Below are 49,670 nucleotides of genomic sequence, written 5' to 3'. Positions count from 1 at the left end.
AGCTTAAAGATCAGGAAATGGAAATTAAACTGTTAAAAAAACTCAGGGAGCTGAGAGGGGGCGGTCACTGAACGGAGTACGAAACGTGGACAAGTATATTGCAATCAAATACATGAATGAAGCAGAGCATTATCCGATTCAGAAGCTCTGCGCTGCTGTACACGTTGCACGCTCGGCTTACTACAAGTGGCTGCATCGGACACCGAGCCATAGCCAGCAGATCAATGAGCAGCTTGTAGAATGGATCAAACAGCACTATGAGGAGCGCAACGGCATCTTAGGTTATCGTCAGATGACGGTCGTGATCAACCGTGAGCATGATGTACATTTCAACAAGAAGCGCATCTACAGACTGATGCAGATTCTTCATCTGAAATCTGTTACCCGTGTCAAGAAGAATACATATATTCCATCAACGCCGCAAATCACAGCGGAGAATATTCTGAACAGAGATTTCCACGCAGATAAGCCGAACGAAAAATGGCTTACAGATGTAACTGAATTTAAATATTACGTAGGAACAGAGATCAGAAAACTGTATCTCAGCGCAATTCTTGATTTGTATGACAGACGAATTGTAACATACAAAATTATGGAAAGCAATAACAACGAACTTGTGTTTTCTACATTTGACGAAGCTGTTCGATTGAATCCTGATGCTCACCCAATCTTCCACAGTGACCGTGGCTTTCAGTATACCAACAAATTATTTCATCAAAAACTGACTGATGCAGGAATGATACAAAGTATGTCCCGTGTTGGGAGATGCATCGACAACGGACCAATGGAGGGTTGGTGGGGAATCTTAAAATCGGAGATGTATTATCTTCGCAAGTTTACGGATAAGACCAAACTGATTTCAGCGATAGAGGAATACATAACCTATTACAACACAAGGCGTTACCAGATCAAACTGAGCAGCATGACACCTATGGAATACCATGAAGCGTATGCTGCTTAGCTGGTCGGTGCTTGCCATTTGCTAACAACAAAGCAGCCTGCACAAATTGCACAGACTGCTTTTAGTCACAACATAGAATATTTTTGTTTTTTGCGCTGTCTACTTGACAGGGGGCGGGTCAGAAAAAGCTCCGCCTTTTTTTTCTGTCATTGACAATAAGCCTGATATGTACTATAATATTGGTATTGTAAAAATGAACGGAGGTGCAGTCAGGTGGCTAATAAAGACAGACAACAAAACTACACAAACGATAATAAGCCTCAGGACTACTATGAACAGGAATATCAGCGACAGCTTGACGAGTTCAACCGCATAAGCGGTGCTGGCGGACAGCGTGTTCAGCAAATAGACGAGGGCGTGAACGACTTTGACGATTACTATGACGCTGGCTACCCTGATGATAATACACAGGGTACAGCTCAGCCATACGGGCAGGGAAGCCGTTCATCATCAGACTATGCAGGCTCATACAGAGAAAGCACTCCAAGACGGCAGACACAGAGCAGACAAACGTCACGTCCACAGAACAGACAGAGCAAGCAGAGAGGTTCAGGCAAGTCAGCAAAAAGCAACAAGACCTCAGCCCAAAGACGAAATAATGACCTGCAATTTGGCAAAAACAATAAAAGCCGTAACGGTCAGACGAACAAAAAAGGTAAAAACAAAGTGGAAAATAAAAAAAGACACCCTATAAAAACATTTTTCAAGGTGCTTATCATCATACTTTTGGTGGTTTTCATATTGGCGAACGTGCTTATATGGCGATACATAGGCATGGTGAACAAGGTGCAAAGAGGTCAGCGAACGAACACAGACGCTTCTATGAACAGCTCTGATGTACGAAATATCCTGCTTATAGGCTCTGATACAAGAAACGCTGACGAGCGTGGCAGAACAGACTCTATGATACTTCTCTCCATTAACAGCACCACAAAAGAGATAACAATGACCTCTTTCATGCGTGATATGTATGTGAATATCAAGGGCATTGACGCTGACGGAAATGATATAGACACATGGTCAAAGCTCAATGCAGCGTATGTTTACGGCGGTGCAGAGCTTCTTATGGATACCATAGAGTATAATTTTGATATTGCCGTTGACGATTATGTTTATATCGACTTTCTGTCATTCGTTGATATCGTTGACGCAGTTGGCGGTATCGAGCTTGACATTTCCGACGAAGAGGCCGAGGGCATGAAGCCTCCAATGGCAGAGCAAAACAAGCTTCTTGGAAATAAAAAGGGTACAGACTATCTTGATAAGGGCGGAAAGAAGCTCCATGTAAACGGCAATCAGGCACTCGCCTATGCAAGACTTAGATATGTTGGCAACGCAGATTTCCAGCGAACAGAACGCCAGAGAACAGTTATCACAAAGATAATCGAAAAGGCGAAAAGCTCAGATCCGCTGACTATAGACAAGTTCGCAAAAGCATCAATGTCACATCTTACAACCAATATGTCCCAGACACAGCTTTTTGCTCTTACCTATAAGGCGATATTCTCCATGAATTACGAGATAAAGTCCATGAGAATACCTGATGATGATTCCTATTCATATGGCACATCATCTGACGGTCAATCAATTCTCGAAGTGGATTTTGAAGCCTGCAAAGCACTTCTCAGGAAAGAGATATATAACCAGTAAAAAGAAAAGCTCTGCTTCGGTAGGGCTTTTTATGTGCAAAAATATAGGGGCGCCGTCCCCTGCATGGTTTGTGCGTTTTTAATATTATTTTTTTGTTATACAAAAAAACCCTGCTAATGCAGGGCTTTCTATATTTGTATTATTGTTCAGGTGTCGGTTCAGGCTCAGGCTCAGGAGCAGGCGGATCAGTTTCCGTAACAGGCTCCGTTACTGTTTCTGTAACAGTTTCCGTGTTCGTTGACACCTCAGTGGTTTCACTTGGCTGTGTCAAAGATGGAGTAGTTTCAGTTGCTTTTTTCGTTTCTGTTGAAACCGAAGTTGTTTTGGTGGTCGTTGAAGTTGTGGTCGTGGTGATGTAGCTTGTGGTGGTCGTAGTTGTGGTGGTCTCTTCCTCTGATGAGTCCTCCTCCACAGGTGCGTCACCGAATGCTATAACGCCCCATTTTCCAGACTTCATTACCCATGCCTTGCCGTTGTGAGCAGGTCTTGCCTGATCGAACTCGCCTGGCTTTACGATACAGTTGCCGTCTATGTCATAATAACCATATGATGAATCTATGGATACCGGCAGATAATCGTCAGTGAAAAGATAAGGATGAACTGCCATCTCGTCATCTATCACCTTTCCGCAATAGGCACTCATGTCACCGTCGCACTTGAAGTCGATTATAGTCTTGCCGTCAGAACCAACATATCCCCACTTGCCTTCATCGTTCTCAAAGGCGATGCAGGTAAGTCCTGCGCCTTTGTATGCAGGGGCATAGAAATCAGTGTACTGCATATCAAGTATAAGCTTGTCCTTTTTAGCAAGCCCGTAAAGCGGTTCGCTCACAGGAGAAATGTCATAAAAACCATTGTCAGACTTTTTCACGTCAGCTTCACATACCACAACAGCCTTTTTGCCAGTGTATTCTTCGCCCTGTTCTTCGTCAGCGTCCTTTACATAGATCTTTTCCTCATTGCTGTTCCAGTAATATTTCGGTGAGCTGTCATGATGTTCCGCCGCATAGTATACTACCTGATTCGAGCTGTCGATACTGCAATACTCATATTCATCATTCTTTTCATTTATAATATTGAAAAGCGTGACCTCTCCGCACCAGCAGGTGTAGTAATCGTCATATTCCGCAGGCACTACCATGTTTCCGCTGTAGTCTATAATGCCATATTTGCCATTCTGTCTGATAACAGAATAGTTGGCATAAGCTGTGTTCTTTTCGTTGTTAGGGTCGACCTGACTTCCGTCAAAAGAAATGATATTATCGGCGTTTATAGTCGGCTCTATGAGCCAGCGATAAGCTTGTTTCTGTTCTGAATTTGAGTCAGCCGTATAGGAATAACCACCAGGGGCAACGTCGTCATCAGCACCCTTTTCCCAAGGCATGGCACAGCCTGTAAGCATAGCACCTGCAACAACGGCTGTCAGAGCAGAACAAAAAATCTTGTTCATAAGTTTCCTCCTATCATTTTCTGCTTCTTCCTTATCGCCCATTATCTGTATTTTTTATCTTTTCAGGGCAATATCTACACATACGATTATTATATACTATAACCCCTTTTATGTCAATAGCACAACTTACAAACAGCACCGCAAAGCTGCAAGGATTTTCAGCGATTTTAACACGAAAATCCCCGAAAAATCGTCGTTTAAAGCTTAAAAAGGACTGCCGCCCTGCAAGCGTCAGTCCCCCATATCTGCATGATTATTTTATGAGCTTCTCCGTCCATTTATGCGCACCATTTTCCAATGTTTTGAAATCAAAACAACGCTTTGATATTACGTGTTCAGGCTTGTCATATTTGAGAGCATACAATGAGCGTGCATTGTTTTCAAGAGGAAGTTCTTTGATATATTTCATTTCTCTTTTCAGAAGGTCAATGTATTTGCTTTTGGCAGTATCATTTTTGAAATCAACATACTCCTCGATTTTTCCGTATTCAAGGTCTGTCATTTCAGACACAGGCACAGGGAACATATAATTAAGATTTACAACAGCTATAAGCACGTCATTATGTATTATTTTCTGAAAATCTATATTTGCCTTTATTTTATTGTGTCTTGGCTTTGCAGAAGATACCTGCGTCACATATGCAAGGTCACCCACACGCATAAGCTCTCCAAAGAACGGCTTCAGCTTATCATTTCCGTAGTCTGTCCTTGGTATCCTCGACTCATAATTTTCTCTCAGATAGTCAAGGTAATCCTTGTTTATTATTTTCCACTTCTGCACGTTCATACATCTCCATACAAAAAATAAAGGGTCAAAACAAATTGACCCTTTAAATACCTATTAAAGCGATTTTAGACGGATTCGCAACCCCTATTAAAACAGTATTTTTAAAGGCTCTGTGACCTCTATTAAAGCGATTTTAGACGGATTCGCAACCCCTATTAAAAGAATAAATCTTTCTAATTCTATTATACCACATTATATGTAAATGTCAATAGTAAAGTGTCAGAAATCTTCCTGATTATTCTTCCTCTTCAACCGGCATATTCTCCCAGTTGTGGTAAACGTTCTGAACGTCGTCATCGTCCTCAAGATGCTCAAGAAGCAGACCCATCTTCTTGATAGCGTCCTCGTCTTCGATAGTTGTGTAGTTTGAAGGAACTTTCTCAGCCTCAGCAGAAAGTACCTTGTAACCCATTCCCTCAAGAGTTTCTCTTACAGAAGAAACCTGATTAGGGTCGCATGATATCTCGATAACATCGTCATCAACGTTGAAATCGTCAGCGCCTGCCTCAAAGCAGTCCTCCATTATCTTGTCCTCGTCAGCACCATTGTTCTCCATAACAACAGTACCAACATCAGAGAACATGAAAGATACACAGCCTGATGTACCCATGTTTCCACCGAACTTGTCGAAGAAGTGACGGATATCGCCTGCTGTTCTGTTCTTGTTGTCTGTAAGGCACTCAACGATAACAGCAACACCGCTTGGACCGTAGCCCTCGTATACCATTGACTCATAGCTGTTCTTGTCGCCGTCGCCTGCTGCCTTTTTGATAATTCTATCGATATTATCGTTAGGCACGTTGTTTGACTTAGCCTTTGCGATAAGATCTCTCAGCTTTGCGTTACCTGCAGGATCAGCACCGCCCTGCTTAACTACAACAGCGATCTCTCTGCCTATCTTTGTAAATATCTTAGCTCTTGCAGCGTCTGTTGCACCCTTTTTTCTTTTAATGTTTTCCCATTTTGAATGACCTGACATTTGATTCACTCCTTGATGTAATATTATTCATTGATGCTGCCCACAGACCATGCTGCCTCGAACAGTTCACCTATACGTTCCTCACGCCCCGTGAGATATAAAAAACCGAAAAGACATTCCAAACCTGTTGCCATGCGGTATTCCCCCACAGTGGAATGTTTCGGAGCATTTATGCCCTTTGCATTTCTGCCCCTTTTGAAAATATCCATTTCCTGTTCGTTAAGCAGCCCATCGTCAAGCCACTTGTGAACAGCCTTTGCCTGATATTCCGCACACACCCTCTCAACAGTGAGCTTGTGCAGCTTGTCCGCAGGCATATTAGCTTCAAGGATAAGCTTTTCTCTTACCCTTATCTCGTAAACGCCGTCCCCGATAAAAGCCAGTGCCAGAGGGGAGTATTGCATAGCGTCCATATCAGAAAGCTTTCCCGTGACGCTCCCTCCTATCTGAGATATTCAAACTCAAAGTCGAATATAGAAACAGTGTCGCCCTCTTCGATACCCATTTCTTCCAGCTTGTCGATTATGCCGCTGGTCCTGAGTACGTTCTGGAAATACTGCAGTGAGGAGTAGTCGTCCATATTAGCCGTCCTGAGTATGTCAAGAAGCCAATCTGCTTCCACGAAATAAACGCCGTCCTCCACAGTAACACGGAAGTCTTTCTTTGAGATGAGCTTATCGTCAAGCTCCTCCTGCGTGAGCGGCTGAGCTTCAAACTGCTTAACAGGCGGAAGAACAGAAAGTCGCTCCCATACGCCATACATAAGCTCTTTTGTACCCTTTGTGGTAGCGGCAGAGATCTCATAGAAGAGAAGTCCCTGATCCTCAACATAGTTTCTCAGTCTTTCTACCTGCTCAGGGGTAGCCATATCGCTCTTGTTTGCGGCAACTATCTGCGGAGCTTCCGCAAGCTCCATTGAGAAGTTTTCAAGCTCGTGATTTATCGCCTTGAAATCCTCGATAGGATCTCTGCCCTCGCTGCCTGAAACGTCGATAACGTGAACGATAAGTCTGCACCTTTCAACGTGTCTGAGAAATTCGTGACCAAGACCGACGCCCTCGCTCGCACCCTCGATAAGACCTGGGATATCCGCCATAACAAAAGATTTTCCCTCTTCTATCTTAACAACGCCAAGCACAGGCGTCAGGGTAGTGAAGTGGTAGTTGGCTATCTTTGGCTTTGCCGCTGAAACAACAGAAATGAGCGTGGATTTTCCCACGTTCGGGAAGCCCACAAGTCCTACGTCTGCAATAAGCTTGAGTTCAAGCATGACCTCATATTCGTCACCACGGAAACCCGGCTTTGCAAACTTCGGTATCTGCCTTGTGGAAGTGGCAAAATGAGCGTTTCCACGCCCACCCTTGCCTCCGTGAGCGATAACAGCAGGCTCATCGGTAGAAAGGTCGGCAAGTATCCTGCCGCTCTTTATTTCTTTAACAACAGTGCCTCTAGGAACTTTCACCACAAGGTCGGGAGCATTTCTGCCTGAGCAGTTTTTGCCGCCGCCGTTCTGTCCCTTTTCGGCAACATATTTTCTCTTATATCTGAAATCTATAAGGTTTGAGATATTGTCGTCAACAACGAAAACAATATCTCCGCCCTTACCGCCGTCACCGCCGTCCGGACCGCCTGCCGCAACGTATTTCTCACGGTGGAATGAAACTGCACCGTCGCCGCCGTCACCGGCTTTTATATAGATCTTCGCCTGATCGACAAACATGATCAAACCTCCTTATAAATGATATTATGCGTAAATTTAGTTGTCATTAATCAACAAAAGACCCCAAGCCTAAGGCTCAGGGTCATATGTTACAAAATTAAGCCTTGGGATAAACCGAAACCTTCTTGCGGTCTCTACCGAGTCTTTCAAATCTTACAACACCATCGCTTGTTGCGAACAGAGTATCGTCAGAACCCTTCTTAACGTTCTCGCCTGGGTGAATGTGAGTACCTCTCTGACGAACGAGGATGTTACCAGCCAGTACGAACTGACCGTCAGCTCTCTTTACGCCAAGTCTCTTTGACTCAGAATCACGTCCGTTCTTTGTAGAACCCATTCCCTTTTTATGAGCGAAAAACTGCATTGAAATCTTAATCATCTAAATTACACCTCCATAAAATGTAATCCGTCCGATCAGTTATCTCTGACCGTGACTTTGATCCTGCCTGAAAATTCCTCAGCTAGAAAATATAAATGAGTGAGAAGCCCTAAAAGTAGCTTGTCCCCCTCCTCTGAGCTGTCATTTTCAAGCCTTAATATTATTTCGTTTTCTTCCACTGCGACATCAGCCTTTATCTTAAAAGCCTCAGTGACAGTGTTAGCCGTCAACATTACAGCAGACGATACGCTTGCACAGCATACGTCCTCGCCATAATCTGCATAACCTGCGTGACCCGTTATACGAAATCCCACAAGTCTGTCATGCTCATTTCTGAAAAAATCAGCACAGATCATTATGCGTTGATAGCTTCGATCATAACCTTAGTGTAAGGCTGTCTGTGACCGATCTTGGTCTTTTCGCCCTTCTTTGGCTTGTAAGTGAATACAGTCACCTTCTTGGACTTGCCGTTCTTGATGACCTTAGCTGTTACGGAAGCGCCGTCAACATATGGAGCGCCAACCTTGATACCGTCGTCAGCGCCAACTACCATTACCTTATCGAAAGTAACAGCGTCCTCAGCGTTTACGTCCAGCTTTTCTACGAAAACCTCATCACCAGGCTTAACCTGATACTGCTTTCCGCCTGTTTCAATTACTGCGTACATTACGAATGCACCTACCTTTAAATAAACTCGCTACGCACGGTGGTCTGCAAATACAAACACTTATGACCGTGAATATGCGGCTTTAATATCATAACATATCCGCCCCAAAAAGTCAAGCACAGCTCTGTTTCTGCTTAAAAATTTACAGAAATTTAACTTTTAAAAGCTCCTTTTCTATCCAATGCCGTCCCGCTGTAAACATTTCTCCTTAAACCTATTGTAAACCCGCAAAAAATATGCTATAATAAGTGTGTATACATTATATAATATTACGAAAGAGGTCGAAGAACAATGACAAATTCTTATGAAAGCCCGTTTTGTACCAGATATGCAAGCAAGGAAATGCAGTATATTTTCTCTGCTGACAAGAAGTTTACTACTTGGAGAAAGCTGTGGGTAGCCCTTGCCCGTGCTGAAATGAAGCTCGGTCTTAATGTTACTCAGGAGCAGGTAGACGAGCTTGAAGCTAACATTGATAATATAGATTATGCCGCTGCCGCTGAGCGTGAAAAGCTTGTTCGTCATGACGTTATGTCACACGTTTATGCTTATGGCCTTGTTTGTCCAAAGGCAGCAGGTATCATTCACCTTGGCGCAACTTCATGCTATGTAGGCGATAACACAGACGTTATCATCATGAGAGATGCACTTAAGGTCGTAAAGAGAAAGCTTGTCAAGGTTATCGACCAGCTTGCAAAGTTTGCCGATAAGTATAAGGCTATGCCTTGCCTTGCTTATACTCACCTCCAGCCTGCACAGCTCACAACAGTGGGCAAAAGAGCTACTCTTTGGTGCAACGAGCTTCTTATGGATCTTGAAGATCTGGATTTCAGACTTGCTAACCTCAAGCTCCTCGGCTCAAAGGGAACTACAGGCACTCAGGCTTCATTTATGGAGCTTTTCCACGGTGATACTGATAAGGTAAAAGAGCTTGAAAAAATGATAGCCGAGGAAATGGGCTTTGACGCTGTCGTTCCAGTTTCAGGTCAGACCTATTCAAGAAAAATGGACTATCAGGTATGCTCAGTTCTCGCCGGTATCGCTCAGTCTGCTATGAAGTTCTCAAACGATATAAGAATTTTGCAGTCATTCAAGGAGATCGAAGAGCCGTTCGAGAAAAATCAGATAGGCTCTTCCGCTATGGCATATAAGAGAAATCCAATGAGAGATGAGAGAATAACATCACTTGCCAGATACGTTATCTGCGACGTTCTCAACCCTGCATTCACAGCAGGTACACAGTGGTTTGAGAGAACTCTCGACGACTCTGCAAACAAGAGAATTTCCGTTGCCGAAGCTTTCCTGGGTGTTGACGCTATACTCAATATCATGCTCAATGTTACAGATCCTGACAACGGCTTGGTAGTATATGACAAGATCATCAGAAGAAGAGTTATGGCAGAGCTTCCTTTCATGGCTACCGAGAACATTATGATGGACGCTGTAGAAAAGGGCGGAAACAGACAGGAACTTCACGAAAGAATAAGAGAGTATTCAATGGTAGCAGGTGCAAGAGTTAAGAAAGAGGGACTTGACAATAACCTCTGCGAGCTTATCCTTAACGACCCTATGTTCATGATAACAAAGGAAGAAATGGATAAGATAATGAAGCCTGAAAACTTTATCGGCAGATGCCCACAGCAGGTGGACGAATTTATCGAAAATTGCGTAAAGCCTGTTGTTGAAGCAAACGGCGTGTCTGACGATGTTGCAGAAATAAACGTATAATATCAAAAGATAAAAATATTTCAGCGGGCTGATAGGTCTTTTCAGATCGTCAAGCCCCTGAATTTTATCTGATAAACACCACACAAAAGAAAGGCGGAAAACACCATGGCAGATTTTTGTACAGGCAAACGCTGTCCAAAATGTGGCGGCAGGAACTGTCAGCTTATAAGCGAAACAGACTACAGAAGCGGCAAATACGGCTTTGGAAAAGGCTGCTGCGGCTATATACTGTTCGGACTGCCAGGGCTTATCTGCGGACTTTGCGGCATGGAAAGCAAGTCAAAAACACGTTCCTATTGGGTATGCCCCGATTGCGACTATAAGTTCAGGGCATGAGAACGAGAAAAGACCCATATGCGCTGTGGCTTTATCTTATGAAGCTTGGTGCGGCGGCAGGCTGTCATCAGCGCCCCGACAGAAGCTTCTTTTTCCACGGCTGGCAGTTTCCTGTGTGCGCAAGATGTACGGGCGTGCTTGCAGGACAGCTTATAGGCTTTCCGCTAGCCGTAAAGAAAAATATATCCGCCCTGACAGCGGTTTTGTGCTGTGAAACTACAATGCTTGATTGGCTCTTGCAGTATACAGGGGTGAAAAAGTCCACTAATAAACGTCGGCTCATAACAGGTCTGCTTGGAGGATTTGGGCTTGCGGTTGCATATGTTGGTATCATCAGATTTGTGATAAAAAAGATAAAAAGGGGAGCGAAAACATGATAATCGAAACAGATAGACTTTATATGCGCAGGCTCACCGAGGGCGACTTTGACGCTCTTTGCAAAATTTTGCAGGACGAGAAGTGTATGTACGCCTACGAACACGCTTTTTCTGATGAAGAAGTGAGAGAGTGGCTTTGCAAACAGCTTGTGAGATACCGCATTTACGGTTTCGGGCTTTGGGCTGTGATACTCAAAGAAAGCGGCGAGCTTATCGGACAGTGCGGTATCACAATTCAGCATACCGACAGAGAAAGCGTTATGGAAGTGGGCTATCTTTTCAGACGTGACTGCTGGAACAAAGGCTATTGTACCGAAGCGGCTAAAGTCTGCAAAGACTTTGCCTTTGATAAACTTGGCGCAGACGAGGTGTATTCCATTATTCGTGACAGCAATACAGCTTCAAGGCGTGTTGCCGAGAAAAACGGCATGACAGTGAAATATACCTTTACAAAGCATTATTACGGCGTTGATAGCCGCATTTGGCATATTCGATAAAACGTGAGAAACGGTGATAAAAATGGAACTTGAACAATATAAAAGCAGTGCCTTTGAAATATTCGACAGACTTCTCAGAGCCATGAGAAGCCCCGAGGGCTATGTCCACCCGCAATCCCTTTTGTGCTGTATAGGTTCTCTTGCAGGCTATTCCTGTCAGCAGGACGTGAGAAAGCTTTTCATGACAGAGGGAGTTCAAGAGGAGGACGTTTTCACAGTGTTCACTGATAAGTCGGGCAGAAAGTATTTCTACGGCGATATCATTGACGAAAAGCTTGTGGGCAATAACTACTCAGTGTGGTCTTTTACCGCAGGAGTGCTTAAAAAATATAACGAGCCTTTTACGGACGTTGGGGAAATGCTCCGCTACACTGCGGCAAATGCAGGGGGCGCAAGCTTTGGCAAAATAAGAAACTGCACCACAGGTGAAACTGTCCAAAGCTATATAAAGCTTCTTTGGCAACCGCTTCTGCCTATAGCGCAGAAGTCAGCAGGCAGGGGAGAGCTTCACATAGTTTTCGGACTTTGCATACAAAAAGCCATGATGACCTGCAAAAGCGCAGTGTCACTTTCAGAGTGCGCAAGAATAATAATGGAAAGCGCTCTTACGGGGGCAAGGGTGGACTTCAAGGACTTGTAAGGTAAACAAAATAAAAAAATAGGGAGAAACTTAATATGAAAAATAGCAGAAAAACAGCCGTATTGCTGGCGGCATTGCTGTCAGTGTCACTTTGCGCCTGCGGACCTGTTGAGGAAGCCGCAGACAGCGTTTCAGAAACGAAAGATACTACTACTGCGGAAGCGGTGTCAGATATGCCCGACAGTGTGGAGGAAAGTTCGCAGACGGATGACAGTTCGCAGGTGGAAATAATTCGTGACCCTGAGCTTGTTTGTGACCTTAGCGAAATACCATATACAGCCAAATGCACCGTGGAGGGCAATTTTGGTGCAGAGGCAATGCTTTCTGATTATTATGGTATAAACGCAATGATAAATTCTGACGAGCCGCTCCTTAGTATACCTGTCAAGTATACTGACGCTGATTTCGGGGGTGGGGTCATTCGTTTTGAGTTTAGCGACAAAATAAGCGACGAGCAGAAAGCTAGTGCAGTTATAATGCAGTTTGACGAGGATAGCACGTTCACGAAACTTGAAAGTTTCGTTGACGAAAATGGCATTTCTGCGAATATCACCACGGGTGGCGTTTACATGGTCATAGACAGCTATGTTTATGATATGTTTAACGGAGAGTCGGTGGATATAGACCGTTATGATATTGAAAACGGTTTGACCATAGAACTTTCGGATTTTTCTGCCGCTTTAGAGTTGCCTGAGATAGGTGGATTTTCTGCCGCAAAGTTGGAAAAGCATGAGATAACTACAGATGATTTTGACGGCACGAGAGATGTGAAGATTGTCTATGCAAATCTTATTGACGGCAAAGTGGACGAAAAATATGACGGGTTAAATCTGTCATTGTCTTATTATCAGCGGCTTGACAAGACCACGGTCGATGATATGCTAGATATGTATGCAAAGTCGGCTGATATCAGCTCTGATGATAATGTTTGGCTTGATTATCGGGGACTTGACCTTGGCAATGGCAAGCGTGGCTGTGTTATTGCGGCTCTGGGTGAGGATCAAAGTGTGAACGTTCAGGGCATATACGAGTTTTCTGACAGCGAATATATACAATATAATGTGGTGATACCACTAAAGTATGTTTCAATGGGAGAAGATATTTTCGATTCAGCTATGAGTTTTCGCTATGCAGAATAAACGCATTTATAATGTTTGGGCGGTCTGAGGGGACTGCTGTTTTAAACGCTTTTTGAAAAGCTTTTTATATTGGTAAAAATTTTGCGGTCGTTACCGCATTGAAAGGATTTGATTTGATTGAAGATCGAAACACAATGTTTACACGAGGGTTATACGCCTAAAAACGGAGAGCCGAGAGTAGTGCCTATCGTACAAAGTACAACCTATGTCTATGACTCCTCAAGAGAGATAGCCGAGGTCTTTGACGACCCTACCAAGAGCCTTATCTACTCACGCTTTGAAAACCCTACCACAGACGCAGTTGAAAAGAAAATTGCCGCTCTCGAGGGCGGTGCAGCCGCAATGTGTACATCAAGCGGACAGGCTGCCACACTTTGCTCTATCCTGAACATCTGTCAGGCAGGAGACAGCTTTATAGCTTCCACTTCTATCTATGGTGGCACCATAAACCTTTTCAGCATAACAATGAAAAGACTTGGCATAGAGTGTATCTTTGTTGACCCAGACGCTACAGATGATGAGATACAGGCGGCATTCAAGGATAATACAAAGCTTGTTTTCGGTGAAACTATCGCAAACCCAGCGCTGACAGTTTTCGATATCGAGCGTTTTGCAAATATCGCCCATAAGAATGGTGTTCCTCTTATCGTTGATAATACTTTCGCTACTCCATACCTTTGCAGACCTATCGAGTGGGGCGCAGATATCGTTATCCATTCCACATCAAAGTATATGGACGGCCACGCAGTTCAGGTTGGCGGCGTTATCGTTGACAGCGGCAAGTTCGATTGGACGGGCGGAAAGTTCCCTTGCATGACCGAGCCTGACGAAAGCTATCACGGCACTATCTACACTGAGAAATATTCTTTTGCACCTTACATAGTAAAGGCAAGAATGCAGCTTATGAGAGATTTCGGCTGCTATCCTGCTGCAAATTCCTCGTTCCTGCTCAATCTGGGACTTGAAACTCTCCCTGTAAGAATGAAGCAGTATTGTGAGAATGCGCTCACAGTGGCAAAATTTCTCGAAAGCAATGACAAGGTAGAGTCCGTTGCATATCCTGGACTTGAAAGCGATAAGTACCATAAGCTTGCTGAAAAGTATCTCCCTCTTGGCACAGCAGGTGTTATCTCGTTCGTTATCAAGGGCGGAAGAGATACAGCGGCAAAGTTCATGGACAGCCTTAAGCTTGCTTCCAACGAAGTTCACGTTGCCGATATCCGTACTTGTATCCTCCACCCAGCCTCCGCAACACACAGACAGCTTTCAGACGAACAGCTCGTTGCCGCAGGCATAAACGGCGGAATGATAAGACTTTCCGTAGGTCTTGAAAATGTCGAGGATATCATAGACGATCTTAAGCAGGGCTTTGCGGCTATCTAAAATCCACCGAAAGGAGAACAGCTTATGGCTTTGGAAAACAAACTTGGTATAACCGACTCTGCGACCCTTGCCAGAACAGAAGAAAAGCTAAGCAAGGAAAAGGCTGTTAAGCTGGTTGAACATGGCATTTTGGATAAGCAGAAAGCAGGCAGTTTTCAAGCTCTTGCAGAGATACACAAATATCTTTTTGAGGATATCTATGATTTCGCAGGGAAAATAAGAACTGTGAATATTGCTAAAGGTGGGTTTCGATTTGCCCCTGTTATGTATCTTGAAAGCTCCCTTGAAAATATCGAAAAAATGCCACAAAGCGACTTTGACAGCATAGTTGAAAAGTATGTTGAAATGAATATCGCCCACCCATTCAGAGAGGGCAATGGCAGATCAATGCGCATATGGCTGGATATGATGTTCAGAAAAGAGCTTTCTGTGGCGGTAGATTGGAGCAGGATAGACAAGGAGGATTATCTCCTTGCCATGGAGCGAAGCCCCATTCGTGATATCGAAATAAAGCACCTGCTTAAAAATGCCCTCACAGCGGATACAAATGACCGAGAGCTGTTTATGAAGGGCATAGACCAAAGCTATTATTACGAGGGCTATAACAGCTACAGCATTGATGACCTGAGATAAAAAAATCAAGGACGGATATTTCCTGCGAAATACCCGTCCTTTTTATGTGCCTATCCATTCTCAGGGAGCGTAACAATAAAATTTGTACCCTTTCCGTATTGTGATTCTACACGGATATTGCCGTTGCACAGCTCCACGATACGCTTAACAAGGGGCAAACCAAGTCCGTTTCCCTCTGAAGCGTGCGCCCTGTCCCCTTGATAAAAACGCTCAAAAATGTGTGATATGGTTTGCTGATCCATTCCGATGCCACGGTCAGTTATCTCAGCCGTTATCACATCACCCTCTTTGAAAAGCTTTACTCTGATAGAGCTTCCCTCCGGGGAGAATTTTATGGCGTTGCCTATTATGTTCACCCACACCTGCGAAAGCATTTCCGCATTGGTGGTGTATTGTATCTCCTGCATATCAATGTCAAAGCTTATGTCCTTAGCCGTCCATTGCTTTTCCAGAAGAAGTATGCAGTTTCTTATCTGCTCGTCAAGGGAAAAGCTTGTCTTGTCAGTGATGATCTGCTGATTTTCAAGCTTTGAAAGCATAAGAATGTTCGATGAAAGATTGGTCAAACGCCTTGATTCGCTGATGATAATGTCAATGTATTCCTGCTTTTTCTCTTCTGACAGATTTTCTTTTTTTAGCTGTTTCGCAAAGCCCTGGATAGAAACGATAGGCGTTTTGAACTCGTGAGAGAAGCTGTTGATAAAATTCTCCCTGAACATCTCGATGCCCCCAAGCTCCTGCGCCATTTTGTTGTAGCTTTCTATAAGCTCGTCTATCTCGCCGTTAAAGCCTGTTACCTCTAACCTTTGAGAGAAATCTCCCTTTTCTACCCTGTGCATTGCCTTTTTTACCTCACGCACAGGTCTTACTATCTTGCTTGCTACAGCGGCAGAAATGCAAGTGCCGATTATTACAGATACCACAAGTCCCACAATAAGGAAAACAAAAGGCATTTGCAAAGGGGATAGAAAATGCAGGCATCTTTTTATGCCTATCATTATAAATCCCGTAAGAAGCCCTGCCCATATCATTATCATAAATACCGCCGAAACTATGCTGGCGTTCATGGTGTAATTTCGCCTGCGCTCTGAGCGAAGAGCAGAGATAAGATGTTTTTTCATGAGCCTATCCTTTCAGCTTGACCGCCTTGTAGCCAAGCCCTCTCACTGTCATTATCTCAAAATCGTGGTTATTCTTCAAATGCTCTCTTATGCGGTTTATGTGTACGTCCACAGTGCGCTCGTCAGTGTCTGAGGTCATATCCCAAAGCTCGTCCATAAGCTGACGGCGGGTGAATATCTTGTCGGGATAGGAAAGAAGCTTGTAAAGAAGCATGAACTCTTTCGGTGGAAGCTCCCTTATGCCCTCAGGGGTCTTGATAGTCAGTGCGTCATAGTCGAGAGTGGTGTCGCCCACAGTTATCTTGTGGTCGCTCACTATCTGCGAACGTCGCAAAAGTGCCTGAATACGCAGAAGCATTTCCTCCTCGTCCACAGGCTTAACCATGTAATCGTCCGTACCTTTTATAAAGCCCTGCTTTTTGTCAAAAGCCGTTTCCTTAGCCGTCACCATTAATATAGGCGTCTGAAACCCAGCCCTGCGGATAGTTTCGCAAAGCTCCAAACCGTCCATACGAGGCATCATAACGTCCATTATAATAAGGTCAACGTGTTTTTCGTCCATTATTTCGAGAGCCTCTATACCGTCACGAGCCTCGATAGGTGTGTAGCCGTTGTCGCTAAGCACATCACAGGTCAGTTTGCGAGTGTTAGTATCGTCCTCCACCACAAGTATGTGAAACATTTTTACCCCTCCGTTCACTTTGCATTTTTTTATTATATCACCGTTTTATTAACGTGATATTAACGATGTCAAGACACATTTAGTTCAAAATTTCATGTTGATCCTGCACAATTTCAGGGGTATTGCCTTGTGCAAACAAATGATTTATATTTTAATTTGGCAACATTTCTGCAATTGTTGCATTTTTTATGCAACAAAAGGGGTGCTTTTCGGGGATAAGTATAGGGGTATTATCCCAAATTGAATATCCTGCAAGGTAGCAGTGTATGAGGAAACATTTTGTCAACGTGAGTTAGGTGAACACGATGAGAGGTTCTGATCGCACAGAAAAGCACTTCCTGCACCTTGTTTGAAGCTTGAAAACTGAATAAAAATCGTACAAAGCCACAAAATTACGGCAACAAATCTGTAGGGGCGAACAGCGTTCGCCCGTCGAAGAAACAAGTCCACGATTACAACCATTGTAGGACAGAACAAAAAACTATCCTATCACGCTTGTAGGGGCTGGCGCCCCCGACGTCCCGCCCCTCCGACATTTCGTCTGCAATCTCATTTGTGTTATCCACATAATGTTTTCTACATGAGCTCTTGATAATTCAAACCTCACTCCTTCGAGCGGGCTGTCGAGGGCGCCAGCCCCTACAATTCTGAAATTATAACAAATTCTGAACACGGGCGAACGCTGTTCGCCCCTACAGATATTCGGGATAGTTTATTCCTCCGCAAAATCGCTCCGCTCTTTGCGGACTTTACGTTGTGCAGGAGGATAGTAAAGCGGTGCAGATTTAATTCTCCGATATCACTTTCATCTAAAATCTGACTTCTTTATGCTATTTTTCATTAAATCTGCACCTAGTCGGCTGTCGCCGATTGAGGCTCTGCCTCATACTCCGCTAGGGGCTTTGCCCCTAGACCCCACAAGCCCTCTAGCGCCGGGCTTGAGCGTGCGCTTTATCTCTCGCTTCGCTCGGTGCTTTATTTTTACTTTATGCTTGTAATTTACTTTGGTCTGCTTTGCCCATTCCTCATTCCTCATTTCTCATTTCTCATTCCTCACTCCTCACTTAAATCTCCCCTCCGACAATTTTTTTACCCAAAACTGTGTTATGTTTAAACTGAGTTTATAAAACCCTATTATAATATCTTTACAATAACAAAAATAGGAGAATATATATGCTTAGTTTAAAGGACATAAAAAAAGATTATGTCGTTGGTGATTCCACCGTTTCTGCCCTTAAAGGCGTTAGCATTGATTTTCGTGAGAATGAGTTCGTTTCTATCCTTGGCCCGTCAGGCTGCGGTAAAACCACTCTTTTGAACATTATAGGCGGCCTTGATAGATATACCAGCGGTGACCTTAACATTAACGGCAAATCTACCAAGGATTTCAAGGATTGCGACTGGGATTCCTACAGAAACCATTCCATAGGCTTCGTGTTCCAGAGCTATAACCTTATACCGCACCAGACAGTGCTTTCAAACGTTGAGCTTGCTTTGACCCTCTCAGGTGTTTCAAAGTCAGAAAGACGTGAAAGAGCCGTCAAGGCTCTCGAGCAGGTGGGTCTTGGCGACCAGCTCCACAAAAAGCCTAATCAGATGTCAGGCGGTCAGATGCAGAGAGTTGCCATTGCAAGAGCGCTTGTGAATGAGCCTGACATTCTGCTTGCAGACGAGCCTACAGGTGCGCTTGATACTGAAACAAGTGTTCAGATAATGGAGCTTTTGAAGAGCATTTCAAAGGACAAGCTTATTATAATGGTAACGCACAATCCTGAGCTTGCAATGAAATATTCTTCAAGAATAATCAAACTTCTTGACGGAAAGGTCATAGATGATTCCGACCCTCTTGACAAGAATGTTGTTGAGCCTATCAAAAAGCCTGAAAAAGAGCCTACAAAGGCTGACAAAAAGGCGGCGAAGAAAGAGCGCAAAAAGCTTAAAACTTCCATGAACTTCCTTACTGCGCTGTCTTTGAGCCGAAACAATCTTATGACAAAAAAGGCAAGAACGCTTCTTACCTCTTTTGCAGGCTCTATTGGTATAATCGGTATCGCACTTATTCTTTCTATCTCAAACGGTGTTCAGCTTTATATAGATCAGGTGCAGTCTGATACCCTTTCAAGCTATCCGCTTCAGATAACAAAGACCACCGCAAGTATAGGTGAGATAATGAACACCATGGCGAAAAACCATGAGGATTCAGCAAACCACGATAAAGACAAGGTCTATTCTCAGAATGCCATGGGCGAGATGATAAACACTCTCATGGAAGAAACGAAGGTCAACAATCTGGAGAAGTTCAAGAAATATCTTGACGATAACAGCGACCTGAAAGACCTTACAAGCGACGTTCAGTACACATACGCCACTACACTTAATGTTTTCACGGAGAGCGACAGCGGTGTAATGCAGGTCAATCCGTCAACGCTTCTTGAAGATATGGGATATATGTCCTCAACTCAGATGGAAGCAATGTCCATGAGTGGCTCAATGGGTGGCATGATGGGCATGGGTACTGACGTATGGAGCGAAATGATAGATAATGAGGAGCTTATCGACAAGCAGTATGACGTTATCGCAGGACGTTTGCCTGAAAAATATAACGAAGTTGTGCTTGTAGTTGATAAGAACAACGAGATAAACGACTATGTGCTTTATTCTCTCGGACTTCTCGACCCAAGCTCACTTAACGGCATAGTAAGACGTGCCATGGCAGGAGAGGATATATCCGTTGACAGCGAACAGCACGTTTACACCTATGATGAGCTTCTTGACCTGAAATTCAAGGTCGTTCCTACACCTGATTTCTATAAGAAAAAAGACGGTGTGTGGGAAGATATGACAGGCGATGAGAGCTACATGAAAAAGGCTGTTGCAAATGGCACAGAAATAAGTGTAGTCGGTATCCTGCGACCTGACGAGGACGCTTCTTCTGCTTCCATAAGCGGTGCGATAGGCTATCGTCATGACCTTATGACATATCTTATCGACGAAGTAGATAACAGCGAGATAGTAAAAGAGCAGATAGCAAATCCTGACATAGATGTTTTCACAGGACTTAAGTTCAAAACGGATGAGAATGCGGCAGATACAGACAGCAGTTCAGAAACCGTTTCCGACAGCACAGCCGATACAGAAAGCAAGGCTGACAAAACAGCAGACAACTCCGACACAGATAAGAAGGCTGGTTTGGTGGCAGGCGACAGCTCTATGGAGATACCTGAGGGAATGACTGAGGAGCAGTATAAGGCTCTTATGGAGCAGAGCGGTGCTTCCGATACAGGCGAGCTTGCAGATATGGGCATGAATGCCATGGGTTCAATGGATATGTCAGCAATTCAGGGCGGTGATATGTCATCGCTTACCGAAACTCAGAAGAAGTATATAGCTTCACTTTCTGACGAGCAACTGGAGCTTATGAAGCAAATGCTCAAAGAACAGTCCGACACAAATGCGGATCAGCTTGCAAACAGCGGAAAATATTCCACTTCAAACTATGACAACAACATGAAAACTCTTGGTTATTCAGTTGTTGAAGACCCTGACAGCATAAATATCTATCCTGTGGACTTTGCTTCAAAGGAAAAGATAATAGATATTATCGACGATTACAACGACAGTGTCGGCGAAGAGGACAAGATAGAATACACCGATTATGTTGGTCTTATGATGAGTTCTATCACCTCTATCATAAACGCTATCGGCTACGTTCTTATTGCATTTGTTGCAATTTCACTTGTGGTATCATCTATCATGATAGGCATTATAACCTACATCTCAGTTTTGGAAAGAACAAAGGAGATAGGTATTCTGAGAAGTATAGGTGCTTCAAAGAGGGATATATCAAGAGTGTTCAATGCCGAAACAGTTATCGTGGGATTTGTGGCAGGTGCATTGGGAATAATTATCTCATATCTGCTCACAATACCGATAAACATGATAATCGCACATCTTACGGACGTGCCGATAAGAGCTTCAATACCTGTCAGTGCGGCAGTTGTACTCATTGCAATAAGCGTTTGCCTGACGCTTATCGCAGGTCTGTTCCCGTCAAGAGTGGCGGCAAAGAAAGACCCTGTTATCGCACTGAGAACAGAATAGTTTATTTTAGACCCCAAGGAGGTAATCACTATGAAAAAGCTTACAGCAGAAAAAATAGACAACATCATGGGCGCAATGAGTTGTATCGTAACAGGTTTTTGTCTTATGGCTCTCATTATGATGGGACATTGCTGATTTTCTGACATTCCCATAACAAATTCCTATATAAACTACTGCCCGTCATACCATTTTGGTTGGCGGGCAGTAGTTTTCTTGTGAATTGGTGCGGTATGGCTTAGAATATTCTATAAACCGTCACAAATTTTACACAATAATAGGTTATTATATAAGCAAAGAATATGAATTAAGGTAGCAATACAAAAGGATTGCGTGCAAAGCCAATAGGCGGTCCTTGTGCGGTGCTGCCTGAATAGGAGGGAATAACTATGGCAAAAATACTTGTTGTAGACGATGAGATAAAAATAAGAGAGATAATCAAAGAGTATGCCGAGTTTGAGGGATATGAAGTAGCTCAGGCTGAGGACGGTATGCAGGCTGTGGAAATGGTGAAAAATCAGGATTTCGATATTATCATAATGGACGTTATGATGCCGAAGCTTGACGGCTATTCCGCTTGCAAGGAGATAAGAAAAATAAAGCAGATACCTGTTATAATGCTTTCCGCAAGGGGCGAGGAGTATGACAAGCTTTTCGGCTTTGAGATAGGCGTTGACGATTATGTAGTAAAACCGTTCTCGCCAAAGGAGCTTATGGCAAGGATAAGGGCGGTGCTTAACCGTGCGTCAGCTTCTCAGCGCACTGAGGACGTTATAAGATACGAGGGATTAGAGATAAACTTTACAGCCCGTGAGGTAAAGATAGACGGGGAGAAGGTTTCCATGACTCCGAAAGAGTATGACCTGCTTTTCTATCTGGTGAAGAACATGAACATTGCGCTTTCAAGAGAGAAGCTTCTTGAAGAGGTATGGGGCTTTGATTTTTACGGTGACGACAGAACTGTGGACACTCACATAAAAATGCTGAGAAACAGCCTTGGAAAATACCGCAATCTTATTGTTACTCTGAGAGGAATGGGATATAAGTTTGAAAAGATCCAGTAAGCTTGCAGAAGTCAAGGAAAAAGTCAGCAATAAGACGGCGGAGATAAAGGCGAAAAGAAGTCTGCGGTCATATGTGTGGATGTATTTTATCTTCTTCACGGCTTTTATTCTTATTCTTATTTGGCTTTTTCAGTATTTTTTCTTGGAAAGATATTATCAGTCGGCGAAGATAAGAGATATCACAGACGCTGCAAATCAGATAATCCAAGCATATGGCACTGACCAGCAGGAGGTAACGAACCGCTCGCTGGCTTTTGACAACAGCCTTTGCATTGTTATAACGGACGAAATGGGCAATCCTATTGTGATGGAAAACAACATGGGAGCATATTCGCATCTTAACAAGGTCATAAACAAGGGCTATGGCATCGGACTTTTCAAGATGATATCTCAGCTAAAGCAGTCTGACGATAACTACATCACGAAAATTGCTCAGAATGAGAATTTCAAGAGCAAGGAGATATTTTACTGCACGTCTATCTACACTGATGATTCGGATAAGCAGGCGTATCTTTTTATTGAAAGCTCAATAGAGCCTATAGATTCTACTGTAAGCATTATAAGAGAACAGCTCATTTATATCACTATCATACTTTTTGAGCTTGCTTTTATTGTAACTATGTATATCTCAAAGCGACTTTCAAAGCCTATCGTTGACATTACGAACACGGCGAAGAAATTCGGTGAAGGGGATTATACGGTGGAGTTCAATGGTCATGGCTATTGTGAGATAGAGGAGCTTTCCACGGTGCTTAACAATGCCAAGGACGAGATACAAAAGGTATCGGAGCTTAGGAAAGACCTTATTGCGAACATATCTCACGACCTGAGAACACCGCTCACTATGGTGAAGGCTTATGCGGAAATGATAAGGGACTTGTCGGGGGATAATCCTGTGAAGAGGCAGGAGCATATCCAAGTCATTATCGACGAGGCTGACAGGCTTTCAAGTCTGGTAAATAATCTGCTGGAGCTTTCAAAGCTGGAGTCGGGCAATGCGGAGCTTAAACTCACGGACTTCTCTATTGTTGACAAGCTCAATGACTGCATGACGAGGTATCAGATACTCATAGAGCAAAACGGTTATGATATCAAGTATATCCCTGATGAGGACAGGATAATAACGGCGGATATTGCAAAGCTTGATCAGGTAATTTACAACTTTATAAACAACGCTATAAACTACACGGGTGACAATAAGGTCATTCGTATCAAGCAGATAAACAAGGCTGATGTGGTTCGTATTGAAGTAACAGACAACGGAAAGGGCATTTCCAAGGAACTTCTGCCTAAGATATTTGACAGATACTATCGTGACGCAAAGGTAAAGCGTGACGTGGTAGGCACAGGACTTGGACTTTCCATTTGTCAGGAGATACTCAAAGCCCACGGCTTTGCATACGGCGTTCAATCGGAGGAGGGCAAAGGCTCGACCTTCTGGTTTGAAGCAAAGATCGCAAAGCAGGAGAGCAAGACTGTTCAGAAAATGGAGAGCAGGCTTTCGCTCAGCGGGCTGGAGGAAAAATAGAGTAAAATATAAGAGTGCATTATCTGAGGTGGTAATGCACTCTTTTTTTATTATATCAGCGTCTGCCATGGTGAAATAACAAAGTTGGGTTTATAAATAATGATCCATGAGCGGCAATAAAAAAACCGCCTTACATAAAGTAAAGCGGATCGGGTGCAGGGGCACGCCCCTGAATTTGTAAAAGTGACACACAAATTATCACAGCGGTGACTTTGTGTGTTTACAAAAACACTTGATGGGAAATGCCCGCCACGGCGAAACAATGGTTGGGTTTTAGATAAAATTGATGAGCGGCAATAAAAAATCCGCCTTACATAAAGTAAAGCGGATTGGGTGCAGGGGCACGCCCCTGCTGGTGGAGGTGAGGAGAATCGAACTCCTGTCCGAAAGCCTATCCCCACGAACTTCTACGAGTGTATTCTGTTATTGCGGAAAACTCCCATTCCCTTGCACAAAGGCAAACAGACACGCCTGTGTGTTTGGTAGGCTGTGATACATCACAAGGCTACAGCCGTCGCTTTGTAACGTTCACCACTGATCGACGCCTTTACCAAAGCCGTGGTACTCTAAGGCAAGACGAGCGCTGACTTAAGCAGCAGCTAATTCAAAATTATCGTTGTCGTCTAATTTTAAAACGTACGCCGTTTAAAGAGTGTGCGCTCCTCTACTCGCTTATCGTGCTTCAAAACCCCCGTCGAAACCTTTACACCCCCATGTTAGTTTCGCTCTTTCATGGCACGCTCTATGTCACGCTGTGCGGCTTTCTTTGCCATGTCGTCACGCTTGTCATAAAGCTTTTTACCTTTGCAAAGCCCAAGTGCAAGCTTGACTCTGCTGCCTTTGAAATATAGCGACATCGGGATAAGCGTAAGACCCTCCTGCTGTACCTTTCCGAACAGCCTCAGTATCTCACGTTTGTGGAGCAGCAGCTTTCTCTCCCGGCGTGGATCACGGTTGAAAATATTGCCGTGTTCATAAGGGGATATGTGCATACCCTTGACCCACATCTCTCCGTCCTCGATAGAACACCAACTGTCTTTCAGATTGACGCCGCCATTCCTTATAGACTTGACCTCTGTTCCCACAAGCTCGATACCGCACTCGATCTGCTCAAGCACGAAATAATCGTGACGTGCCTTTCGGTTATCGGCAATCTGCTTTGTGCCTTTTTTGTCTATCGCCATACTGCTCACCTCCCGTGGAATATTATTATAACACCATTTCATGCCTTTGTCAACAGGCAAAGAGTTCAAAAAATTGTACAAATGGTCGTAATGTTTAGATTTTTACACATCTCTGTGTGTGCTTATGTGCAAATTCGGGTATTGAAATAGCTTTGATGGTGTGATATAATATTAGGTATGAGAAATAGTTAGTTGAAAGATGAGAGAAGATCTGGTATGAAAAATAAGAAAATAGATATGTTAAACGGTCCGCTTGTGGGCAAGATCGTTATTTTTGCACTGCCCCTTGCATTGTCAAGTATTTTGCAACAGCTTTTTAACTCTGCTGACCTTGCGGTGGTGGGCAGATTTGACAGCGACAAAGCCATGGCGGCGGTTGGAAGCAATTCTTCATTGGTGAACCTTATTGTAAGCCTTTTTCTGGGGCTTTCTGTCGGTGCAAACGTTGTGGTGGCCAGACTTATAGGTCAGGGGAGAAAAGAGAAGGCAAACGAGGCTGTACATACGGTGGTGCTTTTGGCGGTCATAAGCGGATTTATCATACTGGGTGTAGGCGAGATACTTGCACCGATACTCCTTGGCATGATGAATGTGCCTGACGATGTTTTAAAGCTTGCAACGCTGTATCTCAGGATATTCTTCTTTGCAATGCCTTTTATCGAGATATATGACTTTGGTTCGGCAGTGCTTAGGAGCAAGGGCGATAGCACCAGACCTCTTTACGCTCTTATCACCGCAGGCGTTATAAATGTTATTCTGAACCTTGTGTTCGTGATCGTGTTCAAAATGGGCGTGGCAGGCGTTGCAACGGCAACTGTTATATCAAACTTTTTCAGTGCCTGCATGATACTTTACTTTCTTACCCACGAGGAGGAGATGCTAAGACTTGATTTCAGAAAGCTCAGGATACGCTGGAAATATCTCCTCGGTATCATAAAGATAGGCTTGCCGGCTGGTTTGCAGAGCATGGTTTTCTCACTGTCAAACGTTGTGATACAGGCGGCGATAAACAGCTTTGGTTCAGACGGTATCGCCGGAAGCACAGCCGAACAGAATTTTGAGTTCATGGCATATTTTGTGATAAACGCTTTCGCTCAGACTGCGACCACCTTTACAAGTCAGAATTTTGCGGCTCAGGATAAGGAACGCTGTAAAAAGATATACAGGCTTTGCACCTTTATCGGGCTTGCAAGCTGTCTTGGGCTGAGTATGATATTCCTTATTGGCAGACACCTTTTTATACAGATATTCTCAACGGACGAGAACGTTATACACTACGCAATGATAAGAATGTGGTCAGTTTGCCTGCTGGAGCTTCTTACGGGTGTTTACGAAATATCGGGCGGCTGTCTTAGGGGAATGGGTCACTCTATGACACCTGCGGTCATAACTGTGCTTGGCACCTGCGTGTTCAGGCTTGTGTGGGTGAACACGATTTATGCGGCTCACAGAAGCTATCTTATGCTTATGATAGTTTACCCTGTTTCCTGGGTGATAACAGGCACTGCGGTAACAGTGGCTTACTTTATTACACGGCGCAAAGAGTTTGCACAGATAGGTAAACGCAGGGCGGATATTATTTGATAGACAGGCGACAATTCAGATAGACGTGGGAAGAGGCAAACGCTGTTCGCCTCTACAGAAAAAGATAATTCTGCACTCTGAAAGCTTTAGGATTTTCGGAGTGCAGATTTTTTTTGAAAAAAGTCGTAACTGTCCAAAAAAAGTTACCACAAATGGTTTTTAGTGTGATATAATACATACATCAGGAACGAACAAAGACTTCTGCACACTCCTTCTAAGTTGATTAAATTGTGTTTTATTTGTTATCTTATGTTTACTATTGACTCCTTTGTTTTATTTGTTTTTTTCATAATACCCCCTTTACTGTGTTCCTGAGAGCAGAAGTCATTTTTTTACCGCAGTTCTTTTTGAACTGCGGTATCTTTTTTTATGTGTTACATAATCTTATAAAAATAGGCGTCATGCTTTTGATACAAAGCCTTTTCGCAGAAGGGGGATAAGTATTCCGCCAATGGAGTTTCCAAGGGACATTATAATAAGGTAGCCAAAGGCTTTAATGCTCCATAAGTCTGCCATGGCAAAGAAATACATATTAGCGACGCAGTGTTCAAAGCCGCTGAGGATAAAGACCACAACGGGGAGAAATATTGCAAGTATCTGTCCCACAGGGTTTTGGATAGTTTTATAGCCGTCTGCGGCAACGAACATAAGTATTCCGCAGAAAAATGATAGGATAAAAACGTTTGTGATATTATCCCCAAGCTTTATATTGCAAAGCTCTGTGGCTTTGTCGCTTATGGTGGATATGCGTGTTTGGGTAATAAGCAGGGCGGAGAGGACGGCTCCTGCAAAATTGCCGAGCCATATTATGCCAAGCTCACCGAGATAAGAGGGTTTGTTTTCAACTGCATATCCGACTTTTCCTGTGAAGAGATCAAAGCCAAAGGACAGTATCACGAAAAGTCCAATGCCGAAAAGAAGCGCTCCCAGATATTTGTTAGGGCAGGAAAGATAGACTGTTCCGCCTATGGCTATCGCCACGCCTGTGAGCAAAGAACGCAGAAATATGTCGATAATTTTCTTCATGTAAATTCTCCTATAACTTTTTTGTGACAAAGCACTGTGTTATTATACTATATTATAATGGCTGTTTCAACAAAAAAGTGGCATTGTTTACACTTATTTTGATTTTTGTTTCCAAGTAAGCCATGGGTAACATGAGTTTTGTGACATATTTTTTGTGATATGGGAGATATGCAATGTGAAGAATAGTCAGAACAGGTCAAGCATACTGTCAAGATAAATTTGCTCTCTGACTTTTAGCTGATGTTCGGGTTTTGTCATATAGTAGAGCAGAAATTCAAGTATCAGGGCGCTTCCAAGGCTTCTGCCCTCTATTTTGAAGTTTGAAAATCCCATTGGGAGATAGGTGTTTTGGATATCCTCTATGCAGATAAAGGTGGGGCTTTCCATGGCTTTTGAAAAGCGGTAGCCCTCTGCGGCATTGGGTGCTTTGCAAACATGGTCGGGGCAGTTTTCACCGAGATTTTTGCGGCTGACGTTTTCATAGCAGTTTTTTCGGTCTGCACAGCCTACATAACAGCACTCGTTGCAAAGAAACTCAACCTTGTTTTTCTGCTCAGTGGTGAGATCGGAGAGTTTATCCAGGGCTTTGTTTAGGCGAAAGTCGGGGACTACATAGGAAAAATCGTCATTATCAAGCTCGTTTACAAGCTGAGAAAACTCGGTGAGGACTTTTGTGGTAGAGGACACAAAATAGAGGTGGGGATAATTCTCTTTCAGATATGAAAGAAGCAGGTCGGAGCATATTATCACGCCATTTTGTGGAGGCGGGCTTTGGGAAAACAGTCTGCAAAGCTCGTTGCACTTTTTGTCTGAAAGGTGTTCTTCCCTTAGCAGGGAATTGCTGAAGGTCAGCCGTGAGGAGATGTTATATTCTTTCATAAGGTCGAGGACTTCTCGTGGAGAATGTTCGCCGAAGCCTGCTCGTCCGCCGCCCCATATACAGTCGGCAGGTGCGCCATAGACAGAGCCTATTTCGCACCAGTCATAGAAATAATCTCTATGCTCACGGAATATGGGCAGGAAAGCGGCGTAAAGGTCATAAAACTCGAAAAGCCCCGGCAGGTGGTAGTATGCTTTATTGGTCATGTGGGGTCACCTCTTTTTTTATCATTATAGCATGGCGGGGGTGGGAAGTCAAAGGGGTGCGTTGTTTACAAGCTCATAGGTCAGACTATTACGGCAGTGTGACTATTTTATCATAAAGTATCTCAAACTTCGGGTTTAGTTTGCTCACATAGTCGCAGTGATAATGCCCGCAAAACCAGCGTTCATATTGCATTTTCTCTGCAAGGTCACGAAAAAACTCTGTGAGCCTGTTTTCTGAATAGTAGAAATTATAAGCGGACGTGCATTTTCCATGCTCCACCTCATATTCGATATCTGTAGGTGCGCAGTGAGTTATAACATAGTCGGCTTTGTATCCGCACTTTTCAAGGGTGGAAAGTGCTTGGGCGTATTCTTTGTTATTAGGAAGCTCCTGCTCCCATATGCTTATGCCTATGGTGCGAAACTCTCTGTCATGGCTTTCTGCGCCACCCATGGTGAAAAAGCTTTTGCCCTCGATATCGAAAAGCTGTCCTCGCATAAGGTGGATAATGCTTGGGGCTATTCGGTGTATCTTTCCTCCATGCCAGTTTTCTACGGGATAAGCGTTCAGGAGGTCGAAATTCTCGTGATTGCCGTCAACAAAGAGGGTGGTGAAAGGTCTGTCGTTAAGCCAGCTTCTCCACCACATATCTTCCTTATCATTGTTCCATACAAGTCCGAAATCTCCGCAAATTATAACGTAATCATCCTTTGTCATGCTGTTGAAAATATCCTTGAAGTCGGGGTTGCCTTTGTTGCTGAGCTTATGGATATCGCCTGTTATAAGTATCATTTTGCGCTCCTCCTTATTTCATCAAGTGTTCTGGGGGTGTAGTCCATATAATAGAGCATACAGCCCACATTATAGCTTTCAAATGGTATGGCAAGGTTTTTGCATATTTGTGCATACTGCAAAAACGCCTGATAGTCCTTGGTGTTATGGACATGACCATAGAGGTGAACAGCGCCACGATATTGATTATACCAATGGGCGATAGGATAATGAGAAAGCACCACCTGCGTTTCGTCGTCTTTTATCACTGCATAGTCTTTTACCCACTGAAAGCAGGCTTTCATTTCTTCTGTGGGCTTATCGTGGTTGCCGAGGATAAGATACTTTTTACCATTAAGCTGATAGAGCATTTCAAGCCCCTGAGCGTTTTTCCATGCAAAGTCACCGAGGATATAAACTTCGTCGCTATCGGAAACGGTGCTGTTCCAATTTGCCGTCATGACAGCCTGCATATGGTTGATGTCAGTAAAAGGTCTATTGTCATGGTGCAGGACGTTTTGGTGTCCAATGTGCATATCCGATATATAAAATATTGGCATTTTATCCTCTCCTCTGTTAGATTTATGAAATATTATAGCATTTATCTTAACTAAAATCAATAGTATCTCATTTTCATTTTGGCTCATCTTAAAATTATTTTTCTATCTTGGTTTTGAAAGCTCTATCTCGTTTGCAAAAAGTTCATCTGGACATAAAAAACACCGACACAGCTTATAAAAAACTGTATCGGTGAAAGCTTTTTCAAACTACTTTTCCATTACTACTATCTTGTTTGAGATATTGCTCACAGGCTTTATCTTTTTAAGAAGCTTTGGTTTTTCATTCATATTCATTTTCTTCCTCCGGCGGTGTCATTTGGCTAGTTGTGATTAACTCGTCTTTTTTTATGATAGAACATTGAGGGGGAAATGTCAACAGAGGTGGGGCGGATAGGGGAGTTGGGTCAGAAAAATACCGATACAGGGGAGCTGTATCGGTCAGCCTGTCGCAAAAGCCTACCTTTTAATAAAAAAAGGTAGGCTTTTTTCGTGAAATGTGATATAATATAGTAGGGTGATAAAGGTTTTGTTACATCTTGTCAACATAAAACTCCCTGTCTGTTTCAAAACAGTAGGCGCACAGCCGTCCACCTGAGGCACAGCCACAGTCTATGGCTATGTGTCCGTTGGCTTTGTAGGCTTCGGGACTGCCGTGGTTTGGAATATTGGCGGTATGGGTGTGACCTGTCACAAGGAAAGTATTCGGGTCGCTGAAATAGCGTTTTGAATAGTCGGCACGCTCCCAGATAAGCTCGTGGAGGGTATATTCATCAAGGGGCTTATCCTCGCTAAAGCCCCCAAGACCTGCATGGGTGAGGACAAAACGTTTGCCGTTTATGGTGATATCCTCATACATTGAGAAGCTTTTGAGAAACTCCATAAAATCCATGCGGTCGGCTTTGGAGAGGGAGATAAATTCGCTGAAAGGTAACCGTCAAATCCTCCGCACCCTCCCAAAAATAATCAGACCCTGCAAGAGATCACCATTGGCAAGCAAAACGTCGCTTGAGGGTAATGTTGAGATAACGGTATTGCAAGATGAAGAAAGAGTGCGGAAGGATCCATGCTCTGACACACTTGGGTATCTTAATGGTTTGGACGATCAGCAAAGGTTGGAGCTAGTGAAACATCACAAGGATATGGTAAAACTTACGCCTGAGGGTGAGGAAGAAGAATATAAGAAGCACTGCCAAAGCTACGAGTTTAAAAGAGCAACGGATTCTCTTACTTTTGTATGTATACGCCGAATGGCTGACGGAGAATTTCAGGTATCGCATTTGTATTCCGACAATTATTATTGCAGTGCGGAAGATATGTTTGAAAAAATCGAAAGCAAAATGGGTGATGATTCGGTCATTGAGTGTGTTATACTGACTTATAGGAGAAGCTATTTGCCTGAGCGGATGATATATAATAGGGACGCAAATTTTTATGCGGGCTTTTATTACAAATACGGCGTGCTTACAGAAAAGAGTGAGGAAGACGCTTTTAAGCTTTTTCATTCACTTTACTCAGAAAAGGTCGATCAGGAGTATGAACACAAATATGGTCATTTAGAGAAGTGACGGATAAGATGTAAAGGAGGACAAAATGCCGAAGCATTGGAGCAAACTGCAAAGAGAGATATACAAGCTTATCGACAGCAGGATAGGGATTCAGATACATTGCAGTGTTTACAGAATGGATAGCCGCTGGGGCGGAACTGACCTGCCTAGATATTGGATAACATTAGGCAAGGAGATAATTTTTGATTATCCTAAAGACTTTTTGGATAAGAAGCTGCCTGAGCGAAGGTTGATAATATCATGCTCACATAATGAAACTGTGGGGGAGCTTTATCCTTATGTAACAGAGATAAGCCTTATATCGGATATCATCAGGGAGTATATAGACACGCCGCTAGCGGATCTGCTATCCCATGATTTTGAAGCCGATGACCTTGGGATAACGGATATTTTGAAAGTCTCTGACAGGAGGATAGGAAAGCGCAGGCTGGCGGAGTATTTTAAGGACACTGACAATGAAGCGGTGAAGAAGATTTTAAGAGTCAGGGGAGAGATTTGACTTTGCAGGGTGCGGCGTGATATAATGATAAAAAATATCTATCTAAGGAGTAAAAAATGACCGACTATATAGAAGCTCACAAGTTTTCCAGCAACAACAAGGAAGCACTGCAAAATGACAAAAAGTGCGGCTGTTTCTACTGCCTGAAAATTTTTGACCCAAAGGAGATAAACTTTTGGATAAAAGATAACACAGAAACAGCAGTATGCCCATATTGCTGTATAGACTCTGTTATCGGAGAATCAAGCGGATATCCTATCACAACGGAATTTTTGACGAAAATGCATGAATATTGGTTTTGATAAGCCCCATTAAAACGGAAAGGACAAGAAAATGACACTGCATTATTTTGCTGACAAAAACGCCGACACAGTTCTTATCCAGCTTGTGGGCGACCATGATCTGCCTGAGATAGAAAACGAGGTGGCAGAGATAAAAAAGCTCACGAGTGTGGATTTTCAGCTTATTGCGGTGAAGGTCGATGATTGGAACAGGGAGCTTTCACCATGGGAAGCCCCTGCGGTATTTGGCAATGAGGACTTCGGCAATGGAGCGGAAGACACTCTGGCGGAGATATTAACGCTTTGCTCGGACAAGAGCAAGAATTATTACATTGGCGGATATTCTCTGGCAGGGCTTTTTGCCTTGTGGGCGGCGTTTCAAACGGAGAAATTTTCAGGCGTTGCGGCGGCTTCTCCGTCGGTGTGGTTTCCTGATTTTGTGGGGTATATGAAAGAGAATAAGATAAAATGCGACGCTGTTTATCTCAGTCTTGGTGACAAGGAAGAAAGGACGAAAAATGCGGTCATGTCAAAGGTGGGCGACTGTATCCGTGAGAGTTATGATTTGCTGACGGGGCAGGGTATCGAATGCGCCCTTGAATGGAACAAGGGCGGGCATTTTAAAGAGCCTGCTTTGCGGACAGCTAAGGGGTTTGCTTGGGTGATGAATGGAAGATAGGGGAATGGCAATGGATAAGGAAAAATTGTAAAACAGGCTTATGGTATTGCCAAACTAAGGGACAAGTCGATCAAGGGAACAAAAGAGACAATATATTTTGACAACGCATCTATTGGCGTACTTCCAGAGATCATTACGGAAAACAATATTGTTGTTGCAAGCTCCAATAATGGTGCAGTGCAGAGTATCGTAAATGAGCTTTCACTTACCAAGGAACAAATCGACTAAAAGTTTGTTGAGGAGCTTAAAGGTGCTGACTATTTTTGCAGTATCGCTCCCAAATAAAGCCTGTACTCACAATGGATTCAAATATTCTGAATATGCTTAGAGAACATTTTGGAGTGACTGAAAAATATTTATCAAATTCCGCATCAACGCAGACATTGACTGAATGTTGCCGCTACCCGTGCAAAAAAAGAATTATATATTGTTGGAGATAAAAAATTATATCTGAATTGCGGCTGTGATACGCTGTTTGATGGGCTTTTTGCGTGGCGGAACTTCTAAATTTGGGATTATAGCATGGCGGGGGTGGGAAGTCAAAGTTATTTTTCCATTACTACTATCTTGTTTGAGATATTGCTCACAGGCTTTATTTTTTTGAGCAGTTTGAATATTGGGATAAACTCCGCCATTCCCTCGACGAGGCTGTGGTCTTCAATGTGGCGGAAGTTCGGGAGAAGCTTTGCAAGCTCTTTGCCGTCCTTGACGCCCCATGTGAATTTGGCTTTGCTGCCCTCGATAGACTTTTCTTTCATACGCTTTACCATAGTGGGGCTCATTGTCTCGACCAATACTGTGACGTGTTCAAAGCGTTTGTTTATGACGTCAAATATCTCCTTTACGTTCTTTTCTGAGAGGTACATAGTCAGACCCTCGATAATGACGATAGCAGGGGCATCGTGCTCGGTTATTTCTCCGCTCCAATCGTCCATGGCGGACATTGCTATCTGGGATATCTCGCCTGATTCAGGGAGAAGCTTTTCTCTCACGGCGATAGTTTCGGGCAGGTCGAGGTTATACCAATGGGTGTAGCCGTTCATTCTGTAACAGCGTGTATCAAGTCCGCAGGCGATATTCACCACCACTGCGCCTTTGTTTTTTGCAAGATACTTGTTCGCAAGCTTATCGAGGACTATTGTCCTTGCCACAACGCCACTGTGCATTGCTGAGTCCTTATCGGCAAGTGAGAAATCATAGTTTATCTTATCTATTATCTCCACGGCTTTTGTATCTTTTATCGCACCCCTTGTTTTGGTTTCCTTTGCACGGGCATACACGGTTTGCAGCATAGTTTCAGGCACGCCTGAGAGCTTTGGTTTTTCATTCATATCCATTTTTCTTCCTCCTGTGGTGTTATTAAGATAGTTGCGACTAACTTGTTCTTTTTTATGATAGCACATTGAGGGGGAAATGTCAATAGAGGTGGGGCGGATAGGGGAGTTGGGGCAGAAAAATACCGATACAGAGGGGCTGTATCGGTGGGTGTGAGTAAAAGGAGTAAACTGAAATTTATTACTCATAAACGGAAAATTTAATAAATTCATATGGCAATCCCATATCTTCGGAATATTTGCGTATCTCTGCCTTTTCGTCATCATTCATTTCGTTATAGAATGGTCGGTCTGATACTTTCCAATATATTTTAACTTCATCTATTATCAACACATCTCCCCAAGGGGCAGCATATAATTCCCCGACTTTATATTTTCCAAGTTCTTTATATACTCTTGTGGTATAACAATATCCCAATTTCTTTAAGTAATTTTGGATAGATCCATATTCATATTCGGGAAATGATATTTTTTCAAACATACAATAGACCTCCTGCAAATGTAACACAAACTGTTTTATCCTCGTCGGTTATGATATTTAACGGGACAAGTATATCACATTTTGAAGTGATTTTCAAGGGGCTGGTTTATTTTGTCAACATAAAACTCACTGTCAGTTTCAAAGCAGTAGGCGCACAGCCGTCCACCTGAGGCACAGCCACAGTCTATGGCTATGTGTCCGTTGGCTTTGTAGGCTTCGGGTCTGCCGTGGTTTGGGATATTAGCGGTAGGGGTGTGACCTGTCACAAGGAAAGTATTCGGGTCGCTGAAATAGCGTTTTGAATAGTCGGCACGCTCCCAGATAAGCTGGTGGAGGGTATATTCATCAAGGGGCTTATCCTCGCTAAAGCCCCCAAGACCTGCATGGGTGAGGACAAAACGTTTGCCGTTTATGGTGATATCCTCATACATTGAGAAGCTTTTGAGAAACTCCATAAAGTCCATGCGGTCGGCTTTGGAGAGGGAGATAAATTCGCTGAAAGTGGGTTTTCCTCCGCTGGTGAGCCAATCGATCAGGTCTAGCCGTTCGTCTTTTGTAAGCTTGCTCACGTCATCTTTTATAAGGTGGCGGAGATTGATATAGGCAAGGTGTTCGTGGTTGCCGAACAGCGGGATAACATTATCCCGAGCCATGATGTCGTTATAGATCTCCATAGGCTTTTCGCCCCTGTCGCAGATATCACCTATGATATAGAGGGTATCGTCCTCAGAGAAGCCTATTTTTTCGAGAAGCTTAATATACTCCTCATAACAGCCGTGGATATCAGATATTGCATATGTCATAAAAGCACCTCGCTGGGTTTTGGGTCGGGTTTCTTGTCTATTCTATTATAGCATACTTAGGGGTAAAATTGGGGAGGTTTGAAAAAAATTTTTACCCATTGGCATAGAGTTCGCTTCAAGCTGTATAATGGGGATAAGCTCCTTGAACTCTTTTGGTTTATGTTATCTGAGTGAACCCTTGGTGCTTATAGGCGTTGTCACCACCGCAAGGTCTGCCACGCTGCTTTTCAGTGTGGCGAGAGCCTGTGGTGTTGTGTGGCCATTGTTTTGATAATAATTTAACTGTACCTTTATAAACTGAAATTTGTCGAACGAAAGAAAGGTTTTTGTTGTTTACTGATCATGTAAAATCATTGCTCAAATATGCAAGCGTACTTTGGATCTTCTGTAATTAACTTCTTTTCCTTCTCCGGAAAGGAAGTCGCAGTCTTTACTAAAAAGCTTGGCTCACATACAATTACTTTATGACCTGACGGATTTACAGATTTCAACAGTGATGAAGTAAAATGCTCATCGTTATTCTCATCATTTATGCTCTTATTATTCCGTTCTTCCGATCTTTTGAATTGTTTAATTTTCCATTGTTCAAATTTAATATATTGCTCAAACGCTGAATCAAAACAGTCCATGGCAACTTTATGATCTCCGATATTATTTGCGATTTTGACGCATCTCATATCTATAAAACATAAGTCACTGTGAAATCCATGGCATTCAGTACCTACTATTTTATCAAACAACTGTCGAGTCAATAAAAGAAGCTCCAATCCTTCTCGACTATTATTCAGCTCATTATTACACACTATCGCTTCATCAAGTGATTTTTGAAAAGCATGAAGAAGCTCTAACACTGCGTCTCCACGATATTGTTCAGCCCTTTTCTCATCATTTATACTGCCGATACTTCCTAAATTTCCTAACAGAACTTGTCTGCACAATTCAAGGTCGGGCTGTTCAGATGCTTTCTGCTCGGCTTTTTCATATTTACCAAGGCAGGAATATACGGATAATAACGGAATGATACACGATTGGTCATGAGGCAATAATTTCTCATACAGTTTAGCGGCTTCTTCCCAAAAGATATTTGGCTCTTTGCCTTTATTTTTCCAACCTTGCTTATTTAAAGCACAAGCAAGCTTGGTCTTAAAATCCACTCTGTCTGGAAACTCTTCAAGCCCTCTACGCATTAGAGCAATACACTCTGTCATATCATCGTTATTATTTATCAGCCATTGAGCCTTATCATTATATTCCTGAATTATTCTGTTCCTGTCATTATTATAGCCAAACAATTCATCGATCGATATATGGAAATAGTTAGCTATTGATGGGATCATCTCCATGTCCGGATAACCGCCATTTGCCTCCCACCTTGAAATGGCTTGTGGCGTAACACCTAAAGCGGTGGCTAGGTCCTCTTGCTTCCTTCCTGTCACCTTTCGCAGTTCTTTTATTTTCTCACCAATTTTTACTTGCATTTAAATACCTCCGAATTATTTTATCACCGGTGTACGCTAATTATAGCATAGAGATAAACTCAGGTCAATTATCAATTCGTTGTTTCGTACTCAATGGTTCGTTGCTTTATAAAAACGTCCAAGTGGACAACATCTCCCGACTTTGCCACTAAAAAATGATAAAATGGACAGAATATGCAACTGTCCAAAAATTGTTACCACAAATCTTAAAAAATATGGTATAATATCAGAAATACAGTTTGGAGGTGTGATTATGGAATCTGGAAAAAACAACAGAAACGAGGAAATGCTTGACGATTATATAGGCTACAGGCTGGCAACAGAAAACAGCTCTCAGCATAGTTCGTTCAATCTCAAAGGAATCGTTGTCGCTGTGTTGATCATCATAGGGATAGCCATGATCTATGACGCCCTGCGCCCCAAATGCGCACACTCAGGCTGTGACAATACTCCTGAAGAAGGCAGCTGCTACTGTTTGATACATGACCCTAAGTATTACAATAATAAGAACAGCTATACTCCAGTATTCACAACTGCTACAACATCACGTCCGAAAACCACTACAGCAAGCAGTTCAGCTACCAGAGCTACCCATAAGAATACTAATAAAACCTCAACCAGTAAATCTGCTGAGTATGATGCTCATGATTATGACGACCCAGAGGATCTCTATGAAGATCACTATGATGATTTCTATGACTACGAGGATGCAGAGGATTATTGGGAGGAGAATAATTGACTCTTTTTTCATACAAGAAAAAGCACAAATGCAAAAGACGTTCCATTTGGATAAAATGAAACGTCTTTTGTTTGATAATAGTTTTATCGTAGTCCTATAAACAAGAAAATGTAATTTCTACATGACAGACGGATAAATCTGTGAGATATTGTCCCGTATATTCTACTTTCTAAAATCTCTGGGACTGCACCCGTAGGCTTCTTTAAAGGCTTTTGAAAAATAGCTGTGATCGTCAAAGCCGCAAAGCCCACAGATAGCATTTATCGAGTCAGATGTGTTTTTTATCATATATGCCGCATTGCGCAGACGATAATTTTTTAGATATTCAAACGGCGACTGTCCTGTTATGTTCTTAAAACACCTCAGCACTTCGCTTTTGCTGACAAATGCCGCTGACGCCAGTTATATGTAATGGAGAATAGTATTAATAGGAAAGTGTATATCAATATAGTTTTTTCTGTGGATTCGGTATAGCTTTAGGCTTTGACTAAGATTTTAAGTACAACACCTAAATGACCTGTCCGTAATTATCCTAGCGAAGATAAGCCCCAAAGGCAGAGCTAGTATTATCAGCAGGGCAGACGCAAGCCATGACGCAGATGTTTCAAGGGACATGACGCCCAAATTATAGAAAGCCTTGTAAAGATATAATCCCGGAACCATTATGACTATGGACGGAACGGTTATGGATATTCTCGGATAGCCCACATACTTTTTCAGCAGCGAGGCGAGTATGCCTGCGGTGAATGCCCCCACAAACGCAGCAGCTGCCGGAGGAAATGAAACAAGGTCAACAAGTTCCAATCTCAGAGTGTTTGCAAGTGCACCTATAACTGCCGCAGAGGCTGCAAGCTTGACAGGGCTGTTGAACATAACGGAAAATCCGAAAACCCCGCAGAAACTTGCCGCAAGTCTGAACAGTATGAACTGCCATAAGGTAAGGTGCAGAGGCAAAAAGTCCATTGGCGTAAGGTGCAGGATAAGTGCCATTAACCACGCCGTCATTGTGGCTACAATTATAATGATGAGGGCGTAGGTCAGCCGCTCGATGCCCGAACGCATATCGAGCTTTGAAAGGTCTATGCCGCTTGTGATGAACGGAAAACCAGGTATAATAAAAAGCATTGCACATATGTAGCCTGCCTCATGCTGCATTTTTATATTGAAAAGTATTTTCGCAAGTTCAAACAGCCCTGCATATGAAAGGCACGCCGCCGATACTGAGGCAACTATTCCAAGCACAAGGGTAAGGTGGTGCTTTGTGAATTTGCTCCGCACATAATTGCCAATGCCTGCACCGAAAAATGCACATATCATCTCGGTCAGTCCACCGCCAAGCAGAAATGTGAACGCTCCGCAGGCAAGTGCCGCCGCAAGGCCCAAAACAGGCGGCGAGTAAAGTCCGTGTATCTTTTCGATATCGTCAAGTTCATTGTGGACCTGTTCGCAAGTCAAACTATCGCAGCGGCCGACAAAATCGTTGATGAAATTTTCAAGACGTGTTAGCTTTGAATTGTTTACTCCCGTGTTAGTAAGGCAAAGAGACTGCGAAAAGCAAGCCTCGCCGTCAAAACAGGTGTAGTTTATGGACATAAGCCCGATATCTGCTGTGCAGGTCAGTCCCATACATTCCGACATGGTGTTCATGGAACTTCTCACACGCCACGCTCCTGTTCCGCAGGAGAGAAACATCATTCCCACCCTGCCTATAACAGAGGCTTTTTCTTTTAGGCTCGCCTTTGATACTGGCTCGTCCTTTTCGGCGTCTGTGAAATCGTGCCATGGGATATCCATGTGATTTTTCTTAACTATAGTTTGTGACATTCAGTATCACTTCCGTTTTTAAAGATCAAGGCTGTCTGAGCCTGCTTTTTTCATCATTTCCTCACGGCAGGCAAGCACAATGCCGTCTATCTCGCTGAGGTGCATGAGCATTTTCTTTTCAAACTGATGAACAGGCAGTAAAACGCCGATCTCATCAAATGATTTTCCAGCCTTTTCGCCTGTTTCCTGTCCGTAATAGACCATTGCAGTTGGGGCAGTCTGCTGTATCTTGTGGAAAGTATTCCATATAACATCATAGGTCTGAGCCTCGGAAAGTCCAAGCTTTACAGTGTCAGGCAGGGCGTAAAGTATAAGCACGCCACGTCTTTTGTCAACACGCTTTTCCTTAATGTTCATTCCGTCGGTATAGACCCTCATAAGGTCATATCCGTCTGCAAGATAAAGCTTTGAACGTGGTGCACAGCTGTGGTTTTTGTACACATCACGAAATTTCTCGAACTCATGCTTTGTGACAAGCTTTTTCTTTTCTTCAATGACATCGCCTTCAGGGGTCGTAAGGAGTTCAGGATTTTTTCCGGCTTTTCCGTGAAAACGCTTTGGTATAAGGTAAGCCTCTCTCAGCAGATCGAAAAGACTTCTTCCACAAAGCTCCAGAAGAAGTGCACTTATATCACCGTTCGTATATGCGGTCAAAAGCACCTGCACAAGATGTTTTGGGTCAGGATCGGTCTGCATATCGTCGTCACTAAGGTGATCGTAAAGCACGCTGCTGAGCCTTTCGCAAGCTCCTTCCGATGCCATTATCCTTGAAAAAAACTGTTCGACTTCATTTTCTTTTGGCAAAACTGTTGGCATATTATTATCTCCTTTCATGTATGTCATATCTCAGCATTTGCAAACATATTACACTTTTTCAGTATCATTTTTTGTATCTCTGTAGCGGCGGCATTGAGTTTTTTGTCTGCATTTTCTGCAAGAACGATGCTCCTCTTTGGAAACTCTTCATCAGTTTTCAGAATATAAACATCGCCGCTTTGTGCCATTGGTTCAGGTATAAGACCTATGCCAAGGTTGCTTTTCACAAGCGGCATTATCTGATCGGCGGTTGCGACCTCAATATCCGGCTGAAAATCTATTCCATGCTGGAAAAAGAAGTCGGAATAGAAATCATATGTCCTTGTGTTTCGGTTAAGTGATATTATAGGGTGGCTGCAAAGTTCCTCAAGAGTGAGCGTTCGCTTTGCAAGATCCTTTAGCTTTGTGCTGCATATGATAAGTTCACGGAACTCTCTGAGCTTATGAAAATTCAGCGAGCCCTCTGTGCTTATCGGCGTTGTTACCACAGCGAGGTTTGCAATGCCGCTTTTGAGAGCAGTCAGTGCCTGAGGGGTTGAATGGTTCAGCAGCTTTATTTTTATTCCCGGATATCTTTCATGGAACTCATTGAGAAGTGGCAGCATAACGCCGTGAAGTGCGGTCTCCGTCACACTTATGGTGACAGTTCCGCTTTGCAGGTCGTTGGCTTTTGAGATCTCATCTTCGCCCTCTGTAATAAGTTCCACCGCCTTTGAGATGTGCTCGTAAAGTATCTCTCCCTCAGGGGTAAGCGTGACGCCGTTTTTCATTCGATTGAAAAGCGTGCAGCCAAGTTCTCCTTCGAGTATTTTTATCACCCTTGTGATATTAGGCTGATTTGTGAGCAGCACTTTTGCCGTTCTTGAAAAGCTGCGGTTCTTTGCGGCATAATAAAATATCTTATAATATTCGTAATTTATATTCACTTTATCACTTTCTTGCTATATCAATATTTTATATCTTCCATATCAATTATATATTTGACTTATATATCTGAGATAATTATAATGGAAAAAGGAGAAAATTAAAGTGCATAAAAATATTTTTCTTGTTAATTTTTTATGAAGGAATATGATAAAATGATGTTACGATCAAGAAAACAAATGTCTGAAACCAATATGCTCATGATACTTCTGACCATATCAGGGGGCTTGCAGGACGCATATTCGTATTTTGTGCGAGGTGAAGTTTTTTCAAATGCACAGACGGGAAACATTGTGCTTATGAGCACATATGTCGCAAAAGGCAACTGGCACAGGGCGTTGCACTATCTTATACCTGTGCTGGCGTTTGCAATGGGGATTTTCATAGCCGAGCGTCTGCACGCACGTTTCAAGGACGTGGGATTTATACATTGGCGGCAGATAATAGTTTTCACGGAAATGGTGCTGCTTTGCATTGTGGGGTTTATACCGCTTGGCGGTTCATACGATTTTGTTGCGAATGCACTTTCATCATGTGCCTGTGCAATGCAGGTGCAATCGTTCAGGAAAGTAAATAGTTATCCATACGCAAGCACGATGTGCATAGGAAATATGAGAAGTGCAATGGAATCCATAAGTGCATACATGAGGATAGGGGACAAGTCGCTGCTTAGGAAATCGCTGCAATATTTTCTTACGATATTCGTATTTGCCTGCGGTGCAGGAATAGGCGGAGCATATTCATTATACATAGGCAATGAGTTTATATGGATATCTTGTGCATTGCTGCTTATATGCTTTGTGCTTATGTTTATAAAGAGTGAGAATGATATGATGAGGGAGGATATGTAGGGCACATTTCGGTTAGTATTGTATTATAAAGGTCAAAAGCCGCAAGGTACGTTGGGACGAGGCTTTGACAGATGTGATTTTTATTTTTATAGGGAGAAATGATTTTGTGAGGGAAATTGAAAAATTTTTTCGCTGCCCCATTGGACAAACCTGATTTTATGTAGTATAATTATATAAAAAACAGGAGGAAAAGCTATGTCAAACTTAACGATCAGATTTTATTCAAATTGCCTGCGGAGATATACCACGTTTAAAATGTACCTGCCATGTGACATAAGGCAGGACTGGGGGCAGACAGATACGAAATACTCGGAAAACAGCACCAAAACGCTTTTCTTGCTGCACGGTTTTACAGGCGACGCAGAAAACTGGGTGCCTGAATATCTTGCGGACAAGTATAATTTTGCAGTAGTTATCCCCTCGGGCGAAAATTCTTTTTGGCTGGACGGACGCTCGACTGGTCATCAGTTCTGCAAATTCGTCGGCGAGGAGCTTGTGGACTATGTAAGACGAGTTTTCAGACTTGCGAAAGATGGCAGTGAAACATACATTATGGGTCTTTCAATGGGCGGATTTGGTGCGCTTCATACAGCATTTGCATATCCAGAAACCTTTGGCAAGGTTGCTGCATTATCTTCGGCTCTTATCGTACACGAAGTCGCAGGAATGTCAGAGGGGCAAGGCAATGCCACAGCGAATTATGAATATTACAGAGAATGTTTCGGCGAAACGTCTGAGGTGCTGAACAGCAGGAACAATCCCGAATTTCTTATAGACGAACTTCAGCGAGAGGGCAAAAATATCCCAGATATATTTATGTGCTGCGGTACAGAAGATTTCCTGCTTGAAAACAACCGTGATCTTCACAAATTTCTTGAAAGCAGAAACGTTTCTCACGAGTATTTTGAAAGCAAAGGCAACCACGATATGATGTTTTGGAGTGAGTATGCTGAAAAGGCGGTCAAGTGGATGTTTGAGGAGAAGTAAGAGCGGTGATGTCTTTGCGGTTTTTATGTGATAATATGAAACACAAGAAACCTCATACAAACTGCACAATATAAAAATACCCTTTGAGAAAGGGATTTCTCCTCTCTCAAAGGGCAGGTTGGCAAACTGGAATTTATCTGTCTCTTTCTTTATTTTTATCAGCATTTGCTCTTCTTTTTATTCTTAATATTAAACTATCAGGACTTTTCTTTTCTTCCGTATTTTTGCCTGCATTAGCTCTTGCTTTTATTCTTGATATCAAATTATTTGTATTTTCTTTTTTATTCTTTTCCATATAATTAACCTCCCTACAAATTCCGATTTGTATTTCTGTTTGTTTTAAAAATGGGCAACCCCGATTGGAATTGCCCATTAATTCTACAAATTATTATGTTATGGTTACTCCAACGTCTTCATCGTAGGGAAATACCCACACCGCCTTTTAATATTTTTTCAAAAGCTCGCAAATCCTTGATTTTACTGGGTTTGCGACGTTTTTGTTTTTTACGAAAGTTTATATATTCTCGCAAAACCTACGCCATTTTGGCGTAAAATTGGCGTAGGTGGATATGGTGGAGTGGTGGGATTCTACTATAAAACAGTTTAGATTTTATTGGGCTGAAAAAATTAAACAGCTTTTTTAGAATCTATCTTCCAACTCATCGTTTAAAAGCTTTTCTTTAATGATAATAGTGTTCTGCCATTGATATTCTCGCTTGACAATTCGTAGATCTCATCTAACTCAAGCATTAAGCCGGTGGGGTTTCGTCCTATTATTACATATTGGTTTTGCGCATCAAAAGCAATATAGTGCCTCATTTTATCGTCCAACAGAATATCTGCATTGTCTATTACAAAAAGCTTATCCTTCGAATTTTTTATCGAAGCTTTGTAATTCTTTTTTTGGTCAAGGTAATTAAAGCACCTTATTCTTTTATCATTTGCAGACAGTTCTTCAATAAATGAATACAGAGCGGATTTGCCAACGCCAGAGTCGCCTGTGATAAAAGTAACGTTGTAATCAAAATGTAGATCAATGATGAAGGAAGTGTGGGTAGTATTGATCTCTTGCATCACGATCGGTTTAATCTTCATCGCTCCACCACTCCTTCAATTCTTCATAATCATCTATTTCTCTGCATTTCTTCTTACTCTTATCATACACGTTCACTCGTGTCATATCAAATGATATAAGCGGATAATCACAACAGATTTTTCCTTCGTCAAGAGAATAGATCATATCAAGAGCATTATCACCACATTCTCTTATGTCAAAAATCTTATCAGTATTGTACATTATATTCAATACCGTCTTGCAACTACCGGAAAGCTTATCGGTGTTCAAAGTTGTCCCGTCAAAGCGTGATTTAATCGTATACGGCCCGGTCAATTCAGCGTGGTCAATTTTTTCAATTACTCTATTTGCCCTATTATCCAGCATTTGAGCAGTATATTTGTTAAAATAAACATCGTTCAATTTAACAGTTTCTATTGATTTGGGTATCTGACCGTGTTTATATATTGTAATCATTTATTACCTCTCTAACTGCAACATATCTTTTAAAATGGAACACTGATAAATTTGTCTTGCCTTATCTTCTGAAGAAAGCCTGTCTGTATCCAAACCGCAAATGTCGTGCTTGCCATTTCTTGTGTACATTCTGCTTGCGTTTTTATGAAGTTAAAACAATTTTCACGTCAGATTGGTTTTGTCAACGTATATATCCTGTTGCAAACAACGCTGAAAATCCACATTATTAGGATTAACGTAGATGCCCATACAGCCTGCCTCCTTGAAAATATTTGTTATTCCTATTATACCATTTTTCTGCGGGGAAAGCAAGCTGAATCGAAATAACAGCCACACCCTGTGCAATCAAATCAACACAGAGTATGGCTTGTCTATTATTATTCCATTGCATTTAAAATAGAATAAATATTTTGTTCGGATAAATATCCGGAAGGGATATGGCTCTTGTTCTCGTGATACTCAAGATTTGCTCTGCCATTAGTTTCTGCCACCAGCAATGCAGTAAAAAAACGCTCCCAACTGAAATACTCTTCACAATCTATATGTTCTGCCGGGTCAGCCAAAATCTCTTGAACATTATCGTTACGGTCAAAAATCGCCGAGCGAAGAATAAGCCATTCAAAACTCTCCGGCAAAAAAAGATCGATCTTATTATTTGATACAGACTTTAAATACATAAGCTCTTTGATTTCTGAACCAAGTGCCGCAGCGTCGGCTATTACAAGAATACGCTTACCTTTATGCTGTTCCAGTAATTTTACAATTCCGCTCTTTCCGTTAGAACTGATACATTCGAGATCGTGATCTTCAGTTGCTTTCTTAAAAAACTGAAGACCCGACCTGCTGTCTTCAACGATTACAATATCATACGGAAATGCTGATATATCATTTTTTGAAATGTTCTTATATATCTTCTCGAACTTCGGTTTTGCACCATTTTTATGGATCTTCCTGATAGCATCTATACTGTATGGAATTTGCGCCAACGGCTCTCTTGTTACAAGAACATAATAATTATCAGAACCCTGAATCGCTTTTGCAAACTCATAAGAAGATAGAAATGGTGTACTTTCTTCAACAAAAACAATGCTCTCGTGGGTATTTTCAAGAATGGTTTCCCAATTAGCATTTGACAATACAAGGCAAGGTTTACTGCACTTTAAAATTACACCACTTTGTTCATCAAGTTCGGAATAGTTTCTCACCATATTGATGAGTTTCGTTTTTCCAGTGCCACTGTCCCCTGTCAATATCGTTACATTTCTCTCAAGAGTAAAATTAAACGTTATGTGCCTGTTTTTTATTTGTATTTTTATTTTACCCCTCATTTTCTTCACCCCTCAGATATCTATCTGCAAGCATCAAATATTCAATTGGGTCTGTAATCACTTTTCTTTTCCCTTCATTTATTATTTTCACAGAAAAAGACTTTCCAAAGTCCATCAAATGATGCAATGATACCGTAATATCCTTGTTTTCAGCCATTTCAAGCAGATACTTTGAGCAGTTATCTCCGCAATTTGAAATATTGAAGATCTTTTTAGGCTGATTATATATCAGCAAAAGAGTCTTAACGCCCGCTGACAATTCCGTTGAATTAAATTTGCCAAAAATATCGTTTTCTATAAGATCAGGGCCAATTACAGTTGAGTCATCAATATCCTTAATGATCTTTTTTGCAAATGGTTCCATGACCCACATTTTATCATACTGATTTGCATAATAGACCTCAGTATTGTATATTTCTTTAGGGTGTTTTCCAAAAAATATTCTAAGCACAACACCATCTCCTTATAGCTATTATTCACAAGCAAAACGGACGTATACGCCCATACAGTCTGCCTTCTTGAAAAATTTTGTTATTCTCATTATACCATTTTTCTGCTGGGAAAGCAAGGGCAGAGTAAAGTCTGTCAGATAAAAAAACACCAATACAGCCGCCAAGCCATATCGGGGTCGATGATAAATTTCGGCAATAAAAAAGATAGCCAGACGCATCCGACTATCTTAGGCTTAGTCCGCAGACGTCAGCCGCTATTCTATATTATATTATACTACATCTGCATAAAAAATGCAAGTCCCCTGTAATGTCGAATCGGCACCAGGTGTGGCTATTATTTTGATAATAATTTAATGTACATCTACAAACTGGGAAATATCATTGTTTTTACATAAATCAAATTTAATTTTCCGTACTAAACATCAGTCCTACAAAACTGGGTTTTATTCGTATAACGTCAATCCTTTGTTTATCTAATTCTCTACATAAGAATCAGATAATATAAGCACAAATTCTTTCTACAATTGGTTATTCATTATTATCAGTACCACAGAAACAACAAAATCCTTTAGGGTAAAAGGCGTTCATTACAGAGATACCCTTTTTATCACATTCCCAGCAAGCTTCATCAGATACAGTCTTTTTATCAGCTCTATTATATTCAGCTAATTTTTTTACCATTGGATTTAATTCTTCTTCAATATACACCATTAATTCATTTTTAAAATCATTTAATTCAGAATCGTCAAGTTCGGATTTACTATCTACATAGATACCACCTAAATCATAATCTTCATACCCAGAACCATTGTGGTATCTAATTTCGGCTTCAAATAAATATTTATCATTTTCATTCGTTTTCCTACAGCTAATTGTTGCTGAACTATCTGAATCCATATCACCATCCAGCCAAAGACTAACTACTACTTCTATTTCAGATTCTTGTACTGCATTTGATTGAACTTTAAATAATATCTGTTCAGTTGTTTTCTCTTCAATTGCATATTGTTGACCTATGCTAAAACATGGATTAAAATATAATTCATCATAAATTTCGGTGTATAATTCATCTAACAACTCGTTAAATTTTTCTAGAACTCCATCACTCGTAAGTATCTCAATGCCTGTTTCCTCTTGAATTCTATCCCTCCAGTAGTTTTCTTCCCAATCTCTTTCTTTTTCAGCTTCTCGTTCTGCCTCTTGTTGTGCATTTATGGTCATATATTGTTCTTCTGAAAGATCTGATTCTTCAAATTTTTGATCTGCAATTTTAATATATGATTTTAACAATTCTACATTTTGCTTGATTTTTTGCATACTAATCCAATTTAATAACTTATTGTGAGCGATATGATTTCTATTCTTTATAAAGTCAGTAATTACTGACGATTCGAAATTAAAATATTGCTCAAAAATATCTTTCCATATGTCCACCTTTACTTTTCTTTTTTTCTGAATATATCCAAGCACTGCATCAGCACTCTTGTTCTTCTTTTCGTTTAGAGCGTTCCAATCAGCCGATGATATTGCAATATTTTCATCATAAATTTTTCCCTTTTTAATAATTTCTATCATTGTTTCTAGTGTCATTGAAAAAAACGTATCATCAACACCCTCATATTGAGGAGAAATCCGTCGGAAATCTTTTACAAGATTTTCATAACTTGAATCGTATTTCTCCATTCCTATTTTCTTTATCCAATCAACTCCAATATGACAAATCAGCACCTTATTTACCAGTACTCTCATTTCATTTTCCGCTTCAAACACCATTGGATAAAGCGTTGTACATAATGCCTCTGATTGCTCATCTGTCATCCATATACATCTATCCCAATCACTAATCAATCTATTCTTTATTGCAATTTTAAATTGTTCCAACAACATATCATATTCTTCTCTTGGTTCAATTTGCTCAAGTTTTACTTTTAACCTTGCTTTACTATCTCCATATGTATCAATTGTAAACGATGCCCGATATTTGGATTCCGATAAACAAAAATCAAACTCTTCACTTGCAATTCTTTGCAGGCACCCTATATAATCAATACTTCTTTCTTCTTCAAATTCCCCCACAACATCCGCAAGTACTTTTTCACAGTATTCTTTTCCTAAATATTCTGTTTCAGTAACAGGCATTTCTTCAAAATCAGAGTATTCAACCTCTTTGCTTTTATAAAGCTTTGTTATGTTTTTTATTCCACTAAATAATATCTCAATTATCATGTTTCTATCTTCTTTCCTTTGTTATATTGCGGATTACTTTACGAAATGATCCATTTGGAATGTTTTTAATGATTTTATTTCAATCTCATATCTTATTGTCCGCCAGACAATAAGCATCCAATGTCACAAAAACTTGATCAATTTCGATTTGTATTCCCTTTTCCTTATCCTTTTCCCTTACCTCGCCAAAAACTTCTGATACTTACTCTTAGGCTTCTCAGGTATCGTCATAATAAGCCTGCCGCTTGCTATCATTGGCTTGACGTACCTTTCCATAACGTAAGCGATCGTCATTCTGCCATTGAAAAACTCCGCTATCTCATTCCTGCTTCTCGGCGTTTTACAGAATTCAAGTATCTCAGTTTCAATGTCATCTATCGGCACGCTTTCGGCGGCGCTGTTGTACAACGTCACCTTGAATACGCCTCTGTCGCTCTCAAATTTCGGTGCAGTCAGACCGCTTTGTTCCATTGCATTTATTATCGTAGGTATGCCGCTGTATCTGTTCTCCGTTTCACCGAGTATCTCCATAGCACCCGCTATCTTAGGGTTTCTTGTGTCGGCAGACACTTTCCCCAATCTGTCAAGGGTCATTCTGCCGTAAAGTCCGCCGGGATTTTCTATCTCAAAACGGTCGCTGAACATCTTTATGGTTATAGGCGTTGTGTCCGTGTGGATACTGTAATCTCTGTGGATAATAGCGTTCAGGATAAGCTCTCTGATAGCAATTACAGGATACTCCGTCTTGTCCGTCCGCTTGCCCGTGTTCGGGTCTATGATAGTCGCAGTTTTCATATTTTTGCGCACGAACACCAAAGCATCATTCAGCATCTGCACAAGT

Annotated in this window: 52 protein-coding genes and 1 other RNA gene (1 of these 53 only partly in view); 21 read left to right on the top strand and 32 right to left on the bottom strand. The window is 42.1% G+C overall.

Annotation, left to right across the window (positions count from 1 at the left end):
- Positions 1 to 85 precede the first annotated feature (85 nt).
- Both AB5627_RS04965 and AB5627_RS04960 read left to right on the top strand, forming a co-directional pair.
- The gene (locus tag AB5627_RS04965) at positions 86 to 961 is read left to right on the top strand and encodes an IS3 family transposase (protein WP_117865876.1); all 876 of its coding nucleotides are present in this window, start codon (positions 86 to 88) and stop codon (positions 959 to 961) included.
- A 213-nt stretch (positions 962 to 1,174) separates the two neighbouring features.
- The gene (locus AB5627_RS04960) at positions 1,175 to 2,611 is read left to right on the top strand and encodes an LCP family protein (protein ID WP_022288739.1); all 1,437 of its coding nucleotides are present in this window, start codon (positions 1,175 to 1,177) and stop codon (positions 2,609 to 2,611) included.
- 139 nt (positions 2,612 to 2,750) lie between these two features.
- Here the strand turns inward: AB5627_RS04960 and AB5627_RS04955 are convergent, their stop codons facing one another.
- The 8 genes from AB5627_RS04955 to rplU all read right to left on the bottom strand — a co-directional run bounded on the left by AB5627_RS04955 (position 2,751) and on the right by rplU (position 8,593).
- Complete coding sequence (locus AB5627_RS04955) at positions 2,751 to 4,061, bottom strand: WG repeat-containing protein (RefSeq protein WP_022288738.1); 1,311 nt, start codon at positions 4,059 to 4,061, stop codon at positions 2,751 to 2,753.
- Between the two features lie 253 nt (positions 4,062 to 4,314).
- Positions 4,315 to 4,842: a type III toxin-antitoxin system ToxN/AbiQ family toxin gene (locus AB5627_RS04950; protein ID WP_181979807.1), complete on the bottom strand. Its 528-nt coding sequence runs from the start codon at positions 4,840 to 4,842 to the stop codon at positions 4,315 to 4,317.
- Positions 4,843 to 5,083: 241 nt separating this feature from the next.
- Entirely contained in the window at positions 5,084 to 5,827 is a 744-nt protein-coding gene (locus tag AB5627_RS04945) for a YebC/PmpR family DNA-binding transcriptional regulator (protein ID WP_022288736.1), read from the bottom strand.
- Positions 5,828 to 5,850: 23 nt separating this feature from the next.
- Positions 5,851 to 6,240 (bottom strand): Mini-ribonuclease 3, encoded by a 390-nt coding sequence (locus tag AB5627_RS04940; protein ID WP_022288735.1) that lies wholly within the window; start codon positions 6,238 to 6,240, stop codon positions 5,851 to 5,853.
- A 29-nt stretch (positions 6,241 to 6,269) separates the two neighbouring features.
- Entirely contained in the window at positions 6,270 to 7,547 is a 1,278-nt protein-coding gene (gene obgE / locus AB5627_RS04935; RefSeq protein ID WP_022288734.1) for a GTPase ObgE, read from the bottom strand.
- Positions 7,548 to 7,644: 97 nt separating this feature from the next.
- Positions 7,645 to 7,926 carry a 50S ribosomal protein L27 gene (rpmA, locus tag AB5627_RS04930; protein ID WP_022288733.1) on the bottom strand — a complete coding sequence of 94 codons (282 nt, stop codon included), beginning with the start codon at positions 7,924 to 7,926 and terminating at the stop codon, positions 7,645 to 7,647.
- Between the two features lie 35 nt (positions 7,927 to 7,961).
- Entirely contained in the window at positions 7,962 to 8,282 is a 321-nt protein-coding gene (locus tag AB5627_RS04925; RefSeq protein ID WP_022288732.1) for a ribosomal-processing cysteine protease Prp, read from the bottom strand.
- On the bottom strand, positions 8,282 to 8,593 hold the full coding sequence (rplU, locus tag AB5627_RS04920; protein ID WP_022288731.1) for a 50S ribosomal protein L21: 312 nt from the start codon (positions 8,591 to 8,593) through the stop codon (positions 8,282 to 8,284). Before rplU ends, AB5627_RS04925 begins: the two co-directional genes overlap by 1 nt.
- Positions 8,594 to 8,884: 291 nt before the next feature.
- On the opposite strand from rplU, the gene purB reads away from it, so the two are divergent.
- The 8 genes from purB (at position 8,885) to fic (ending at position 15,326) form a co-directional block, all read left to right on the top strand.
- Entirely contained in the window at positions 8,885 to 10,321 is a 1,437-nt protein-coding gene (purB, locus tag AB5627_RS04915; protein ID WP_022288730.1) for an adenylosuccinate lyase, read from the top strand.
- Between the two features lie 105 nt (positions 10,322 to 10,426).
- Entirely contained in the window at positions 10,427 to 10,657 is a 231-nt protein-coding gene (locus AB5627_RS04910) for a hypothetical protein (protein ID WP_022288729.1), read from the top strand.
- A complete protein-coding gene (locus tag AB5627_RS04905) occupies positions 10,654 to 11,034 on the top strand; it encodes a DUF2085 domain-containing protein (protein ID WP_022288728.1) in 381 nt (126 codons plus the stop codon). Before AB5627_RS04910 ends, AB5627_RS04905 begins: the two co-directional genes overlap by 4 nt.
- Positions 11,031 to 11,531, top strand: coding sequence for a GNAT family N-acetyltransferase (locus AB5627_RS04900; RefSeq protein WP_022288727.1), 501 nt, complete (start codon positions 11,031 to 11,033; stop codon positions 11,529 to 11,531). The genes AB5627_RS04905 and AB5627_RS04900 overlap by 4 nt, the downstream gene beginning before the upstream one ends.
- Before the next feature lie 22 nt (positions 11,532 to 11,553).
- Positions 11,554 to 12,171, top strand: a complete 618-nt coding sequence (locus tag AB5627_RS04895; protein ID WP_022288726.1) for a hypothetical protein — start codon at positions 11,554 to 11,556, stop codon at positions 12,169 to 12,171.
- Positions 12,172 to 12,206: 35 nt separating this feature from the next.
- Positions 12,207 to 13,310 carry a hypothetical protein gene (locus tag AB5627_RS04890; protein WP_022288725.1) on the top strand — a complete coding sequence of 368 codons (1,104 nt, stop codon included), beginning with the start codon at positions 12,207 to 12,209 and terminating at the stop codon, positions 13,308 to 13,310.
- A gap of 117 nt (positions 13,311 to 13,427) precedes the next feature.
- Complete coding sequence (locus AB5627_RS04885) at positions 13,428 to 14,693, top strand: O-acetylhomoserine aminocarboxypropyltransferase/cysteine synthase family protein (RefSeq protein WP_022288724.1); 1,266 nt, start codon at positions 13,428 to 13,430, stop codon at positions 14,691 to 14,693.
- Between the two features lie 24 nt (positions 14,694 to 14,717).
- A complete protein-coding gene (gene fic / locus AB5627_RS04880) occupies positions 14,718 to 15,326 on the top strand; it encodes a protein adenylyltransferase Fic (RefSeq protein WP_022288723.1) in 609 nt (202 codons plus the stop codon).
- 50 nt (positions 15,327 to 15,376) lie between these two features.
- Here fic and AB5627_RS04875 read toward each other — a convergent pair whose 3' ends face one another.
- The gene (locus AB5627_RS04875; RefSeq protein ID WP_022288722.1) at positions 15,377 to 16,447 is read right to left on the bottom strand and encodes a HAMP domain-containing sensor histidine kinase; all 1,071 of its coding nucleotides are present in this window, start codon (positions 16,445 to 16,447) and stop codon (positions 15,377 to 15,379) included.
- A 4-nt stretch (positions 16,448 to 16,451) separates the two neighbouring features.
- Positions 16,452 to 17,129 (bottom strand): response regulator transcription factor, encoded by a 678-nt coding sequence (locus AB5627_RS04870; protein WP_022288721.1) that lies wholly within the window; start codon positions 17,127 to 17,129, stop codon positions 16,452 to 16,454.
- 1,173 nt (positions 17,130 to 18,302) lie between these two features.
- Between AB5627_RS04870 and AB5627_RS04865 the strand changes: the two genes are divergently transcribed.
- From AB5627_RS04865 to AB5627_RS04855, 3 genes are all read left to right on the top strand, one after another.
- Positions 18,303 to 21,230, top strand: a complete 2,928-nt coding sequence (locus AB5627_RS04865) for an ABC transporter ATP-binding protein/permease (protein ID WP_022286584.1) — start codon at positions 18,303 to 18,305, stop codon at positions 21,228 to 21,230.
- 386 nt (positions 21,231 to 21,616) lie between these two features.
- On the top strand, positions 21,617 to 22,291 hold the full coding sequence (locus AB5627_RS04860) for a response regulator transcription factor (RefSeq protein WP_022286586.1): 675 nt from the start codon (positions 21,617 to 21,619) through the stop codon (positions 22,289 to 22,291).
- Entirely contained in the window at positions 22,275 to 23,819 is a 1,545-nt protein-coding gene (locus AB5627_RS04855; RefSeq protein ID WP_022286587.1) for a cell wall metabolism sensor histidine kinase WalK, read from the top strand. The genes AB5627_RS04860 and AB5627_RS04855 overlap by 17 nt, the downstream gene beginning before the upstream one ends.
- Before the next feature lie 353 nt (positions 23,820 to 24,172).
- Here AB5627_RS04855 and ssrA read toward each other — a convergent pair.
- Together ssrA and smpB are read right to left on the bottom strand one after the other, a co-directional pair.
- Positions 24,173 to 24,532: a transfer-messenger RNA gene (gene ssrA / locus AB5627_RS04850) on the bottom strand.
- 3 nt (positions 24,533 to 24,535) lie between these two features.
- On the bottom strand, positions 24,536 to 25,003 hold the full coding sequence (gene smpB / locus AB5627_RS04845) for an SsrA-binding protein SmpB (protein WP_022286588.1): 468 nt from the start codon (positions 25,001 to 25,003) through the stop codon (positions 24,536 to 24,538).
- Positions 25,004 to 25,219: 216 nt separating this feature from the next.
- Between smpB and AB5627_RS04840 the strand changes: the two genes are divergently transcribed.
- A complete protein-coding gene (locus AB5627_RS04840; RefSeq protein ID WP_368369699.1) occupies positions 25,220 to 26,587 on the top strand; it encodes an MATE family efflux transporter in 1,368 nt (455 codons plus the stop codon).
- Positions 26,588 to 26,986: 399 nt separating this feature from the next.
- On the opposite strand, the gene AB5627_RS04835 is transcribed toward AB5627_RS04840, so the two are convergent.
- From AB5627_RS04835 to AB5627_RS04815, 5 genes are all read right to left on the bottom strand, one after another.
- Entirely contained in the window at positions 26,987 to 27,613 is a 627-nt protein-coding gene (locus tag AB5627_RS04835) for a formate/nitrite transporter family protein (RefSeq protein ID WP_022286590.1), read from the bottom strand.
- Between the two features lie 186 nt (positions 27,614 to 27,799).
- Positions 27,800 to 28,699 (bottom strand): hypothetical protein, encoded by a 900-nt coding sequence (locus AB5627_RS04830; RefSeq protein WP_022286591.1) that lies wholly within the window; start codon positions 28,697 to 28,699, stop codon positions 27,800 to 27,802.
- 88 nt (positions 28,700 to 28,787) lie between these two features.
- Complete coding sequence (locus tag AB5627_RS04825; RefSeq protein ID WP_265290964.1) at positions 28,788 to 29,492, bottom strand: metallophosphoesterase; 705 nt, start codon at positions 29,490 to 29,492, stop codon at positions 28,788 to 28,790.
- Complete coding sequence (locus AB5627_RS04820; RefSeq protein ID WP_117863847.1) at positions 29,489 to 30,031, bottom strand: metallophosphoesterase; 543 nt, start codon at positions 30,029 to 30,031, stop codon at positions 29,489 to 29,491. Before AB5627_RS04820 ends, AB5627_RS04825 begins: the two co-directional genes overlap by 4 nt.
- A gap of 529 nt (positions 30,032 to 30,560) precedes the next feature.
- A complete protein-coding gene (locus AB5627_RS04815; protein ID WP_302837784.1) occupies positions 30,561 to 30,911 on the bottom strand; it encodes a hypothetical protein in 351 nt (116 codons plus the stop codon).
- A gap of 106 nt (positions 30,912 to 31,017) precedes the next feature.
- On the opposite strand from AB5627_RS04815, the gene AB5627_RS04810 reads away from it, so the two are divergent.
- The 4 genes from AB5627_RS04810 to AB5627_RS04795 are packed head-to-tail and all read left to right on the top strand — an operon-like array spanning position 31,018 to position 33,055.
- On the top strand, positions 31,018 to 31,596 hold the full coding sequence (locus AB5627_RS04810; RefSeq protein ID WP_302837785.1) for a hypothetical protein: 579 nt from the start codon (positions 31,018 to 31,020) through the stop codon (positions 31,594 to 31,596).
- Positions 31,597 to 31,621: 25 nt separating this feature from the next.
- Positions 31,622 to 32,095 (top strand): hypothetical protein, encoded by a 474-nt coding sequence (locus tag AB5627_RS04805; RefSeq protein ID WP_265291127.1) that lies wholly within the window; start codon positions 31,622 to 31,624, stop codon positions 32,093 to 32,095.
- Between the two features lie 56 nt (positions 32,096 to 32,151).
- Positions 32,152 to 32,397 (top strand): cytoplasmic protein, encoded by a 246-nt coding sequence (locus tag AB5627_RS04800; protein ID WP_117923997.1) that lies wholly within the window; start codon positions 32,152 to 32,154, stop codon positions 32,395 to 32,397.
- A 31-nt stretch (positions 32,398 to 32,428) separates the two neighbouring features.
- On the top strand, positions 32,429 to 33,055 hold the full coding sequence (locus AB5627_RS04795; protein WP_265291126.1) for an esterase: 627 nt from the start codon (positions 32,429 to 32,431) through the stop codon (positions 33,053 to 33,055).
- Positions 33,056 to 33,600: 545 nt separating this feature from the next.
- On the opposite strand, the gene AB5627_RS04790 is transcribed toward AB5627_RS04795, so the two are convergent.
- The 4 genes from AB5627_RS04790 to AB5627_RS04775 form a co-directional block, all read right to left on the bottom strand.
- Positions 33,601 to 34,392: a class I SAM-dependent methyltransferase gene (locus AB5627_RS04790; protein WP_022288234.1), complete on the bottom strand. Its 792-nt coding sequence runs from the start codon at positions 34,390 to 34,392 to the stop codon at positions 33,601 to 33,603.
- A gap of 178 nt (positions 34,393 to 34,570) precedes the next feature.
- Entirely contained in the window at positions 34,571 to 34,870 is a 300-nt protein-coding gene (locus tag AB5627_RS04785; RefSeq protein WP_022288235.1) for a hypothetical protein, read from the bottom strand.
- A gap of 74 nt (positions 34,871 to 34,944) precedes the next feature.
- Positions 34,945 to 35,673 (bottom strand): metallophosphoesterase, encoded by a 729-nt coding sequence (locus AB5627_RS04780; RefSeq protein WP_333635205.1) that lies wholly within the window; start codon positions 35,671 to 35,673, stop codon positions 34,945 to 34,947.
- 350 nt (positions 35,674 to 36,023) lie between these two features.
- The gene (locus tag AB5627_RS04775) at positions 36,024 to 37,151 is read right to left on the bottom strand and encodes a helix-turn-helix transcriptional regulator (protein ID WP_368369698.1); all 1,128 of its coding nucleotides are present in this window, start codon (positions 37,149 to 37,151) and stop codon (positions 36,024 to 36,026) included.
- 253 nt (positions 37,152 to 37,404) lie between these two features.
- Between AB5627_RS04775 and AB5627_RS04770 the strand changes: the two genes are divergently transcribed.
- Positions 37,405 to 37,890 carry a hypothetical protein gene (locus AB5627_RS04770; RefSeq protein WP_278643672.1) on the top strand — a complete coding sequence of 162 codons (486 nt, stop codon included), beginning with the start codon at positions 37,405 to 37,407 and terminating at the stop codon, positions 37,888 to 37,890.
- A gap of 162 nt (positions 37,891 to 38,052) precedes the next feature.
- Here AB5627_RS04770 and AB5627_RS04765 read toward each other — a convergent pair whose 3' ends face one another.
- The 4 genes from AB5627_RS04765 to AB5627_RS04750 all read right to left on the bottom strand — a co-directional run bounded on the left by AB5627_RS04765 (position 38,053) and on the right by AB5627_RS04750 (position 41,456).
- Positions 38,053 to 38,292: an AraC family transcriptional regulator gene (locus tag AB5627_RS04765; RefSeq protein WP_117859222.1), complete on the bottom strand. Its 240-nt coding sequence runs from the start codon at positions 38,290 to 38,292 to the stop codon at positions 38,053 to 38,055.
- Between the two features lie 93 nt (positions 38,293 to 38,385).
- A complete protein-coding gene (locus AB5627_RS04760) occupies positions 38,386 to 39,714 on the bottom strand; it encodes a threonine/serine exporter ThrE family protein (protein WP_022288238.1) in 1,329 nt (442 codons plus the stop codon).
- An 18-nt stretch (positions 39,715 to 39,732) separates the two neighbouring features.
- Positions 39,733 to 40,530: a DUF4866 domain-containing protein gene (locus tag AB5627_RS04755; RefSeq protein WP_022288239.1), complete on the bottom strand. Its 798-nt coding sequence runs from the start codon at positions 40,528 to 40,530 to the stop codon at positions 39,733 to 39,735.
- A 23-nt stretch (positions 40,531 to 40,553) separates the two neighbouring features.
- On the bottom strand, positions 40,554 to 41,456 hold the full coding sequence (locus AB5627_RS04750) for a LysR family transcriptional regulator (protein ID WP_022288240.1): 903 nt from the start codon (positions 41,454 to 41,456) through the stop codon (positions 40,554 to 40,556).
- A gap of 153 nt (positions 41,457 to 41,609) precedes the next feature.
- On the opposite strand from AB5627_RS04750, the gene AB5627_RS04745 reads away from it, so the two are divergent.
- Both AB5627_RS04745 and AB5627_RS04740 read left to right on the top strand, forming a co-directional pair.
- Positions 41,610 to 42,305 (top strand): YoaK family protein, encoded by a 696-nt coding sequence (locus tag AB5627_RS04745; RefSeq protein ID WP_022288241.1) that lies wholly within the window; start codon positions 41,610 to 41,612, stop codon positions 42,303 to 42,305.
- Between the two features lie 195 nt (positions 42,306 to 42,500).
- Positions 42,501 to 43,292: an alpha/beta hydrolase family protein gene (locus tag AB5627_RS04740; RefSeq protein WP_267301034.1), complete on the top strand. Its 792-nt coding sequence runs from the start codon at positions 42,501 to 42,503 to the stop codon at positions 43,290 to 43,292.
- 133 nt (positions 43,293 to 43,425) lie between these two features.
- Here AB5627_RS04740 and AB5627_RS04735 read toward each other — a convergent pair whose 3' ends face one another.
- The 7 genes from AB5627_RS04735 to AB5627_RS04705 all read right to left on the bottom strand — a co-directional run.
- Positions 43,426 to 43,587 (bottom strand): hypothetical protein, encoded by a 162-nt coding sequence (locus AB5627_RS04735; RefSeq protein ID WP_022288243.1) that lies wholly within the window; start codon positions 43,585 to 43,587, stop codon positions 43,426 to 43,428.
- A gap of 371 nt (positions 43,588 to 43,958) precedes the next feature.
- Positions 43,959 to 44,387 (bottom strand): hypothetical protein, encoded by a 429-nt coding sequence (locus tag AB5627_RS04730; protein WP_022288244.1) that lies wholly within the window; start codon positions 44,385 to 44,387, stop codon positions 43,959 to 43,961.
- Complete coding sequence (locus AB5627_RS04725) at positions 44,377 to 44,823, bottom strand: DUF4869 domain-containing protein (RefSeq protein WP_022288245.1); 447 nt, start codon at positions 44,821 to 44,823, stop codon at positions 44,377 to 44,379. The genes AB5627_RS04730 and AB5627_RS04725 overlap by 11 nt, the downstream gene beginning before the upstream one ends.
- A gap of 377 nt (positions 44,824 to 45,200) precedes the next feature.
- Positions 45,201 to 46,151 (bottom strand): hypothetical protein, encoded by a 951-nt coding sequence (locus AB5627_RS04720; RefSeq protein WP_022287081.1) that lies wholly within the window; start codon positions 46,149 to 46,151, stop codon positions 45,201 to 45,203.
- A complete protein-coding gene (locus tag AB5627_RS04715) occupies positions 46,141 to 46,602 on the bottom strand; it encodes a DUF4869 domain-containing protein (RefSeq protein ID WP_022287080.1) in 462 nt (153 codons plus the stop codon). The genes AB5627_RS04720 and AB5627_RS04715 overlap by 11 nt, the downstream gene beginning before the upstream one ends.
- A gap of 529 nt (positions 46,603 to 47,131) precedes the next feature.
- Positions 47,132 to 48,829, bottom strand: coding sequence for a hypothetical protein (locus AB5627_RS04710; protein WP_265290710.1), 1,698 nt, complete (start codon positions 48,827 to 48,829; stop codon positions 47,132 to 47,134).
- Positions 48,830 to 49,006: 177 nt separating this feature from the next.
- Positions 49,007 to 49,670, bottom strand: the 3' portion of a protein-coding gene (locus tag AB5627_RS04705; RefSeq protein WP_022286484.1) for an ATP-binding protein. Its footprint extends 770 nt past the window's final position; only the last 664 of its 1,434 coding nucleotides appear in the window; the start codon falls outside the window, past its right edge; it ends in the stop codon at positions 49,007 to 49,009.

It is taken from the genome of Ruminococcus sp. RTP21198st1_G1_RTP21198_201120 (assembly GCF_040924265.1).
GTDB classification, from domain to species: domain Bacteria; phylum Bacillota; class Clostridia; order Oscillospirales; family Ruminococcaceae; genus Hominimerdicola; species Hominimerdicola aceti.
This window is presented reverse-complemented; position numbering and strand designations above follow the sequence as displayed.

Excerpts from the sequence above, each read along its gene's own strand:
- AB5627_RS04755 (WP_022288239.1), bottom strand. The coding sequence starts at position 40,530 with ATGCCAACAGTTTTGCCAAAAGAAAATGAAGTCGAACAGTTTTTTTCA.
- AB5627_RS04770 (WP_278643672.1), top strand. The coding sequence starts at position 37,405 with ATGGAATCTGGAAAAAACAACAGAAACGAGGAAATGCTTGACGATTAT.
- fic (WP_022288723.1), top strand. The coding sequence starts at position 14,718 with ATGGCTTTGGAAAACAAACTTGGTATAACCGACTCTGCGACCCTTGCC.
- AB5627_RS04945 (WP_022288736.1), bottom strand. The coding sequence starts at position 5,827 with ATGTCAGGTCATTCAAAATGGGAAAACATTAAAAGAAAAAAGGGTGCA.
- AB5627_RS04795 (WP_265291126.1), top strand. The coding sequence starts at position 32,429 with ATGACACTGCATTATTTTGCTGACAAAAACGCCGACACAGTTCTTATC.
- AB5627_RS04830 (WP_022286591.1), bottom strand. The coding sequence starts at position 28,699 with ATGACCAATAAAGCATACTACCACCTGCCGGGGCTTTTCGAGTTTTAT.
- AB5627_RS04725 (WP_022288245.1), bottom strand. The coding sequence starts at position 44,823 with ATGATTACAATATATAAACACGGTCAGATACCCAAATCAATAGAAACT.
- AB5627_RS04735 (WP_022288243.1), bottom strand. The coding sequence starts at position 43,587 with ATGGAAAAGAATAAAAAAGAAAATACAAATAATTTGATATCAAGAATA.
- AB5627_RS04940 (WP_022288735.1), bottom strand. The coding sequence starts at position 6,240 with ATGGACGCTATGCAATACTCCCCTCTGGCACTGGCTTTTATCGGGGAC.
- AB5627_RS04805 (WP_265291127.1), top strand. The coding sequence starts at position 31,622 with ATGCCGAAGCATTGGAGCAAACTGCAAAGAGAGATATACAAGCTTATC.
- AB5627_RS04745 (WP_022288241.1), top strand. The coding sequence starts at position 41,610 with ATGATGTTACGATCAAGAAAACAAATGTCTGAAACCAATATGCTCATG.
- AB5627_RS04785 (WP_022288235.1), bottom strand. The coding sequence starts at position 34,870 with ATGTTTGAAAAAATATCATTTCCCGAATATGAATATGGATCTATCCAA.
- AB5627_RS04860 (WP_022286586.1), top strand. The coding sequence starts at position 21,617 with ATGGCAAAAATACTTGTTGTAGACGATGAGATAAAAATAAGAGAGATA.
- smpB (WP_022286588.1), bottom strand. The coding sequence starts at position 25,003 with ATGGCGATAGACAAAAAAGGCACAAAGCAGATTGCCGATAACCGAAAG.
- AB5627_RS04905 (WP_022288728.1), top strand. The coding sequence starts at position 10,654 with ATGAGAACGAGAAAAGACCCATATGCGCTGTGGCTTTATCTTATGAAG.
- AB5627_RS04790 (WP_022288234.1), bottom strand. The coding sequence starts at position 34,392 with ATGGATATGAATGAAAAACCAAAGCTCTCAGGCGTGCCTGAAACTATG.
- AB5627_RS04890 (WP_022288725.1), top strand. The coding sequence starts at position 12,207 with ATGAAAAATAGCAGAAAAACAGCCGTATTGCTGGCGGCATTGCTGTCA.
- AB5627_RS04865 (WP_022286584.1), top strand. The coding sequence starts at position 18,303 with ATGCTTAGTTTAAAGGACATAAAAAAAGATTATGTCGTTGGTGATTCC.
- AB5627_RS04870 (WP_022288721.1), bottom strand. The coding sequence starts at position 17,129 with ATGTTTCACATACTTGTGGTGGAGGACGATACTAACACTCGCAAACTG.
- AB5627_RS04900 (WP_022288727.1), top strand. The coding sequence starts at position 11,031 with ATGATAATCGAAACAGATAGACTTTATATGCGCAGGCTCACCGAGGGC.
- AB5627_RS04720 (WP_022287081.1), bottom strand. The coding sequence starts at position 46,151 with ATGAGGGGTAAAATAAAAATACAAATAAAAAACAGGCACATAACGTTT.
- AB5627_RS04815 (WP_302837784.1), bottom strand. The coding sequence starts at position 30,911 with ATGGAGTTTCTCAAAAGCTTCTCAATGTATGAGGATATCACCATAAAC.
- rplU (WP_022288731.1), bottom strand. The coding sequence starts at position 8,593 with ATGTACGCAGTAATTGAAACAGGCGGAAAGCAGTATCAGGTTAAGCCT.
- AB5627_RS04840 (WP_368369699.1), top strand. The coding sequence starts at position 25,220 with ATGAAAAATAAGAAAATAGATATGTTAAACGGTCCGCTTGTGGGCAAG.
- AB5627_RS04820 (WP_117863847.1), bottom strand. The coding sequence starts at position 30,031 with ATGCCAATATTTTATATATCGGATATGCACATTGGACACCAAAACGTC.
- purB (WP_022288730.1), top strand. The coding sequence starts at position 8,885 with ATGACAAATTCTTATGAAAGCCCGTTTTGTACCAGATATGCAAGCAAG.
- AB5627_RS04835 (WP_022286590.1), bottom strand. The coding sequence starts at position 27,613 with ATGAAGAAAATTATCGACATATTTCTGCGTTCTTTGCTCACAGGCGTG.
- rpmA (WP_022288733.1), bottom strand. The coding sequence starts at position 7,926 with ATGATTAAGATTTCAATGCAGTTTTTCGCTCATAAAAAGGGAATGGGT.
- AB5627_RS04710 (WP_265290710.1), bottom strand. The coding sequence starts at position 48,829 with ATGATAATTGAGATATTATTTAGTGGAATAAAAAACATAACAAAGCTT.
- AB5627_RS04910 (WP_022288729.1), top strand. The coding sequence starts at position 10,427 with ATGGCAGATTTTTGTACAGGCAAACGCTGTCCAAAATGTGGCGGCAGG.
- AB5627_RS04775 (WP_368369698.1), bottom strand. The coding sequence starts at position 37,151 with ATGCAAGTAAAAATTGGTGAGAAAATAAAAGAACTGCGAAAGGTGACA.
- AB5627_RS04740 (WP_267301034.1), top strand. The coding sequence starts at position 42,501 with ATGTCAAACTTAACGATCAGATTTTATTCAAATTGCCTGCGGAGATAT.
- AB5627_RS04925 (WP_022288732.1), bottom strand. The coding sequence starts at position 8,282 with ATGATCTGTGCTGATTTTTTCAGAAATGAGCATGACAGACTTGTGGGA.
- AB5627_RS04875 (WP_022288722.1), bottom strand. The coding sequence starts at position 16,447 with ATGAAAAAACATCTTATCTCTGCTCTTCGCTCAGAGCGCAGGCGAAAT.
- AB5627_RS04825 (WP_265290964.1), bottom strand. The coding sequence starts at position 29,492 with ATGATACTTATAACAGGCGATATCCATAAGCTCAGCAACAAAGGCAAC.
- AB5627_RS04730 (WP_022288244.1), bottom strand. The coding sequence starts at position 44,387 with ATGAAGATTAAACCGATCGTGATGCAAGAGATCAATACTACCCACACT.
- AB5627_RS04760 (WP_022288238.1), bottom strand. The coding sequence starts at position 39,714 with ATGTCACAAACTATAGTTAAGAAAAATCACATGGATATCCCATGGCAC.
- AB5627_RS04780 (WP_333635205.1), bottom strand. The coding sequence starts at position 35,673 with ATGACATATGCAATATCTGATATCCACGGCTGTTATGAGGAGTATATT.
- AB5627_RS04955 (WP_022288738.1), bottom strand. The coding sequence starts at position 4,061 with ATGAACAAGATTTTTTGTTCTGCTCTGACAGCCGTTGTTGCAGGTGCT.
- AB5627_RS04895 (WP_022288726.1), top strand. The coding sequence starts at position 11,554 with ATGGAACTTGAACAATATAAAAGCAGTGCCTTTGAAATATTCGACAGA.
- AB5627_RS04800 (WP_117923997.1), top strand. The coding sequence starts at position 32,152 with ATGACCGACTATATAGAAGCTCACAAGTTTTCCAGCAACAACAAGGAA.
- obgE (WP_022288734.1), bottom strand. The coding sequence starts at position 7,547 with ATGTTTGTCGATCAGGCGAAGATCTATATAAAAGCCGGTGACGGCGGC.